Source organism: Azospirillum griseum, assembly GCF_003966125.1.
Taxonomy (GTDB): domain Bacteria; phylum Pseudomonadota; class Alphaproteobacteria; order Azospirillales; family Azospirillaceae; genus Azospirillum; species Azospirillum griseum.
Genome location: NZ_RXMA01000008.1, coordinates 112,867 through 170,537, shown reverse-complemented (window position 1 = coordinate 170,537; position 57,671 = coordinate 112,867). Strand labels below are relative to the sequence as shown.

45 protein-coding genes and 1 tRNA gene (2 of these 46 only partly in view) are annotated in these 57,671 nt (G+C 68.9%); 27 read left to right on the top strand and 19 right to left on the bottom strand.

Going from position 1 to position 57,671, the window contains the following annotated elements:
* The 8 genes from tldD to EJ903_RS11060 all read left to right on the top strand — a co-directional run.
* Positions 1-361, top strand: partial view of a metalloprotease TldD gene (tldD, locus tag EJ903_RS11095; RefSeq protein ID WP_126615097.1) — the 3' end only. The gene continues 1,073 nt to the left of window position 1, outside the view; only the last 361 of its 1,434 coding nucleotides appear in the window; its start codon lies off the left edge, out of view; its stop codon occupies positions 359-361.
* Between the two features lie 170 nt (positions 362-531).
* Complete coding sequence (locus EJ903_RS11090) at positions 532-927, top strand: hypothetical protein (RefSeq protein WP_126615095.1); 396 nt, start codon at positions 532-534, stop codon at positions 925-927.
* A gap of 63 nt (positions 928-990) precedes the next feature.
* Complete coding sequence (locus tag EJ903_RS11085) at positions 991-1,752, top strand: glycosyltransferase family 2 protein (protein WP_126615093.1); 762 nt, start codon at positions 991-993, stop codon at positions 1,750-1,752.
* A gap of 46 nt (positions 1,753-1,798) precedes the next feature.
* Complete coding sequence (locus EJ903_RS11080; RefSeq protein WP_126615091.1) at positions 1,799-2,323, top strand: glycine cleavage system transcriptional repressor; 525 nt, start codon at positions 1,799-1,801, stop codon at positions 2,321-2,323.
* A gap of 74 nt (positions 2,324-2,397) precedes the next feature.
* Positions 2,398-4,539 (top strand): YjbH domain-containing protein, encoded by a 2,142-nt coding sequence (locus EJ903_RS11075; RefSeq protein WP_246015455.1) that lies wholly within the window; start codon positions 2,398-2,400, stop codon positions 4,537-4,539.
* A gap of 206 nt (positions 4,540-4,745) precedes the next feature.
* On the top strand, positions 4,746-5,081 hold the full coding sequence (locus EJ903_RS11070; protein ID WP_126615089.1) for a hypothetical protein: 336 nt from the start codon (positions 4,746-4,748) through the stop codon (positions 5,079-5,081).
* Positions 5,082-5,160: 79 nt separating this feature from the next.
* Positions 5,161-5,472: a hypothetical protein gene (locus EJ903_RS11065; RefSeq protein ID WP_246015454.1), complete on the top strand. Its 312-nt coding sequence runs from the start codon at positions 5,161-5,163 to the stop codon at positions 5,470-5,472.
* 36 nt (positions 5,473-5,508) lie between these two features.
* A complete protein-coding gene (locus tag EJ903_RS11060; protein WP_246015453.1) occupies positions 5,509-6,327 on the top strand; it encodes a class I SAM-dependent methyltransferase in 819 nt (272 codons plus the stop codon).
* A gap of 27 nt (positions 6,328-6,354) precedes the next feature.
* Here the strand turns inward: EJ903_RS11060 and EJ903_RS11055 are convergent, their stop codons facing one another.
* Together EJ903_RS11055 and EJ903_RS11050 are read right to left on the bottom strand one after the other, a co-directional pair.
* A complete protein-coding gene (locus tag EJ903_RS11055) occupies positions 6,355-10,860 on the bottom strand; it encodes a translocation/assembly module TamB domain-containing protein (protein WP_126615085.1) in 4,506 nt (1,501 codons plus the stop codon).
* On the bottom strand, positions 10,860-12,794 hold the full coding sequence (locus EJ903_RS11050) for an autotransporter assembly complex protein TamA (protein ID WP_126615083.1): 1,935 nt from the start codon (positions 12,792-12,794) through the stop codon (positions 10,860-10,862). The genes EJ903_RS11055 and EJ903_RS11050 overlap by 1 nt, the downstream gene beginning before the upstream one ends.
* A 210-nt stretch (positions 12,795-13,004) precedes the next feature.
* Here EJ903_RS11050 and typA point away from each other — a divergent pair, with 210 nt between their 5' ends.
* From typA to EJ903_RS11030, 4 genes are all read left to right on the top strand, one after another.
* A complete protein-coding gene (typA, locus tag EJ903_RS11045) occupies positions 13,005-14,831 on the top strand; it encodes a translational GTPase TypA (RefSeq protein WP_126615081.1) in 1,827 nt (608 codons plus the stop codon).
* 182 nt (positions 14,832-15,013) lie between these two features.
* A complete protein-coding gene (locus EJ903_RS11040; protein ID WP_126615079.1) occupies positions 15,014-16,687 on the top strand; it encodes an ABC transporter permease in 1,674 nt (557 codons plus the stop codon).
* Between the two features lie 105 nt (positions 16,688-16,792).
* Entirely contained in the window at positions 16,793-17,830 is a 1,038-nt protein-coding gene (locus EJ903_RS11035) for a Fe(3+) ABC transporter substrate-binding protein (protein ID WP_126615077.1), read from the top strand.
* A 96-nt stretch (positions 17,831-17,926) separates the two neighbouring features.
* Positions 17,927-19,036 (top strand): ABC transporter ATP-binding protein, encoded by a 1,110-nt coding sequence (locus tag EJ903_RS11030; protein ID WP_126615076.1) that lies wholly within the window; start codon positions 17,927-17,929, stop codon positions 19,034-19,036.
* Here EJ903_RS11030 and EJ903_RS11025 read toward each other — a convergent pair.
* On the bottom strand, positions 19,014-19,442 hold the full coding sequence (locus EJ903_RS11025; protein ID WP_126615074.1) for an HIT domain-containing protein: 429 nt from the start codon (positions 19,440-19,442) through the stop codon (positions 19,014-19,016). The genes EJ903_RS11030 and EJ903_RS11025 overlap by 23 nt on opposite strands.
* A gap of 285 nt (positions 19,443-19,727) precedes the next feature.
* Between EJ903_RS11025 and EJ903_RS11020 the strand changes: the two genes are divergently transcribed.
* Together EJ903_RS11020 and EJ903_RS11015 are read left to right on the top strand one after the other, a co-directional pair.
* Positions 19,728-22,343: a glycosyltransferase gene (locus EJ903_RS11020; RefSeq protein ID WP_126615072.1), complete on the top strand. Its 2,616-nt coding sequence runs from the start codon at positions 19,728-19,730 to the stop codon at positions 22,341-22,343.
* 167 nt (positions 22,344-22,510) lie between these two features.
* On the top strand, positions 22,511-23,065 hold the full coding sequence (locus EJ903_RS11015) for a hypothetical protein (protein WP_126615070.1): 555 nt from the start codon (positions 22,511-22,513) through the stop codon (positions 23,063-23,065).
* 54 nt (positions 23,066-23,119) lie between these two features.
* On the opposite strand, the gene EJ903_RS11010 is transcribed toward EJ903_RS11015, so the two are convergent.
* Positions 23,120-24,268, bottom strand: a complete 1,149-nt coding sequence (locus tag EJ903_RS11010) for a nicotinate phosphoribosyltransferase (protein WP_126615068.1) — start codon at positions 24,266-24,268, stop codon at positions 23,120-23,122.
* Positions 24,269-24,598: 330 nt separating this feature from the next.
* Between EJ903_RS11010 and EJ903_RS11005 the strand changes: the two genes are divergently transcribed.
* Together EJ903_RS11005 and gor are read left to right on the top strand one after the other, a co-directional pair.
* A complete protein-coding gene (locus tag EJ903_RS11005; protein WP_126615066.1) occupies positions 24,599-25,099 on the top strand; it encodes a flagellar basal body-associated FliL family protein in 501 nt (166 codons plus the stop codon).
* Positions 25,100-25,286: 187 nt separating this feature from the next.
* The gene (gene gor / locus EJ903_RS11000) at positions 25,287-26,648 is read left to right on the top strand and encodes a glutathione-disulfide reductase (RefSeq protein ID WP_126615064.1); all 1,362 of its coding nucleotides are present in this window, start codon (positions 25,287-25,289) and stop codon (positions 26,646-26,648) included.
* Between the two features lie 74 nt (positions 26,649-26,722).
* Here the strand turns inward: gor and EJ903_RS10995 are convergent, their stop codons facing one another.
* Both EJ903_RS10995 and EJ903_RS10990 read right to left on the bottom strand, forming a co-directional pair.
* The gene (locus tag EJ903_RS10995; RefSeq protein WP_126615062.1) at positions 26,723-28,111 is read right to left on the bottom strand and encodes a hypothetical protein; all 1,389 of its coding nucleotides are present in this window, start codon (positions 28,109-28,111) and stop codon (positions 26,723-26,725) included.
* 210 nt (positions 28,112-28,321) lie between these two features.
* Positions 28,322-29,683 (bottom strand): AmpG family muropeptide MFS transporter, encoded by a 1,362-nt coding sequence (locus EJ903_RS10990; protein WP_417281860.1) that lies wholly within the window; start codon positions 29,681-29,683, stop codon positions 28,322-28,324.
* A 244-nt stretch (positions 29,684-29,927) separates the two neighbouring features.
* Between EJ903_RS10990 and EJ903_RS10985 the strand changes: the two genes are divergently transcribed.
* Positions 29,928-31,319, top strand: a complete 1,392-nt coding sequence (locus tag EJ903_RS10985; RefSeq protein WP_126615060.1) for a class II 3-deoxy-7-phosphoheptulonate synthase — start codon at positions 29,928-29,930, stop codon at positions 31,317-31,319.
* A 99-nt stretch (positions 31,320-31,418) separates the two neighbouring features.
* On the opposite strand, the gene EJ903_RS10980 is transcribed toward EJ903_RS10985, so the two are convergent.
* From EJ903_RS10980 to EJ903_RS10965, 4 genes are all read right to left on the bottom strand, one after another.
* Complete coding sequence (locus EJ903_RS10980) at positions 31,419-31,829, bottom strand: flagellar basal body-associated FliL family protein (protein ID WP_126615058.1); 411 nt, start codon at positions 31,827-31,829, stop codon at positions 31,419-31,421.
* A gap of 175 nt (positions 31,830-32,004) precedes the next feature.
* Entirely contained in the window at positions 32,005-32,928 is a 924-nt protein-coding gene (panC, locus tag EJ903_RS10975; RefSeq protein ID WP_126615056.1) for a pantoate--beta-alanine ligase, read from the bottom strand.
* Positions 32,929-33,084: 156 nt separating this feature from the next.
* Positions 33,085-33,249: a sugar tyrosine-protein kinase gene (locus tag EJ903_RS10970; RefSeq protein ID WP_126615054.1), complete on the bottom strand. Its 165-nt coding sequence runs from the start codon at positions 33,247-33,249 to the stop codon at positions 33,085-33,087.
* Positions 33,250-33,514: 265 nt separating this feature from the next.
* Positions 33,515-33,589 (bottom strand) — tRNA-Val (locus EJ903_RS10965).
* Between the two features lie 138 nt (positions 33,590-33,727).
* On the opposite strand from EJ903_RS10965, the gene EJ903_RS10960 reads away from it, so the two are divergent.
* Positions 33,728-34,636 carry a DUF3108 domain-containing protein gene (locus EJ903_RS10960; protein WP_246015451.1) on the top strand — a complete coding sequence of 303 codons (909 nt, stop codon included), beginning with the start codon at positions 33,728-33,730 and terminating at the stop codon, positions 34,634-34,636.
* Here the strand turns inward: EJ903_RS10960 and EJ903_RS10955 are convergent.
* Together EJ903_RS10955 and gph are read right to left on the bottom strand one after the other, a co-directional pair.
* Positions 34,626-34,817 (bottom strand): hypothetical protein, encoded by a 192-nt coding sequence (locus EJ903_RS10955; RefSeq protein WP_126615050.1) that lies wholly within the window; start codon positions 34,815-34,817, stop codon positions 34,626-34,628. The two genes, EJ903_RS10960 and EJ903_RS10955, sit on opposite strands and share 11 nt — an antisense overlap.
* Positions 34,818-35,021: 204 nt before the next feature.
* Positions 35,022-35,705, bottom strand: coding sequence for a phosphoglycolate phosphatase (gph, locus tag EJ903_RS10950; RefSeq protein ID WP_126615048.1), 684 nt, complete (start codon positions 35,703-35,705; stop codon positions 35,022-35,024).
* Positions 35,706-36,019: 314 nt separating this feature from the next.
* Here gph and glmU point away from each other — a divergent pair, with 314 nt between their 5' ends.
* The 4 genes from glmU (at position 36,020) to EJ903_RS10930 (ending at position 41,402) form a co-directional block, all read left to right on the top strand.
* The gene (gene glmU / locus EJ903_RS10945) at positions 36,020-37,372 is read left to right on the top strand and encodes a bifunctional UDP-N-acetylglucosamine diphosphorylase/glucosamine-1-phosphate N-acetyltransferase GlmU (protein WP_126615046.1); all 1,353 of its coding nucleotides are present in this window, start codon (positions 36,020-36,022) and stop codon (positions 37,370-37,372) included.
* 59 nt (positions 37,373-37,431) lie between these two features.
* Positions 37,432-39,258, top strand: a complete 1,827-nt coding sequence (glmS, locus tag EJ903_RS10940; RefSeq protein ID WP_126615044.1) for a glutamine--fructose-6-phosphate transaminase (isomerizing) — start codon at positions 37,432-37,434, stop codon at positions 39,256-39,258.
* 476 nt (positions 39,259-39,734) lie between these two features.
* Positions 39,735-41,069 (top strand): Nramp family divalent metal transporter, encoded by a 1,335-nt coding sequence (locus tag EJ903_RS10935; protein WP_342772165.1) that lies wholly within the window; start codon positions 39,735-39,737, stop codon positions 41,067-41,069.
* A 117-nt stretch (positions 41,070-41,186) separates the two neighbouring features.
* Positions 41,187-41,402 (top strand): SlyX family protein, encoded by a 216-nt coding sequence (locus EJ903_RS10930; protein WP_126615040.1) that lies wholly within the window; start codon positions 41,187-41,189, stop codon positions 41,400-41,402.
* Between the two features lie 6 nt (positions 41,403-41,408).
* On the opposite strand, the gene EJ903_RS10925 is transcribed toward EJ903_RS10930, so the two are convergent.
* A complete protein-coding gene (locus EJ903_RS10925; RefSeq protein ID WP_126615038.1) occupies positions 41,409-42,950 on the bottom strand; it encodes a multicopper oxidase family protein in 1,542 nt (513 codons plus the stop codon).
* Between the two features lie 74 nt (positions 42,951-43,024).
* On the bottom strand, positions 43,025-43,453 hold the full coding sequence (locus EJ903_RS10920; protein WP_126615036.1) for a hypothetical protein: 429 nt from the start codon (positions 43,451-43,453) through the stop codon (positions 43,025-43,027).
* Between the two features lie 182 nt (positions 43,454-43,635).
* Between EJ903_RS10920 and EJ903_RS10915 the strand changes: the two genes are divergently transcribed.
* Complete coding sequence (locus EJ903_RS10915; protein WP_126615034.1) at positions 43,636-43,869, top strand: hypothetical protein; 234 nt, start codon at positions 43,636-43,638, stop codon at positions 43,867-43,869.
* A 27-nt stretch (positions 43,870-43,896) separates the two neighbouring features.
* Here EJ903_RS10915 and pbpC read toward each other — a convergent pair whose 3' ends face one another.
* From pbpC to EJ903_RS10890, 5 genes are all read right to left on the bottom strand, one after another.
* A complete protein-coding gene (gene pbpC / locus EJ903_RS10910) occupies positions 43,897-46,014 on the bottom strand; it encodes a penicillin-binding protein 1C (RefSeq protein ID WP_246015447.1) in 2,118 nt (705 codons plus the stop codon).
* Between the two features lie 106 nt (positions 46,015-46,120).
* The gene (locus EJ903_RS10905) at positions 46,121-51,361 is read right to left on the bottom strand and encodes an alpha-2-macroglobulin family protein (RefSeq protein WP_126615032.1); all 5,241 of its coding nucleotides are present in this window, start codon (positions 51,359-51,361) and stop codon (positions 46,121-46,123) included.
* 107 nt (positions 51,362-51,468) lie between these two features.
* Complete coding sequence (locus EJ903_RS10900; protein ID WP_126615030.1) at positions 51,469-52,374, bottom strand: LysR family transcriptional regulator; 906 nt, start codon at positions 52,372-52,374, stop codon at positions 51,469-51,471.
* Between the two features lie 39 nt (positions 52,375-52,413).
* A complete protein-coding gene (locus EJ903_RS10895; protein ID WP_210211425.1) occupies positions 52,414-53,439 on the bottom strand; it encodes a YeiH family protein in 1,026 nt (341 codons plus the stop codon).
* 100 nt (positions 53,440-53,539) lie between these two features.
* Entirely contained in the window at positions 53,540-54,805 is a 1,266-nt protein-coding gene (locus EJ903_RS10890; RefSeq protein ID WP_126615028.1) for a molybdopterin molybdotransferase MoeA, read from the bottom strand.
* 261 nt (positions 54,806-55,066) lie between these two features.
* Here EJ903_RS10890 and EJ903_RS10885 point away from each other — a divergent pair, with 261 nt between their 5' ends.
* The 4 genes in view from EJ903_RS10885 to rsmA are tightly spaced (at most 56 nt apart) and all read left to right on the top strand, a layout consistent with a single transcriptional unit that may run on beyond the window.
* Positions 55,067-55,945, top strand: coding sequence for a lytic transglycosylase domain-containing protein (locus EJ903_RS10885; RefSeq protein ID WP_246015445.1), 879 nt, complete (start codon positions 55,067-55,069; stop codon positions 55,943-55,945).
* 56 nt (positions 55,946-56,001) lie between these two features.
* Positions 56,002-56,850, top strand: coding sequence for an alpha/beta fold hydrolase (locus EJ903_RS10880; protein WP_126615026.1), 849 nt, complete (start codon positions 56,002-56,004; stop codon positions 56,848-56,850).
* Between the two features lie 2 nt (positions 56,851-56,852).
* Entirely contained in the window at positions 56,853-57,431 is a 579-nt protein-coding gene (locus EJ903_RS10875; RefSeq protein ID WP_126615024.1) for a hypothetical protein, read from the top strand.
* A gap of 31 nt (positions 57,432-57,462) precedes the next feature.
* A protein-coding gene (gene rsmA, locus EJ903_RS10870) for a 16S rRNA (adenine(1518)-N(6)/adenine(1519)-N(6))-dimethyltransferase RsmA (RefSeq protein WP_126615022.1) crosses the window boundary here: on the top strand, positions 57,463-57,671 show its 5' portion. 694 nt of this gene lie beyond the right edge of the window; only the first 209 of its 903 coding nucleotides appear in the window; its start codon is at positions 57,463-57,465; the stop codon falls past the right edge of the window.

Below are 57,671 nucleotides of genomic sequence, written 5' to 3'. Positions count from 1 at the left end.
GACCAACACGGTGATGCGCAACGGCCACCACAGCCCGGAGGAGATCATCGCCTCCGTCAAAAAGGGACTGTACGCCAAGAATTTCGGCGGCGGTCAGGTGGACATCACCAACGGCAAGTTCGTCTTCTCGGCCAGCGAGGCCTATCTGATCGAAGACGGCAAGATCGGCCCGGCGGTGAAGGGGGCCACCCTGATCGGCAACGGGCCGGACAGCCTGACCCGCGTGTCGATGATCGGCAACGACAGCCGCCTCGACCCCGGCGTCGGCACCTGCGGCAAGGATGGCCAGGGCGTGCCGGTCGGCGTCGGCCAACCGACCCTGCGCCTGGACGGTCTGACCGTGGGCGGCACGGCGGGCTGAAGCCGGGCAAAGCCGCAGCAGCGGCAACCGGCCGCTGCCGCGCCAACCTGAAACCGGCAGCCCCCGCTTGACAGACGGGGGCTGCACCCGCTTAGTCAACGGACACCCTGTTCGACGGCCCCGCACACTGGATGTGTCTGGCCGTTGGTGCGTTTGATGGATGGTTCCGTATGGCTGTGATGACTGTGATTCTGGTGGGGCTGGTCGCGGTCAACGCCTGGGCCATCTGGATCGCCGCGAACCGGCGTGGGCTGGTGCAAGCCTATTGGGCGCTGTCCGGGTCCTTCATGGGCATCGGCCTGATGGGGGCGCTGGGAATCCTGTTTCTGACGCCCATCGTGGAACGGGACACGCCCGGCCCGATCAGCGGCGAAATGCCGCCCGCCTTCGGGCTGGGTCTCGGCCTGATCGCGCTGGGCCTGTCGGGGGTGGTGCTGGGCGCGGTTCTGATGCTGCTGACCCGGTTGTGGCGCAAGCGCAAGGCAGCACAGGCGGCGAACGCCACCGGCAACGGGGTGGACGACACCACCGACGCGGCCCAACCAGATGGGCCGCATCGCGCCTGATCGCCGCGCCTGATCGGCCCAGCGTCCCCCATTTCTTCACGCCACAGCGCGGACGCGACGACGATGCCGACCTTCTCCATCATTCTGCCCACCCTGCGGGCGTCGTTGGCCGAGGCGGCGATCCGCTCCATCCACGATCACAGCGCCGGGCACGAGTATGAAATCGTGACGGTGGCCCCCTTCGCCATCGAGTCACCGCGCGTGGTTCCGGTCATCGAGACGGAGCGGCGCGGCAACTGCACCGCCCACGCCAACGGTTTCGCCGCCTCAACCGGCGACATCATCGTCGCGATGAGCGACGACCACCTTGCCCTGCCCGGCTGGCTTGATGGCGTGGCCGACCGGTTAGCCGCCAAGGAACAGTTGGATTTCCCCTTTCTCGGCGGTCTGCACCGGCCCGATCACCCGCATTTCGGCGCGATCTACGGCCTCTATTACGCCTATTTCCCGGTGATGACCCGCCGCAGCGTCGAGGAGGTGGGCGGCTGGTTTTCCACAGACTTCCGCGCCCATTACGGCGATCCCGATCTGGCCCTGCGCGTCTGGGCGCTGGGCGGGCGGTGCGAACTGCTGCCCGGCGGCCATCTCGCCACCAACCCGGACGAGGATCCGAACAGCCAATCGACGCACAAGACCACGGCGATGGGAACGGATGTGTCCACCTTCGCCAACAAATACCATCGGGCGTTCGGGGCGGGGTTCCCGGCGGATTTCGGCCAGATCAATTTCGACTATCACATCAGCGAGTTGCACGACATGACCTTCACGGCGCGCATGCCGCCCGCCCAGCATGGCGGCAAATCCCGCCATTGGCGGCCCGCCTGACGGCCCCGTCAGACCCCAACAGAAAAAACACTCCAGGGAGGCAGCGATGAGCGGATTGGCGTTGGTATCGACCTTTTGCCCGGATCGCGTCGGGCTGGTTTCGGCCATCACCGGGCATCTGTTCGATTCGGGAATCAATTTGCGCGACGCGACCTTCGCCTCGCTGGGCAGCGGGGCCGAGTTTTCGGCGGTGTGCGAACTGCCCGGCGGGCTGAGCGTGGACGCGGTGCAGGCCAGCCTGTCGGCGGTCCCGGAGCTGGCGGGCGCGCAGGTGAAGGTCACGCCCTTTGCCTTTGATCCGGCCCCCGGCCCGCAAACCCTTGTCACCCACCGGGTGGAGGTGTCGGGCGGCGATCAACCCGGCCTGATCGCCCGCCTCTCGGACATCTTCACCCAGTTCGGGGCCAACATCGTCCGGCTCGACGCGCAGACCCTGCCCGACCGCAGCGGCGAACGCTACTCCCTGCGCTTTTCGGTGGCAATTCCGCCGGAACGGGCGGAGGTCTGCCTCTCCGCCGTTGCCAACACCGCCGAAACGCTGTCCTTGAATTGCAAAACCGAATCGCTCTAATCGGTTTTTGATTGCATCCATAGGTGTGATCCGCACAGGATCGGGAGTGTCCCCGATCTTGTGCGTCTTCTTGCGTGATCCCCGTCCTTTTGCTCGCTTTGGCGCTGTGCCTGCCCTTCCTTCCCGCGCGGGCGGCGGACGGTGACGGTGCCGGGGCAGAAACGCCCGCCCCCACCCAATGGGGCAGTCTGCCCGACGTCAGCCCGTCTGACGTCAGCCTGTCGGATTGGGGCAGCGTCGGCCTGCTGCAAACCCCGACGGCGCGGATGCCGCCCGATGGGTCGATGACCGGCGGGGCGAGCGGGCTGGGGCGGCTGCACCGCCACGTCACCCTGTCGGCCCAACCGCTGCCCTGGCTGGAAATCACCGCCCGCAACAGCCTCTATCCCGGCTATTTCGGCCTGACCGAACCCGGCCTGGACGTGAAGCTGCGCTTGCGCGAGGAGGACCGGCACGGCCCGGCGCTGGTGGTGGGCGGGCGCGACGTGACCGGCTCCGGCCTCGACCTGCCCGGCAAGGGGCGTTTCGCCGGAGAGTACATTGCGCTGACCCGGCGCTGGGAGGATCTGGACATCAGCCTGGGCGTCGGCTGGGGAACGTTGGGGGAGGCCGGGCATCTGCGCAACCCGCTGCGCTTTCTCGGTGGGCGCTTCCGCCGCGACCGCGACCCGTCGGCCTGGCCGACCCAACGCGGCCCGCGCGCCTGGTTCGGTGGGGAGCGGGTGGCCCTGTTCGGCGGTGTGGAATGGCACAGCCCGATCCCGAACCTGAGCCTGAAGATTGAAAGCTCCGGCGACCGGTTCCGCGCCCAGCGGCAGGACGAGCCGGGCTTCACCCCCGGCAGCCGCTACAACATCGGGCTGTCCTACCGCCCCTTTCCGTGGATCGACGCCGGGGCTGGGTTCGAGCAGGGGCGGCGGGCCATGCTGCGGCTGTCGCTGCGCTTTGCCCCGGCGGATTGGGCGCAGCGCGACACCAGCGCCCCGCCCGCCATCGGCGCGCGCCCGTCCGCCGCCGCCGCCCTGCCCGCAGACCAGATCACAGCGCTCGCCCGCACCCACGGCCTGCCCGCCCGCGCCGCCCTGGTGGAGGGCGACACCGCCAGCCTGTGGCTCGACCCCGCCGGGCGAGGGCCGCTGCCAACCGCGCAGGAGGCCGGGCGCGCTGCCCGGCTGCTGGCCGACCTCAGCGCGCCCACGGTCGAACGGCTGCGCGTCGTCACCGGAACGCATGGGGTGGATGGCGCGGCGCTGACCCTGACCCGGCGCGATCTGGAACGCGCCGCCCGCCATCGCGGCAGCGTCGATGAGCTGTGGCGCACCGCGCTGCTGGAACCCGCCGCCGATCCGCCGCCCGCGTGGCGGCCCCGCCTGGATCTCAGCCTGCGCATGATCTCGGAGTTTGATTTCGCCGAGTTGGGGACCTACCTCGCCCACCGCACCCACACCGACGCGGTGCTGCGCGGCGAACCGGCGCGCGGGCTGGTGCTGGGCGGGGCGCTGCGGGTGCGCACCGACGACAGCCTGCACTTGCTCGACACCTACGCCCTGCCCGCGTCGGAACCGGTGCGCAGCGACCTGCCACGCTACGCCGCGCGGTCCTGGTCGGTGGAGCATCTGTTCGCCGCCCATCTGGCCGCGCCAAGCGACGGGCTGACCACCCGCCTGTCCGTCGGCGCGTTCGAGGAGATGTTCGCCGGGGTCGGCGGCGAAGCGCTCTACCAGCCGCTGACCGCGCGCTGGGCCGCCGGTCTCGACCTCAACCGGGTGTGGAAGCGCAAAACCGCCGCGATTCTGGGGGCCAGCCACGCCAGCGCGCGCAGCACCGGCCACGCCAGCCTGTATTGGGAAACGCCGGGGGCCGACACCACCACCGCGTTGCGGCTGGGCCGCTATCTGGGCGGTGACTGGGGCGGCACGCTGGAGCTGACCCGCCGATTCGACGCGGGCATCACCCTGACCGCGCACGCGACCTGGACGGAGGGGCCGGACCGTGGCCAGACCCGATTCGGCGGGCGGATGGATTGGGGGCTGGCCCTGGTGGTTCCCTTCACCGCGTCGGGCTGGCGGCCGACCGGCGGCACGCTGGAAACGGCGGCGCGCACCCTGGGCCGCGACGCCGGGCAACGGCTGGCCCAACCGCTGCCGCTGTACGACGCCCGCGTACCCGGCGGATTCGGCCGGATCGCCGGAAGCTGGTCGCGCCTGCTTGATTGAGGGCGGCATTGATGACGGCATTGATGGCGATGGCTATCAGCGCGCGCAACGCCTTCGTGATGGACTCCTGTGCGATTGCGACTCGAAAAATTCGACTCGGACTCTGTGGGGGATTCACACAAGAAAAATTTCGATATAGACTCCGTGTTTCCTCGCGACTCGCCTTTGCCGTCCGCCCACTCCTTCCGCCCAGGGGAACCCGTAGGATGACCACACCGAACGACGTTGACACCATCGAACGCACCTCGATCGTCGCCTACACCCTGCTGAACGAGTTGCACGACCTGTTGGCGCAACCCGACACGCCCGACGACGTGACGCTGGGCCTGCTGATGGGCATGGCGATGTTCCTGGACGACAAGGTGGGGCCGATGCGCGCCCAACGCCTGATGACCGAGGCCCCCGGCATCGTGCTGAAGACCGACGCCCACGTCACGCCCGACCAGTCGCAAGAAATCCTGCCGGTTCTGCGCGCCTTCGGCGACCATCTGAAAAGCCTGCGCACCCTGGCCCCGACCACCGTCGAACGCGTCATCGCCTGATCGGCGCGGGCCGCCGTTGCCCGGAAGGGCCAGCGACGCGGCTTGACCGATGGGGGAAATGGGCGGAAGCTTTGCGCCCATGGACTGGTTTACGGGGTTCAGCATCGTCGCGATTTCCACCGGCGTGACCATCAGCGTGGTCGTGCTGATTGCCGTTGGCTCGATCCGGCGCAGCCTGAACGAAGGCACCCTGCGGCAGGCCCAGCACATCCGCAGCCTGTCGGACAGCGTCGCAGCCCTCACCGCCCAGCAGCAGCAGGCCCAGGCCCGCATCCAGCACTTGACCGAGGCGCAGCGTCGGCTGTCCGACGAGGTCAACGCGCTGGGCGAGCGGTTGAGCGACAGCGACGCCGTGCACCGGGTGTCCGGCACGGCCAAGCTGCTGCACTGACCGGCCCCTCCCCGCCCCACAACGGTTTCTTTCCCCATGCTGATTCCCGACGCCGCCGCCGAACGCGCCCGCTGGATCGCCAGCGCCGACGCCTGGGACCGCTGGGCCGATCCCATGGCCGATCTGGCCGACAAGCTGAACCGCCCGCTGCTTGACGCGGCGGGAGTCACGGCGGGGCAACGGGTGCTCGATCTCGCCTCCGGGGCCGGGGAACCGGCCCTGAGCGCGGCGCGCCGGGTGGGCGGCCATGGTCTGGTGGTGGGCAGCGATCTGGTCCCCGGCATGCTGGGCGGGGCCGTGCGACGGGCCAACGCCGAGGCCGATCCGCCGCGATTCTGCGCGGCCGACATGACCGGCCTGCCCTTTGCCGACGGCGCGTTCGACGCCGTGACCTGCCGGTTCGGCGTGATGTTCGTGCCCGACGCCGGGGCCGCCCTGCGCGACATCCGCCGGGTGCTGCGCCCCGGTGGCAAGGCCGCCTTCATGGTGTGGGGGCCGCTGGCGGGCAACGGGCTGTTCGCCGACATCGGCGCGGTGGTGGCCGCGCAACTGGGCGAGGATCACAGCCTCGACCCGCTGTTCCGCTTCGCCGCCCCCGGCAGCCTCGCCACGCTGATGACCAAGGCGGGCTTCGCCACCGTCGAGGAAACCGACCTGACTCCGGTGCGCAAGGCCCCCGCCGGGCAACCCTTTTGGCGGGCGGCGCTGGACATGAGCTTTGGCCACCGTCTGGGCGGGTTGGACGCGGCGGCGCGTGCGGCGTTGGAGGCCGACATCGCCGCCCGCTTCGACGCCCAGGCCGACAACGGAACCGTGCCGGTCCCCGCCCACGTCCGCATCGTCGTCGGTCACTGAGCCGGTCGCGGACGCCACCGCGCGCGCTCAATAATCCTTTTCATAGGTGAGGCCGAAGCGGGTGTCGGAATCGGCCCCGACCTCGGCCTTGCCCTTCAGGCCGCGCGTGATGTCCACCTCCACCGTGACGCGGGTCTGGTTGCCGCCCATGCCCTGCTCCACCCCGACATAGACGCCATCGTCCAGATAGCGCCCGGCCTTCACCGCCCCGCCCTTGCCGTCGGAGCCTTGGGAAAAGTCGAGCCGGTCCAGCCCCACGCCGCGCCGCACGCGGTCGAGCAGGCCACCGCCCTCGCCGCCCAGCCCGGTCAGCGCCGCCGCCGATTGCGCCAGTTGCACCGCCTCCGCCGCGCCCAGATTGCCCACCGATTTGCCGAACAGCACCGCCGACAGGATTTCGTCCTGCGGCAACCCCTGCGGCGAGGTCAGGGCGATTTTGGGCTGGGCGGCGGTTCCCGTCACCTCGATCTGCGCGGTGACGCTGTTCGCCGTCGCCTCCGCCAGCAGATCCAGGCGGGGGTCGATGGGCTGGGTTCCGTCGAAATCCAGGGTTCCGCGCGTGAAGGTGAACGTGTGGGAGAGCACATCGAGCCGCCCCTTTTGCAGGGTGAGACGGCCCGTCACCTCCGGCGCGTCGGCCCGGCCACCAACGCGCAGGGAGCCACCCAACTCGGCGTCCAACCCGCGCCCGCGCACGAAGATGCGACCGGGGGCCTCCAGCGCCACGTCCAGCGCCAGGGCAAAGGGCGGCGGCGGCGCGTCCGCCGCCTTGCGCGGCGACAGGCGGCGCGGCGGTGGGGGGGCGGTCGGGCCGTTGCGGCGGGGTCCCACCTCCTCCGCCCGCAGATCGACGACATTGACCGGCATGCGGTTGGGGATGCGCACGTCGGCACCGCGCAGCCGCAGCGGCCCGGCCAGCCGGGCGGCGCGAAAGCCGCCGGTCACGGTCAAGGCGGCGTCCACATCGGCGGTCAGCAGTTCGTTTTCCACCAAACGGGCGTTGTCGGCGGTCAGGCGCACATCGATTTGCCGGTCCGCCGCCGCCGTGGGCCGGATCACCCCCTGCCCGCTGAGCGTTCCGCCGCTGCGGGTCTTGGCCCGCAGCGTGTCGATGGTCAGGGCGTCGCCGTCGCCGACCAGCCGGGCGTCGATGCCGGTCAACACCGCCCCGGAGGCCCGGTTTTCAAACCGCCCGTCGGTCAACACCACCGACCCGCTCAAACGCGGGGCGGCCACCGTGCCACCGGCCCGCACATCCAGGCGCAGGATCCCGCGCGCGCGGTCGCCGGTCGCCGCCAGCAAATCGTTCAACAGCGCGGCGTCGATGGTTCCGCCCAGGCTGGCGTCCAGCGCGCCTTTGGGCGGAATCGTCACCGCACCGCCCTCGGGGCCGCCATCGGGATTGAACAGCAGCGGCAGTGCGGCGCGCAGGGTCAGGGCGGCTTCGCGCTTGGGCGTCGCCGCCGTCCCGGTCAGCGACAGGCGGTTGCTGCGCCATTGGCCGGTGATGGTGGCGTCGAGGCCGGGTAGCCCGGCTTGCGCCGTCGGTTTGGCCCGCAGGCCCGTCACGCGCAGCGTGGCGTCGGCGCGCGGGCTGCGGACGGTTCCAGCCACACTGGCCTGAAGCCCGGCCACCCCCTCCAGCGCCAGCGACGGATCGGCCAGCCGGGCGAGCGCCAGCGGCAGTTGATCCAGGCGAAGCTCGCCCTTCAGCGCCTCCCCCGTTTGCGAGGCGTCCAGCGACAGCCGCGCCCCGGCCAGTTGCGCGCGCAGGCCGCTGATGGCGCGGCGGTCGCCACTGGCGGTCAGGGTCGCCGGGCTGGTCAGGCGCAGGCTTTCCCCGGCGTAGCGCGCCTCCAGCCGGTCCAGCCGCAGGCGGGACTCGCCCGCCGCGTGCCCGGCCACCCCCGCCACATCCAGGGACAGCGCCTCACCCCCCGCGCGCCCGGTGGCCGACAGGCGCAGGGCGGCGTTCGCCAACCCGCCATCGGCCTGCGCGGTCAGGCTGGCGATCTCCGCGCCGGGCAACCCCGCGCCGGACAGCGACAGCGTGGCCTTGCCGCTGGGCGTGCCGCGCGCGTCAGCCACCTCCGCCGCCATGGTCAGACGACGCAGGGTCAACGGCCCGCCGTCCAGGCCGCTGACGCGCAGCCCGTTGGCGGTGGCGTTGATCCGCGCGACCTGCCGACCGGTCACGGTGTCTGCGTTCACCTCCAGCAGGACGTCCAGCGCCCCACCCAGATCGACCTTGCCGCCCCCCTTGCCCGCCAGCGCCAGTGCGGCCAGCGGCGACAGCGCCTTCAGGTCGGGAAAGCTCCCTTCCAACCGACCGGTGGCGAGGCCGAACGGGGAGTCACCAGCGGGAAGCACGCGCAGATTTCCGGTCAGCCGGTTGTTGCCCGCCATCAACCGCAGGTCGGACAGCGCCACCGCCGCGCCGTCCGGGGCCGCGTGTAGATCGAGCGTCAAGGGCACGCCCTCCGGCTCCGCGCGCAGCGCCAACGTGCCGACCGGGCGGCGCGGCAGCCCGGCCAGGGTGGCGGTCAGCTCCGCCCGGCCCCAGCGCCGTTCGTCCACCGACAGGCCATCGGCCTGGGTCCGCGCCGTCACCTCCAACCCGTCGAGCGGGCCGCGCGCCGCGAGATCGACCGACAGACGCCCCGCCAACGGCAGCCCCAGCGCCACCCCCAGCGGCTCCAACCCGGTGCCGTCCAGCGTCAGGGCGGCGTCCAGGCGGCCATCGGCCAGCGTCCCCCGCGCGCCAATGCGCCCATTGTCACCCGCCACCGCCAGCGCGCCCAGCCGCAGCCCGCCATCGGCGCGGCGCTCCAGGTCGGTCGCGGTCAGCGTCCCGCTGCTCCCCAGCAGCGCGTCGGCGGGGGTCCCGGTGGACAATCCATGCCAACGCCCGGACAGGCTGGCCGACAACCGCCCGTCCGCGTCCAACCGCAGCGGCGCGTCCAAGGCCAACGCCCCGCGCAGCGGCAGCCCGGCCAGCGCGGCGAAGCGGTCCAACTCCGGCGCGTCCACCGACAGGGTGGCGTCGGCTCTGCGGCCCCAACCGTCGGCCACGCCGCGCGCCGTGAGGCGGGCGGACGCCGCCCGCGCCTCCACCCCGTCGAGCGTCAGCCGCCCGCTGTGGGCGTCCAACCGCCCCTTGCCCTGGACCGCCAGCACCGGCCCCACCAGCGGCCCCAAGGCGGCATCCCCGGCCAGCACGCCGGTGACGGCGGCGGACAGGGAAATGGCCAGATCGTCCAACCGCCCGTCCACAGCGCCATCGGCCCGCGCGCTGGTCCAATCGACCGTCGGCGTCAGGGCGCGCAGGGGGGAATCCGGCGGAACCACCGCCGACCAGCGCAGGGACAGCCGTTGCCGGTCGGCCCCAACCGCGCCCGAACCCTCCATCCGGCCCGCCGCCGCCTCCACCGTCACGGCGGACAGGGCGAGCGCGCCATCGGGCGACCGCAGGGCCGTTGCGTCCAGACGGGGCCGCGCGCCCACCAGCCGCGCCAGCGCCGGATCGAGCAGCCCGGCGGGCAGCGCTGCGGGATCGGCCTGCGCCGTGACGGTCAGGCTATGGCCCGCCGCCGTCCGCTGAATGGTGGCCTCGGCGCGCAGCGCGCGGCCGGTCCCGATCCGGGCGCTCAACGCGCCGCGCCAATCCTCCAGCCTGCCGCCCCCGGTCAGGTCCAGCCCCAGCGGCGGCAGCCCGGGCAACGCCAGCGCGCGGGCCAGCACCCCGCCCGCCGGTTCCGCCGCCGTCACCGTGGCGTCAAAACGGCGGGTGTCCGGCTGAAAGGAAACGACCGCCTCCAACGCGCCCGACTGTGAGCCACCGGCCTGCGTGGTGCCAGACGGCGCGTCCAGCCGCGTCACCGACAGCCGGGCGTCAAGCCCCGCCGCCATCGGCAGGGCCAGCGAAGCGCCGACGCGCAGGGTGGCCGCCTCCCCCAGCAGGGCGGGGCCGAGGCTCAACCGCTCCACCGCCACCCGGTCGAGCGCCACCCCCACCGGCAAACGGGGCAACGCAAACAGATCCGCCGCCGGGGCTGGCGCGGAGGATGGCGGCGGGGCACCGGTCGAAACCGGCGCGCGCCGCACATCGACCCGCTCGGCCTCCAGCCGCTCCACCCGCAACAGGCCGTCCAGCAGATCGCCGGGGCGCAGGGTGACGCGCGCTCCCTCCACCACCAACCACTCGCCCGCGCCATCGGCCAGCGTGGCCCGCGTCACCACCGGATCGAAGGGCAACCGCCCGCCGATGGCGTCGATGCGCAGGCGCAGATCGGGGCCGGACACCGCCGCCTCAATCCGGTCGGCCAGCCAGCGCCGCCCGGCGGCACCGTCCAGCCAGGCCACAGCGCCCGTCAGCGCCAGAAGAACCACCCCCAGCCCCAACAGCCAACGCAAGGGGCGAGCGCGCCGATGGCGGGAGGGCGGCCCCCCCGTAGGCGGTCCCACTGTCGGCGGCTCCGCGTTCACCACAGTCGGCAGGCTGGCCCCGACACCGTTCCTCGGGTCGTCGCTCATCAGAAAGCCTGCCCAAGGCTGAGGTAGAGTTGCCACCGGGCGTCACCCTTGGGCGCGTTCAACGGCACGCCCAGATCGAGCCGCAAAGGCCCGAAATCGGTGTAGTAGCGCGCGCCCAGCCCGGCCCCGACCCGCAGGCCGGAGGTGAAGGCGGGATAGAGCCGATCCGACACCGCCCCGGCGTCCAGGAAGGGAACCAGCCCTATGCTGTCCGTCACCTTGATCCGCAACTCGACCCCCAGTTCGGCCAGCGACCGCCCGCCCGTCGGCTCCCCGGCGGCGCTGCGCGGCCCCGCCTTTTGAAAGCCATAGCCGCGCACCGACCCGCCGCCGCCCGCGTAAAACCGATGGTCGGGCGACACCCGGTCGAGCAGCCCGCCCAGCAGGCTGCCCAGCCCGACCCGCGCCGCCGCCACATAGCGCCCATCCTGGGCCAGATCGTAATAAACCGATCCGGTGGCCTGAAGGGCCAGGAAGGGCCGACGTTCCGCCCCCGTCATGGGTATCCAGGGGGTGAGGCGCAGCGTTCCCCGTTCCCCCTCCGTCGGGTTCAGCGGATCGTTGGTGCGGTTCCAGGCAAGCGCGAAGGGCGCACCGGCGTAGAAGGTCTGATAGGTCCGCGCCGCTGTTTCCACCCGTCCACGCTCCGCCGTCAGGCCATAGCTCAGGCTCAGGCGTTCGGTCAGCGGGCGATCCAGCGTGGCGCTGACCTGGGTGGCGATCCGGCTGTAGGCGGGCGGCTGTTCGGAGGCGACCAACGCCTCGATCTGGAGCGTCTGGTGAACGGCGAGGAAATCCGGCTTGCGGAAGGACAGGTTGAAACGCAGATCGGGCAAATTCTTGACCACCGACGACGAACGGCTCGACGTGCCGCCCGAGGATCCGGCCACCCGGCCGACCTCCAACCCGACGCGCAGCTTCTCCGCCCCGCCGAACAGGTTGCGGTGGCCCCAATAGGCTTGCGCGCCCACCCCCTCCGCCGTGGAGTAGCTGACGCCGCCGCCGATGACGCGCGGCTTGCGCTCCGTCACCGCCACCACCACGGGGGTCACGCCGTCGGGGCCGGGCTGCTCGTCCAGCCGGACGCGCACGGTGTCGAACACCTCCAGCTTGGCCAAATCCTGGCGCGCCCGGTCCAGCGCGGCGGGGTCATGGACCGCACCGGCGGGCAGGTCCAACCGCCGCCGCACCACGCCCTCGTCCACCCGTTCCAGCCCGGACACCCGCACCGCCCCGGTGCGGACCAACGGGCCGAGCGCCACCCGCCACGCCACATCCATCGACCGGTCGGTGTGATCGACCAGCACCCGGCGGTCGCCCATCCTGGCAAAGGCGTAGCCGCGCGCGCGCAGCCGGTCGAGCAGCGCGGTTTCCGCGTCCACCACCCGCTGCCCCTCCGCCGGGTCCCCGGCCTTCAGCTTGGGTTCCCCCAGCAGGCTGTCCGCCGCCGGTCCGGTCAAGGCCGCCCCGTTGACCAGCAGCGCGCGCGTCACCGTCTTGACATGGTAGAGCGGTCCCGGCGTGACCGTGACCGTCACGCTTGCCGGTTGCCCATCCCGCCCGACCTCGACCCGGGTGTCGATCCGCCCGTCGTAGCGACCGGTGGAGCGCAGGACCGTCTGCAACCGCTCGCGGTCGCTGTCGGCGCGGCGCTCCAGCCCGGCCAGCGTCGGCGGCGGATCCTCCACCAGACCGACCAGGGCGGAGGCTTGAGTCAGGGTGTCGCGCAGCCCGTCATCCTCCACCCCCTCGATCACCACGCGGTAGGGCGCGCGCGGTTGCGGGGTGCCCGCCTGCCCGTTCTCCTGTGTGTCCGCGACCGGGTCCGCTTGGCCCGCCGCTGTCCCATCCTGCGCCCGGACGGGTGCGCCCAGCGCAAGGCCCGCCGCAAGCAACGGTGGCAAAACATGGCGGAATAGGGCGGTCCGTGTCATGCCGTCGACTGTAAGAGCGAACGACGCATAGCTCCATCCCGGAATTTGACCAGCCGGAACCGGGGTAACGCTTGCTTTTTTGCCGCAGATCACTATATTGCGCCGCAACAGTTTCCCCGACAAGCGCCCACCGAAGTTCTTCGGCGGGCCTTTTTGTTTGTTTGCGGTGTTGTGCCGCGTGTCGGGGTGCCATTGCGAGACCAAGGCTCCATGAATCTCCGTAACGTCGCCATCATCGCCCACGTCGACCACGGCAAGACCACGCTGGTCGATCAACTCCTGAAACAGGCCGGTTCGTTCCGCGAGAACCAGCAGGTCGCCGAACGCGCCATGGACTCCAACGATCTGGAGCGCGAGCGCGGCATCACCATTCTCGCCAAGTGCACCTCCGTTCTGTGGAACGACCTGCGCATCAACATCGTTGACACCCCGGGCCACGCCGATTTCGGCGGCGAGGTGGAACGCATCCTGTCGATGGTGGACGGCGTCGTCCTGCTCTGCGACGCGGCCGAAGGCCCGCTGCCCCAGACCAAGTTCGTGCTGGGCAAGGCGCTGAAGCTGGGTCTGCGCCCCATCGTCGTCATCAACAAGGTGGACCGCCCCGACGGCCGTCCGCACGAGGTGCATGACGAGGTGTTCGACCTGTTCGCCTCGCTCGACGCCTCGAACGAGCAGCTCGATTTCCCGACCCTGTTCGCCTCGGGCCGCAACGGCTGGGCGACCACCGATCTGGAAAACGGCGCGCGCGAAACGCTGACCCCGCTGTTCGAACTGATCCGCGACCACGTCCCCGCCCCCAAGGTGGACGAGGACGCGCCCTTCACCATGCTGGCGACCACGCTGGAAGCGAACCCCTATCTGGGCCGCATCCTGACCGGCCGCATCCAGACCGGCGTCGTCAAGGTCAACATGGCCGTCAAGTCGATGACCCGCGACGGCGAAGCGATCGAAAACGGCCGCATCAGCAAGGTTCTGGCCTTCCGTGGCCTGGAGCGCGTGCCGGTGGACGAGGCCCGGGCCGGTGACATCGTCGCGCTGGCCGGCATGACGCAGACCACCGTGTCGGACACCATCTGCTCGCCCGAGGTGAGCGAGCCGCTGGCCGCCCAGCCGATCGACCCGCCGACCCTGGCGATGACCTTCTCGGTCAACGACAGCCCGCTGGCCGGTCGCGAAGGCGACAAGGTGACGAGCCGCATGATCCGTGACCGTCTGTACCGCGAAGCCGAAGGCAACGTGGCGCTGCGCATCACCGACACCGAGGGCGGCGACGCGTTCGAGGTTGCCGGTCGCGGCGAATTGCAGCTGGGCATCCTGATCGAAACCATGCGCCGCGAGGGCTACGAGCTGGCCATCAGCCGCCCGCGCGTGCTGTTCAAGACCGACAGCCTGACCGGCCAGCGCCTGGAGCCGATCGAGGAAGTCGTCGTCGACGTGGACGAGGAGTTCTCCGGGACCGTCGTGCAGAAGATGGCCGAGCGCAAGGCCGATCTGGTCGAGATGCGCCCGTCGGGCGGCGGCAAGACACGCATCGTGTTCTACGCCCCCTCGCGCGGCCTGATCGGCTACCAGAGCGAGTTCCTGACCGACACGCGCGGCACCGGCATCATGAACCGCCTGTTCCACGGCTATGCCCCGTTCAAGGGGGCCATCGCCGCCCGGCGCACCGGCGTTCTGATCTCCAACAGCGACGGCGTGGCCGTGGCCTACGCGCTGTGGAACCTGGAAGACCGTGGCCCGATGCTGATCGATCCGGGCGTGCCGGTCTATCAGGGCATGATCATTGGCGAGCACACCCGTGGCAACGACCTGGAGGTCAACGTCATCAAGGGCAAGCAGCTCACCAACATCCGCACCACCAGCAAGGACGAAGCCGTCCGCCTGACGCCGCCGATCCAGATGACCCTGGAACGCGCGCTGTCCTACATCTCGGACGACGAGCTGGTCGAGGTGACGCCGAAGTCGGTCCGTCTGCGCAAGCGCTATCTGGACCCGAACGAGCGCAAGCGCCACGCCCGCGCCGCCGAGGCGGTCTGATCCTCACCCCGGCGGTGTGACATCGCCGGTTTGAGCGCCTGACAGGAACGCGCCCCCGTTCACCCCCTTGCCCGCCACGCGGTCAACGGGGTAGGACGGGGGCGCTTTTCATTTCTGCCCGTTCCGCACAGATTCCTGTTCTGCACAGCTTCCCGTTCCCCACATCATCAGGATCCCCGCCCATGGCGATGGCGACCGACGCGACCACCCCCGGTTCCCGGCTCCTCTCCCCGGCGCGTCTGCTGGGGCGCATCGGCCCGGTTGGCCTGATCGCCCTGGTCCTGGCGGTGCTGATCGCCGTGCCGATCCTGGCGGTGTTCGTCCAGTCGGTCAGCGTCACCGGCGACCTGTGGCAGCACATGGCGCACACGGTGCTGGGCGACTACATCACCAACACACTGATTTTGTTGCTGATCGTCGGCACCGTCACCGGCGTGACCGGGGTTGCCTGCGCCTGGACGGTGACGATGCACGAATTCGCCGGGCGGCGGACCCTGCAATGGCTTCTGCTGTTGCCGCTGGCGATGCCCGCCTATGTGCTGGCCTACACCTACACCGACTTCCTGCAATTCGCCGGGCCGCTGCAAAGCGGGCTGCGGGCGCTGACCGGCTGGCGGCGCGGCGATTACTGGTTTCCCGCCATCCACAGCCCGTGGGGGGCGGGGCTGGTGCTGTCGTCGGTGCTGTATCCCTACGTCTACATCCTGACCCGCGCGGCCTTCCTGGAACAGTCGGTCTGCGCGCTGGAGGCGAGCCGGACGCTGGGCTGCACCGCGCTGGGGGCCTTCCGCCGCGTGGCGCTGCCGCTGGCGCGCCCGGCGCTGGTGGCCGGGATCGGCTACGCCCTGATGGAAACCTTGGCCGACTTCGGCGCGGTGCGCTATTTCGGCATCGACACCTTCACCGTCGGCATCTACCGGACCTGGTTCGCGCTGGGCGACGCGGCGGTCGCCGCGCAGTTGGCCGCCGTCCTGCTGCTGTTCGTGCTGGCGCTGGTCGGGTTGGAACGGCTGTCGCGCGGCTCCATGCGCTTCCACCAGACCACCGGGCGGTATCGCGCCCTGCCCGCCCCCCGCCTGTCGGTGCGCGGCACGCTGATCGCCTGGACGGTGTGCCTGACGCCGATCTTTTTCGGCTTCCTGCTGCCCGGCGGCATCCTGCTCGCGATGGTGCTGCGTGGCGGTGACGAGTTGACGCTGGATCGCTTCGCCGAATTGGCCGTCAACACCGTGATCCTCGGCGGTTGCGGCGCGGTCCTGGTGGTTGGCGTCGCCCTGCTGGTGATCCATGGGGTGCGGCACGACCGCAGCCGCTTGGCGGCGCTGGCCGTGCGCCTCGCCTCGTTGGGCTACGCCACGCCGGGCACGGTGATCGCCGTCGGCATCCTGATCGCCATCGGGTTGCTGCGCAACTGGACCGGCTGGTCGGTCGGCAGCCTGCTGGGGGCCACCATTCTGGGCATTCTCTACGGCTACCTGATCCGCTTCTTTGTCGTCGCCTATGGCCCGCTGGAATCGGGTTTCGCCAAGATCGGCCCCAATCTGGAGGGGGCGGCCCGTTCGCTGGGCCACAGCCCGTGGCAGGTGATGCGGCGTGTCCATCTGCCGCTGCTGCGTCCCAGCCTGTTGAGCGCGGCCCTGCTGGTGTTCGTGGACATCGTCAAGGAGTTGCCCGCCACCATGATCCTGCGCCCGTTCAACTTCGACACCTTGGCCATCGAGGCGTTCCGCATGGCGTCCACCGAGCGGCTGGACGACGCCGCCCTGCCCGCCCTGACCATCGTGCTGGTCGGGCTGCTGCCGGTGATCCTGCTGAGCCGCAGCATCGCGGCGGCGCGGCCCGGCCATCGGGGATAGGCGCGGCATTTTTGCGATTAAGTCGCAACATCCTCGACAGAACGCCTTGCAATTGATATTTGCTCGCACCAGATGACCGACGCGAACGCCCATCTGGAGCTTGGAATGTCCCTGAACACGATCCTCCGCCTCACCGCCGCCGTTGGCGCGCTGACCCTGGCCACCCTGTCCTCGGCCCTGGCCCAGACGCAGGAAGTGAACGTCTACAACTCGCGCCACTACAACACCGACCGCGCGATCTACGACGCCTTCACCAAGGCCACCGGCATCAAGGTCAACATCATCGAGGGCAACCACGACGAGTTGATCCAGCGGATGAAGTCGGAAGGGGCCAGCAGCCCGGCCGATCTGTTCATCACCGTGGACGCCGGGCGTCTGGCCGCCGCCGCCAAGGAGGGCCTGCTCGCCCCCACCACCTCCCCGGCGCTGGAGGGTGTGAAGGTCCCGGCCACCCTGCGCGCGCCCGATGGCGCGTGGTGGGGCCTGTCGAGCCGCGCCCGCGTCATCGTCTACGCGCTCGACCGGGTGAAGCCGGGTCAGATCAAGATCTATGAGGATCTGGCCAAGCCGGAATGGAAGGGCAAGGTCCTGACCCGCAGCGGGACCCACCCCTACAGCCTCGCCCTGACCGCCTCGATGATCGCCGCGAACGGCGAGGAGAAGACCGAGGCCTGGGTCAAGGGTCTGGTCGCCAACCTCGCCCGCCCGCCGCAGGGCGGTGACACCGACCAGATCAAGGCGGTGGCCGTCGGCGAAGGCGATCTGGCGATCGCCAACACCTATTACGTTGGCAAGCTCATCACCTCTGCCAAGGCCGAAGACCGCGCCGTCGCCGCCAAGATCGGCGTGATCTTCCCCAACCAGGAGGATCGCGGGACCCACGTCAACCTCAGCGGGGCCGGGGTGGTGAAGACCGCGCCGCACGCCGAAAACGCCCGCAAGCTGCTGGAGCATCTCCTCAGCCCCGAAGCCCAGCGCATGTTCGCCGACGGCAACATGGAGTTCCCGGTGAACCCGGCGGTCGCTCCGCACGCCGAACTGACCAAGCTGGGCAGCTTCAAGCAGGCGTCGGTCAACGCCGCCTCTTTTGCCGACTACACCCCGCAAGCCCTGCGCATCATGGACCGCGCGGGCTGGAAGTGACATGGTGGCGGCCCCAATTGCCCCTCGCCACCGGTTGAGGGAAAGCTGGGGCCGCCCCGCCCGCCCTGTTTCCGACCACAGGACCGCCACCCGCCCATGACCGCGCCCACCCCGTCCGTCGTCCTCACCGACATCGTCCACCGCTATGGCGCGCACCGCGCGGTCAACGGTGTCTCGCTCGCTGTGGAGTCGCGGGAGATTCTGTGCGTCGTCGGCCCGTCGGGCTGCGGGAAATCGACCCTGCTCCGCCTCATCAGCGGGTTGGAAACGCTGCAGCAGGGCACAATCGCGGTTGGCGGGCGGGTTCTGGCCGCGCCCGGCCAGTCTCTGCCGCCGGAACGCCGCCCCGTCGGCATGATGTTCCAGGATTTCGCCCTGTTCCCGCACATGACCGTGTCGGGCAACATCGCCTTCGGCCAGACCGACCGCCCCCGCGCCGAACGGCAGAAGCGGGTGGCGGCGCTGCTGGAGTCGATGGCGCTGACCCGCTACGCCGACGCCTATCCCCACACGCTGTCGGGCGGGCAGCAGCAGCGGGTGGCGCTGGCCCGCGCCTTGGCCCGCGACCCGCAGGTGCTGCTGCTCGACGAACCCTTTTCCGCGCTGGACGAGCAATTGCGCCGCTCCGTCCGCGACGAGGTGGTGCGGCTGATCCGCGCCACCGGCATCGCCACCATCGTCGTCACCCACGACCCGGAAGAGGCGATGGAGATCGGCAGCCGCGTCGCCGTGATGGATGGCGGCCAACTGGTGCAGACCGACACGCCGCTCGCGCTCTACCGCAACCCGGCCAACAGCTTCGTCGCCCGCCTGTTCGGCGAGATCAACCGCTTTGACGCCACGGTGGAGAACGGCCAGATCGTCACCCCGCTGGGCCGTTTCGCCGCCCCCGATCACCGCAGCGGCGACCGCGTCGAAGTCGCCTGCCGGATCGAGGATCTGGCCCTGTCGCCGCTGAACAGCCACCCGGACGCGGTCCGGGTGCGGGTGCGTCATGCCAGCTTCCTGGGATCCTCCACCCGCATCTGTCTGGCTTTGCCGCACGGCAATGGCGCGGGTGCGAACGGCGTCGGTGGTAATGGCTCCGGCGATCACCCGCCCGGCGAGATCCACGCCCGCCTGCCCGGCCATGTCGATGTCCGGGCCGGGGACGAGTTGGCCGCACGGGTGGACGCCGGTCGGGTCATGCTGTTTCCGTCGGCGTGACCTCCGCCGCCAAGGCGGCTTTGATGCGGTCGGCCAGCGCCTGCCCCGCGCCCGGCGCGTAGGCTTCGGCGTGGCCCGATCCCCAGACCGGCCCCGGCCACGCCGCATCGCCGTGTGTGCGCCCCAGCACATGGACGTGCAGTTGCGACACGACGTTGCCGAGCGCCCCAATGTTCAGCTTGTCGGGCGCGAACAGCCGTTCGACCACGCGCGAGGCCGCCGCGATCTCCGTCATCAGCGTCGCCTGATCCGCCGCCGCCAGCCGATGGATCTCCACCGCGTCCGCCCGCCGGGGCACAAGGATGAGCCACGGCCACAGCCGGTTGTTCATCAGCAACACGCGGCACAGCGGCAGGTCGGTGACGGGGAACGTGTCGGCGGCGAGCCGTTCGTGCAATGAAAACATGGATTTGTCCCGTGTGACGCGACCGGCGACCCGGACGCGAATGGCTGCCCGCGCAAAGCCGACAGTGGCAGCGCGGCCATGAAGGATGTATAGAATATCGCACGATCTTGAGCGGATCGGCGAGCGGGGTGATGGCGGAACCGGCGACAACCGGAACCGGCCATGCACCCACGCGCCGTTTCCGGTGGGCCTTATTCCGTGTTGGGCGACGATCTTCGGTGGATGGGACGGCGCTTGGCCGTCGCGTCCGGGTGTAATCTGGTGCGGCGAGCGAGAACGACTCCCATGCGCAAGCAAGCGTTTGTGGTCCTTATTCTGGTGATCCTCGGCAATGTCGGGGCGTGGGCGTGGTGGAATCGCCCGGTCGCCGAACGCTCCTGGGCCGGGGCCATCGCGGGCGTGGGCTACACGCCCTTCCACCCCAACAAAAGCCCGTCCAAGGGCGACAAGGCCGTCGCCGAAGACATCGAAAAGGACATGATCGCGCTGGAAGGCGCCGTAAAGGCCGTCCGCACCTATTCGGCGACCGACGGATCGGAACTGGTCGCCCCCATCGCCAAGAAATACGGGCTGCCGGTGCTGGCCGGGGCCTGGATCGCCGGAAAGCCGGACATCGACGAGCCGGAAATGGCCGCGCTCATCAAGCTGGCGCGCGCCAACAGCAACGTGCGCCGCGTGCTGGTCGGGAACGAGGCGCTGTTGCGCGCCAACGTCACCGTTCCGCAGATGATCGACTACATCAAGCGGGTGAAGAAAAAGGTCAATGTCCCGGTGTCCACTGCCGAACCGTGGCACGTCTGGTTGAAGCATCCGGAGTTGGTGGACGCCGTCGATTTCATCGCCGTCCACCTTCTGCCCTATTGGGAAGGCGTGCCGGTCGACCAGTCGGTCGATTACGCCATGGTCCGCTACAACGAGCTGAAGACCAAATACCCCAACAAGCACATCCTGATCGGTGAAATCGGCTGGCCCGCCGATGGGCCGTGGCGGCGCGGGGCCGAGGCTTCGCAGGTCAATCAGGCCAAATTCATCCGCAATTTCCTGAACATCGCCGCCCAGAACAAACTCGACTACTTCATCATGGAAGCCTTCGATCAACCGTGGAAGCGGGAGATCGAGGGGACCGCCGGGACGAGCTGGGGCCTGTGGGACGCCTACCGCACGCCGAAATTCCCGATGATCGGCGGCGTCCAGGAAATCCGCAACTGGCCCTACAAATGCGCCACCGCCGTCGCCCTGGGCTTCCTGCCGCTGGTGTTCTTCCTGTGGCGGCGCGGCGACCATCTGAAGATCGGCGGCCAGCTTTTCTACGGCGGCCTGATCCAGGCCGTGGCCTCGGTTCTGGTCTTCACCGTCAGCGCGGCGGCGGCGGCGGGTCTGGCGATCACCACCGAAATAGCCTGGGGCGTGCTGATCCTGTTCCAGTTCATGCTGTTCGCGGTCATGCTGATCGACGGCATGGAACTGACCGATGTCGTCTGGCAGAAGAAGTTCAAGCGGAAGTTCATCCCCTGTTCCGCCGCACCGTTGCCCAACGCGCCCAAGGTGTCGATCCATGTGCCGTGCTACAATGAGCCGCCGCACATGGTCATGCAGACGCTCGACGCGCTGGCCCGGTTGGATTACCCGAATTTTGAAGTGCTGCTGCTCGACAACAACACCAAGGATCCGGCGGTCTGGCGTCCGGTGGAGGAGTATTGCAAGCAGCTTGGCCCGAAATTCCGCTTCTTCCACCTGGACAATTGGCCGGGCTTCAAGGCTGGCGCGCTGAATTTCGGTCTGGCGCAGACCGCCCCCGACGCCGAACACATCGCGGTGATCGACAGCGATTATCAGGTCCATCCCGATTGGCTGAAGGCGACGATTCCGCACTTCAGCCGACCCGAGGTCGGTTTCGTCCAGTCGCCGCAGGATTACCGCGAATGGAACCAGGATCTGTTCCAGCGCATGATCAACTGGGAATACGCCGGGTTCTTCCACATCGGCATGATCCAGCGCAACGAACAGAACGCCATCATCCAGCACGGCACGATGACCATCATCCGCAAAACCGCGCTGGAAGGCGTGGGCCGGTGGGGCGAATGGTGCATCACCGAGGACGCCGATCTGGGCCTGCGCCTGTTCGAGCATGGCTATGAAGCCGTCTACATGCCGGAAAGCTATGGCAAGGGTCTGGTCCCGGACAGCTTCTCCGCCTACAAGACGCAGCGTTTCCGCTGGGCCTATGGGGCCGTGCAGATCCTGAAGCACCATTGGCGGCAGTTGATGCCGGGGGCCAAGGAACTGACCGCCGGGCAGAAATACCATTTCATCACCGGCTGGCTGCCCTGGTTCGCCGACGCCGCCCACATGGTGTTCGGCATCGCCGGGGCGCTGTGGTCGGTCGGCCTGCTGGCCTTCCCGAAATATTTCGAATTCCCGCCCAACGCCTTCATGATCCCCACCCTGAGCGTCTTCGCCTTCAAGGTCGGGGCCTCGCTCTGGCTCTATGAGGCGCGGGTGAAGTGCGGCTTCTGGGACAAGGTCGGGGCGGCGGTGGCCGGCATGGCGCTGACCCACACGGTCGGGCGCGCGATGTGGCTGGGCATGTTCACCTCGGGCCGACCCTTCGTCCGCACCCCGAAATGCGAGGATCAACCGGCGCTGATGCAGGCCTTCCTGATGGCGCGGGAGGAGCTGGTGCTGCTGGTGTCGCTGTGGAGCGCGGCGGCCGCCATCGTTGTGGTGTTCGGCCATGAAAACCGCGACGCCTTCATGTGGTCGGGCCTGCTGCTGGTGCAGTCCCTGCCCTATCTGGCGGCCTTCATCACCTCACTCATCAACGTCTTCCCGAACCTGACCCTGGGCAAGAACCGCCCGGAACCGGTGAAGGACGCCGTTGGCAGCGGGGCCGCTGACTGACCTTGTGCCACTGATCCGGTCCGGCCCAAAAGGCTTGGTGGTTATATCGAACGGCGGCGGGTGCCCTTGCGCATCCGCCGCCGGTTCTATGACCGAAACGCCATTGACGGACCGTCGAACTCTGCCAAACTTTTTCCTGTGGGGAGTCTCCCCGGCGGAGGCGCGCGATGTCCGGCAGCAACGTGGGTCCGCCCGAATTTTCGGTGCGCTCAGCGGCGGGAATCGAGCGCAGCGGGACCGCCACCGATCAAAGCTACAAACGCAACCCTCGGCAGGATCGGCGTGATCGCAACCCGCCGAACCCGAGGCGACGCCGTGTGTATGATTTGCTGTTCGACGAAATCGACCAGTTCGACTCGTTGGACGAGGCCCAGCGCACCCGGCTGAAAGCCAATCTGCGCCAGCATCTGACCACCCACGCGCCACCACCCGCCGCCCAACCGCCCCCGCCCGTCCCGGACGAGGAGGCGTTGGCCGACGCGCTGCTGAAAAACCCGGAAGCTCCGCCGCCGCTCGATCCCGAACGGATCGTCGCAGCCGCCACGGCCCTGCCACCCTCCGGCGTCAGCCCGGAACAGGTGGCGGAGAGCGCCATTCTGGCGATTCAATTGCGGGCCTGTCTGGCCCGCCACACCGACCGCGCGCGCAAGGTCGCGGTCTATCTCCATTTGCTGCTGACCATCGACGGCGCGTTGCGCCCGCACACCATCATGGATGTGTGACCGCAACGCCACCGCCAACCCTGACAACCACCGGCCAGCGCCAATCAGCCCCACTCAGCGCCGGAACAAGAACTCCCGGCCCACCTTCACCCGCTTCTCGCCGTCATATTCGATGATGTCGGCGGTGGCGTAGGTTTCGGTCCAGCGTTCCGGCAGATAGCTGCCGGTCCCGACCACATCGACCGGCGCGTTGGCCTCCGCCATCAGGCGGCATTTGGCCGGGCCGAACCCGCTGCTGGCGACGATCTTGACCGCCGGGAATCCGGCGTCGTCCAACCGCTCGCGCACATAATGGATCGCCGCCGCCGACACGCCGGTGCCGATCAGGTAGCGCAACTGGGTTTCATCGCGATAGCCGCGAATCGAATGGGGCGCGTGGCGCTCCAACACCGCGTAGGACCCCGGCGGATCCAACCCCTCGACAAAGCGCCCGCCCGGCGTGTCGAGCCGCAGCGCCAACTTGCCCTGCGCCGCGAGGTCCGGGAAGCGGCGGCACACCTCCAACCCGTCGGTGATCTCCCGGCCGAAATAATCGACCAGCACGGTCAGCGGCAGGTCGGGGAAGGTGTCGTGGAACATCTCCGCCGCGCGCACGGTCGATCCGGCGTAGCCGATCAGGGCGTGCGGCATGGTTCCCATGCCCTTGGCCTGCCCGAAGAAATGGGCGGTGGCGTCGGTGGCGTTGCCGACGAAGCCCTTGGCCCCGACCTTGCGCTTGGCCCGGTCGGACCCGACCGACGCGGCGTAGGCCATCACCTCGGCCATGTCGGTGCCCGCGCAATGGCGGGCGTCCATCGCCAGGAACGCCACCTTGGGCAGATCGGCGCACATGGTGAAGGCGTTGTAGGCGGCGACACAGGCCGGACCCAGCTTTTGCAGCAGGATCGTTTCGGTGTCGACCAGATGATAGAACGACCCGGTGATGTAGAGGATCGGCTCGCCCGCCCCCACCCATTTGCCTTCGGGGAAGTTCAACTGGATGTCGAGGTCGAATCCGCGTTCCCGGGCGACCGCCTGCAACCATTCCACCGCCAGACGCGGGGCGCAGACCACAGGACGGCGCATGAAGATGGCGTAGGTGACTTTCTTGTCACCGAACTTGCCGACCGTCTCCTTGGTGCGCCGGAAATAGGTGTCGGTCCAATCGCCAATCGCCGCCGCTGCGGGGTGGACGGCCAGAGGCCGCTTGCTGTTCTCGCTCATCGCCTGTGCCTTCGTCTTCCGCCCTGCTGGCTGATCGGGCGGTCAGCATTATACGGCCCGACCGCCGGGGGGAAGAGGCTTCCCATCGGTCCGCCCCGCTCCCGATGCCAGGGTTGCACGGGCGTCACATCGCCACAATCGCCTTTTGATCGAATTCCATACAAATATCACCGATCTTTTCGAGAAATACAAATCCACCCGCAGTCAAAACTGTCGGTCAAAACAGTATAAAATACCGATATTTGACGACCCTCTGCCGACCCCGTAAGGTCAAATCAGAAACAACCAAGATCAACGGGACGATCAGGCGATGATGACAGGATCAACACCATGGTGATGGCGTCGGCGGCCCATCAACCCCCGGCGAATCCATCGCTGGAGGGCGAGCCTGCCGGTCGCCGCATCCTGCCGATCCTGTTTCTGTTGATCGTGGCCTTGACCGCCGCCGGGGCCGGTGGCGCGCTGATGCTGAAACCCGCCACCGCCGCCCACAGCGGCGCGGTTCCCGCCAAAACCGTCGCGGGTCCGCACCCCTCCTACGCCACCATGCCCGCCATGAGCTTCACCCTGCGCGACGGTGAACGGCTGCGCGAGCTGAAGCTGCGCGTCGTGCTGGAGTTGGATCCCTCGGTTCCGTTGGAGAAGGTCAAACCCTATCTGCCCCACATCGCCGACGCCATGAGCGTGCGGATGCTGGACGTCGATCCCAACGAATTGCGCGGCCAGGACGGCCCGCACTACATCAAGGATGTTCTGGGATTCGCCGCCAACAAGGCGATGCGCCCGTTGAAAATCCGCCAGGTTCTGGTTCAGGACATGCTCTTGCGCTGACCCGGCCCTGCGCCCACGCGCTCTTTTCCTCGCCCTGCCCCGCCCCATATCCTGCGTCTGGCCCTCTCGACAGGGGTGGCGGAATGCGGAACACTCCGCCCCGGTCGCGCCCGCCGACGGCGGTCAACACCGGGTGTCAGCACCGGGTGTGAGCGGGCCAGAGACAGCGCAGCGGAAGGAGACGGCCTTGGCCGAGTTCGATTTTGACCTGTTCACCATCGGCGCCGGATCGGGCGGCGTCGCCGCCAGCCGCCGCGCCGCCTCCTATGGGGCCAAGGTGGCGATTTGCGAGGGCAGCCGCGTCGGCGGCACCTGCGTCATTCGCGGCTGCGTGCCGAAAAAGCTGCTGGTCTACGCCGCCCAGTACCGCGACGGTTTCGAAGACGCGCGCGGCTATGGCTGGGACGCGCAAACGCCCGCCTTCGACTGGCCCAGCCTGATCGCCCGCAAGAACATGGAGATCGACCGGCTGAACGGCATCTACATCACGATGCTGAAAAACTCAGGCGTCACCCTGTTCGAATCCTTCGGCCGCATCGTCGATCCGCACACGGTGGAGGTGGACGGCCGCCGCTACACCGCCCGCCGCATCCTGATCGCGACCGGCGGCTGGCCGACCAAGCCGAACATCGAGGGGATCGAGCACGCCGTCACCTCGAACGAGGCGCTCGACCTGCCCACCCTGCCCGCGTCGGTGCTGATCCTGGGCGGCGGCTACATCGCCGTGGAGTTCGCCGGGATCTTCCGGGGCCTGGGGGCCGACGTCAGCCTGATGATTCGCGGCGAGCATCTGCTCAACGGCTTCGACGACGACATCCGCATCGCCCTGGAAGGGGAGATGACCAAGCGCGGCATCCGTGTTCTGTCCGGCACACGGCCGACGAAGATCGAAAAGACCGCCGACGGCTTCCGCGTCACCGACCATCACGGCCAGACTCACGATGTCGGGCTGGTCATGGCCGCCACCGGCCGCCACCCCAACACCAACGGGTTGGGGCTGGAGAGCATCGGCGTGACGCTGGACAAGGCCGGGGCCATTCCGGTCGATGAATGGTCGCGCACCAGCGTGGAGAGCGTCTACGCCATCGGCGACGTGACCAACCGCATGGCGCTGACCCCCATCGCCATCGCCGAAGGGCGGGCGCTGGCCGAAACGCTGTTCAACGACACCCCGACCCGCATCGGTTACGACAATGTGCCAACGGCGGTCTTCTCCATCCCGCCGATCGGCACCGTCGGCTTGAGCGAGGCGCAGGCCCGCGCCGCGCACGCCAAGGTGGACATTTACAAGGCTGGCTTCCGCCCGATGAAACACACCCTGTCCGGGCGCGACGAGCGGGTGCTGATGAAGCTGGTCGTCGATGGCGAGACCCAACGCGTGCTGGGCTGCCACATGATGGGCATGGACGCGCCGGAGATGATGCAGGCGCTGGGCATCGCCCTGAATTGTGGGGCGACCAAGCGCGATTTCGACCGCACCATCGCCCTGCACCCGTCCACCGCCGAGGAATTCGTGCTGATGCGCGAAAAGGTTCCCGACCCGGCCTGATCCGACGGCGGTCGGCGACGCGCCCGATGGAACGCGCCGCCCGACCGGTCGTCAGCCGATCACGTCAGAACCCATCAATTTGGCGGGCTGGCCACCGCCCACGAAAAATCGGTGCGGGTGGACGCGTTGGTGAAATAGGACTTGTTGGCGAAGAGGTTGATCGGGGCCTTGTAATTGGCCGGATAGGTCGGCCCGGTGCCCACACCGGCCAGCGCGTGGCAACTGACACAGTTCGACGTGATGCCCGCCGGAATGCCCGACGAGGTTTCCAAATACGGGTTGAAGCACAACGCCATCGTGCTGCTGTTGACCGGGACGGTCTGGCTGTAGCTGGTGCACATGGCGTAATTGTTGAACGGGGCTGGCAGGCTGGATGGCGCGTCCGCCTTGGACCCCGGGAATTTGTTGGGCGTGTCCGGGCCGGGCTGCCAATAGAAGGTCTGCCAGGTCCAGAAGGGGATTTCCTTCGTGTTCACATGCATGGCCAGCAGCACGGCGAAATCACCCGCTGACGCCTTTGGTCCCTGCGCGGCCTGCATCGCCGCCGCTTCCCCCGCCGACATCTGGAAATTGTAGAGCACCGTGAGCGGGGCGTAATAGCCGATGGTGCAGGCCAGACCGGCTTGCTTGGCCTGGGCGTTCAGGGCGGTCACTTGGGCGCTGGTCAGCTTGCTTTGCGCCACCGGCACGATCCCACCGCTGCCCGCCGGGTCCACCGCCACGCAGGTTTTCCAGGTGTCCGGTGTCGGGTTGGTGGCGTTGGTCGCCTGCTTTGGCCCTTGCCACAGCGGCATCGGGGTCATGCCCTTTTGGGCGACGACACCGAACACCGGCTTCAGTTCCGCCGCGTCCACCGGGAAATCATTGATCGACCGGTTGGTGGTGGGAACGGAGCTGGGCCAAGCGCCGTTCAGCGCGGTCAACCCGGCCGTGGTGTTGATGCTGTAGGTGCCGCTCAACCCGGCGATGGTCTGGGGGGCCGCGATGAAGCTGGCGGCCGACGGGCTGAATTTGTTGAAGGACACCACCTGCGTGTCGGCCGCCGCGTTCTTGACGGCCTTTCCGGTCAGTGCCGCCAGATGCCCGAACTGGTGCGGCTTGACGAAGTGACGGGCCGGAGCCTTCGCCGTCTTTTTGTCCGCGTTCAGCACCGACGCGTTGGAGGTGGTGGCAAAGGCCTCCTCCGTGCCCAGCCAGGTTTCCCACACCGGCAGTGCCGCCCCGTTGTAGGTCTGGCCCGACGGCGCGTTCAGCCCGGACCAAATGGTCCAGCCATGCGCGCGGATCTGGTCCTGCTGGTTGTTGGCGACCCAGCCCTGGATGGTGGTGGCCTGGGTCCCTATGCCATAGCTGGCCGGAATGTCGACCGGCGCGATCTGGGCCTGCGCCGTCGATGCGGCACCAACACCCATCAGTCCCGCCACCGCCATGGTCTGCGCCATGGCAAACGCCCGTGACGTCATCGTTGTCCCCTTCCTGTGTTTTGCACCGGTCGGGTGATGACCACGCGCTCCCGCTCCCACAGGAACGCCACGGACCGGCGTTCCCATTTAACGCAATAAGAGCAATTCCAGAAATAGATATGTCGTTACAGTGGTGTTTCTATTCTGTTTAAAGCCTGAAACTCGTAAAACGCGCAAACACACCCGCGCATGACGCGCATCCTTCACCCATCAATCGGCGTGCGCCACGAGGGCGGCGGGCCGCTTGTCCATGGCGATCAGGCGGGTCAGCAACAGCAGCGCGGGGACCGCCCCCACCATCGACAGCAGGAAGAAGCTGACCCAATCCATCCGGTCGGCCAACCAACCGGAGCTGGCCCCGAACAGATCGCCCCCCAGCTTGTAGAAGCTCGACAACAGCGCGTATTGCGTCGCGGTGTAGGCGACGTTGCACAGGCTGGACAGATAGGCGACGAACGCCGCCGTGGCGATGCCGCCGCACACATTCTCCACCGCCACCGTCACCGCCAATGCCGACACGTCGTGACCGGCCCAGGCGAGCATCACATAGCTGATGTTGGACGCCATTTGCAGAACGCCGCCGATCATCAGACCGCGCAGCACCCCGACCCGGCCAACCAGCAGCCCGCCCAGCAAACCGCCGATGATCGTCGCCCACAGGCCGAACAGCTTGGTGACGGCGGCGATTTCCGCCTTGCTGAAGCCGAGATCGACGTAGAAGGGGGCCGACATCACGCCCGCCAGCACCTCCCCCAGCTTGTAGGTGGCGATGAAGGCCAGCATCACCACCCAGCCGCGCCGACTCATGAATTGGGCAAAGGGGGCCACCACCGCGCCATACAGCCAGGCCAGCAAGCGGGCCATCCGGCCCGACAGGTGCGGGCGCGCCGCCAGCCAGGCCGCCACCTGCCGTTCGCGCTCCAGCGATTCCGGCGTGACCGCGACGTTCGGCTCCCGGTTGACCAGGATCGTCACCATGCCGACCAGCACCAGCGCGGCCATCGCCTCATAGGCCACGCGCCAGCCGTGAAATTCAGCGATGAACAGCGCCCCCGCCCCTGCCGCCAGCATGCCGAAGCGATAGCCCAGCACCAGAACGGCGGCCCCGGCGGCCTGCCGATTCTCGTCCAGAACCTCCACCCGATAGGCGTCCACGACAATGTCCTGGCTGGCCGAGCAAAAGGCCACCGCCACGGCGAACAAGGCCGTCCACCAGAGCTGTGTCCCCGGATCGGTGCCCGACAGCCCGAGCAAGGCGACGATCAACCCGGCCTGCGTGACCAGCGCCCAGCCGCGCCGCCGCCCGAACAGGCGGGTGAGGACGGGCAGGCGCAGCCGGTCGATCAACGGTGCCCACAGGAATTTCAGCGCGTAGGGCATGGTGACGAGCGCGAACAGACCGATTCCGGTCTTGCTGACCCCCTCCTCCCGCAGCCAGACATTCAGGGTCGATCCGGTCAGCGCCAGCGGCAAGCCTTCGGAAAAGCCCAGAAACAGGATCGCCAACACCCGGCGGTCGCCATAGACCGACAACAGATTCATCCAGTAGGACGGCCATGCGGAGGGCTTCACCGGCGGGTTCCTTGGCAACGGGTCAGAGCGCCCCTGTTGTACACGCGCGCTCCCAACCGACGCCACGGTGCATTTGCCCCCATTCCTTTGCTGTCGGCGATCTTGTCGAGCGTTGCCAATGTTTCCCCTGAAACTGTGGAAAAGTTACCGCGAATCGGGCTATAGGGTTGACCCCTTGGGCTGATCACCGGCCTAATGGCCGAATTGCAGCAGTCACCACCCGTCAAGGAAGAGCAGGCGCGTCATGGTCGAGCGTTGGACACCCGCCAGTTGGAGGTCGAAACCGGCAAAGCAGATGCCGACCTATCCCGACCTGACCAAGGTCGAAGCGGTCGAACAGCGTCTGGCCAGCTATCCCCCGCTGGTCTTCGCCGGGGAAGCCCGCAAGCTGAAAAGCAAGCTGGCCGACGCCGCCGTCGGCAAGGCGTTCCTGTTGCAGGGCGGCGATTGCGCCGAAAGCTTCGCCGAATTCCACCCCAACAACATCCGCGACACCTTCCGCGTGCTGTTGCAGATGGCGGTCGTGCTGACCTTTGGCGCGGCCATTCCGGTCGTCAAGGTCGGGCGCATGGCCGGGCAGTTCGCCAAGCCGCGTTCGGCGGACATGGAGGACATCGACGGCGTGTCGCTGCCCTCCTACCGGGGCGACATCATCAACGGGTTCGATTTCAACGCCGACTCCCGCGTGCCCGATCCCGAACGGATGATGCAGGCCTACACGCAGGCGGCGGCCACGCTCAACCTGCTGCGCGCCTTCGCCCAGGGCGGTTACGCCGACCTGCACAAGGTGCATCAGTGGACCTTGGGCTTCGTCGAACGCTCCCCGGCGGGCGCGCATTTCCAAGAGCTGGCCAGCCGCCTGGATGAAACGCTGGCCTTCATGGAAGCCTGCGGCATCACGGCGGAGACCACGCCGCAGATTCGCGAAACCGATTTCTTCACCAGCCACGAAGCGCTGCTGCTGCCGTTCGAACAGGCCCTGACCCGCGTCGACAGCACGACGGGCGACTGGTACGACGTGTCGGCGCACATGCTGTGGATCGGCGACCGCACCCGCCAGCCCGACGGCGCGCATGTGGAGTTCCTGCGCGGGGTGAAGAACCCCATCGGTCTGAAGTGCGGCCCGACCACCGACCCGGACGAGTTGATCCGCCTGATCGACATCCTGAACCCGCAGAACGAGGCGGGCCGCCTGACCCTGATCGTCCGCATGGGGTCGGACAAGGTGGCGGAGAAGTTCCCGCCGCTGCTGCGCAAGGTGACGAGCGAAGGCCGCGCGGTGGTCTGGTCCTGCGACCCGATGCACGGCAACACCATCAAATCCACCACGGGCTACAAGACCCGCCCGGTGGAGCGGGTGCTGGCCGAGGCGCGTGGCTTCTTCGAGGTGCACAAGGCCGAAGGCACCCACGCCGGTGGCGTGCATTTCGAACTGACCGGCCAGGACGTGACCGAATGCACCGGTGGGGCGCAGGCGATCACCGATCACAAGCTGGCGCAGCGCTACCACACCGCGTGCGACCCGCGCCTGAACGCCAGCCAGTCGTTGGAACTGGCCTTCCTGCTGGCCGACGAGCTGAAGCGTGGCCGCAGTGAACGCGACGCCCAGCGCCGCGCCGCCGCCGCTGCGGAATGACCGCAGACTGAACGAAAAAGGGCCGGAGCGCACCGCTCCGGCCCTTTTTTGTGTCTTCACCCGCTGCAAAACGCGAGAAAGCCGATCACGATCCCCCGATCAATGCACGACGAAGCGGTCGAGCAGGATCTCACGCACACGCACGTTGCGCATTTCGCGGTCCAGAACGCTGGCGATGGTGCTCTTCATCAGCTTGGCCCCATCGGCCCCCGCCAATTGCTGCGGATCAATCTGGCGCATCTTGTCCGAAAGCTGATCGGTGATGCGCGGCACATAGGGTTCGGCCACCTTGCCGTCCACCGTCGGTTCCACCTCCAGCAGCACCTTCACATCGACCATGCGGGCGTCGCCGCCGCCCAGCGTGAAGGTCATTTGCGGCAGGGCGGCGTAATTCTTCTTCGGCCCCAGTTTGTCCGATGCGGCTGAGGTTGAGTTTTTGTTGGCGATCACGGCACCGGTCGCGCCCAGAACGGCCAAGGCCACAAGCAAGCCAGCGAGGATGATCGGCATCAGAGACACCGTTTCCCCGTCCGCGTTCCGTCGAACCAACCGCACAGCCTGCACTCCGAAGATTGGGATCCAAAACGATCCCGAGAGTGATATTTTAGGCAATGCGGGGGCGACGGTCAAATCATGGCTTGTGACAATTGACAATGACCTGCGCCGACACGCCCCATCGGCCCGTTCAAGCCGGAAGCACCGGCACGTTGTCGATCAGGCGGGCCTTGCCCAGCCATGCCGCCGCCAGCAATCGGGCCGGACGCTCCACCCGGGTGATCGGGGCCAGCGTGTCGGCGTCGCGCAGTTCCACATAGTCAATCGTGCCGAACCCGGCCTCCGCAATCCGCGCGCGCGCGGCGGTCAACACGTCCTCAAGCAACGCCCCGGCGGACAGCGCGGCGGCGGCGGCGATCAGGGCGCGGTTCAGTTCGGGCGCACGGGCGCGCTCGTCAACGCTGAGATAGGCGTTGCGGGAGGACAGGGCCAGACCATCGGCCTCACGGACGGTGGGCAGCCCCTCCACCCGCACCGGAATGTCCAGATCGCGGGTGAAGCGGCGGATGACCATCAGTTGCTGATAGTCCTTCTCGCCAAACACCGCCACATCGGGCAGCGCCTGCAAAAACAGCTTGGTGACGACCAGGGCGACCCCGCCAAACATCTGCGGGCGGAAGGTTCCGCACAGCCCTTCGGATGGCCCACCGACCGAAATGGCGGTGGCAAAGCCCTCCGGGTACATGCCGCGCACGCTGGGGGCGTAGAGCGCCGCGCAGCCCGCCGAGGCCAGCTTGGCCGCGTCCCCGGCCTCGTCGCGCGGGTAGCGGTCGAAATCCTCGTGCGGGGCGAATTGGGTCGGGTTGACGAAGACGCTGGCGATGACGTGATCGGCCAGTTCGCGACCGCGCCGGACCAGGGCGAGATGGCCGTCGTGCAGCGCGCCCATGGTCGGGACCAGCGCCACCGTCTGCCCCGCCGCCCGCCACGCGGCCACTTGCGCCCGCAGATCGGCCACGTTGCGCAGGACCGGCAGCGGCAGCGCGCCGTCAACCGGTTGAGCGTGCGTGGAGGGGGTGGTGTCCGTCGTCGGGGCAACCGTTGGCGTCGTCATGGCGTCATCCCTCACGCGCGTCAAAACTGGCGCTGGATAAACCGCCGGATCGCTCCTGTCCAGCGCCACGTTTGTGCAGCGCAAGATCCGTGACACCCGCGATCATCCATCCGCCCCGTGGGATGGGGGACCCCACCCCCAGGGCACGGCGGCACCTCACCGCATCAGCGTGACACCGATCAGGTAGGACAGGTTGGCCCATGCGCCCAGCGTCGCCAGCAGGACCAGAAACGACGGAGCGAGGACCACCGAACCGACGATGATCGCCAACGCCACAACCAGAGCGCCAAGAGCCATCAGGGAAACGCGCGCATCTTCCATGAAACACAATCCTGATCGATGGGAAGGAGAAGCCGACCCTAGAGGATTGCGGTGCAGCACCGGACTGATCTGCGTCAATTTCCCACCGGATTTCTTGAACCCAGTGCCGATTCATCACCGTGAACGGATCGGCAATTCGCTCCCAATCGGCTTTTGATCTGGCATCCGCCGCCCAATCATTGCCAACGGCGCGGTTTTACCACAGAAATTTTATGGTTTTCGCCAAAGAAAAAAGGCTTCGGAATGTCTTCCGAAGCCTTTTTAATGGTGGGCGTGACAGGGATTGAACCTGTGACCCTTCGCGTGTGAAGCGAATGCTCTCCCGCTGAGCTACACGCCCGATCCCAGAATTCTCTGTTGTCGGTCCAGGCTTCCCCCTGGCGGGAGCGTCGTCCGCCGGTTTTCGTCGGCGACCGTCGCTGCGGTGGGCGGGTTTTTAGGGCCTTCACCGATGGGTGTCAAGCAGGAGATTCACTCTGTGCGAAAAGTTTTTTGGCCCACCCCGCAGCACCGCCCGCGCCACATCACCCCGGTCCGGGCACGCCCATGGTGGTGGATCGCCGTTTGGCTCCTGCTGGCGGTGAATGGACTGGCGGCGGAGGACGCCACAGCGGCGGCCCCGCTGACGGCGCGCTACCGCGTGCATGTCGGGGGGATCGCCGTGCTCGACGCCACCGTCCGGCTTGATCTGACCGATCGCGCCTACCGCATTGATGTCACCGCCGAGAATGGCGGCTTCCTTGCCAAAATCCTGCCGTGGAAAACCGATTCCCACAGCGAAGGGGTGCGGGAGTCCGGCGGACTGCGCCCGCTCCGCCACCGTCAAAGCAGCGTCTTCCGGGAAAAACCGCGCAGCGTCGCCTTGGACTACGCCGCCGATGGGGCACTGACCGCCACCGTCCTGCCCCCGCCACAGGAGGATGACCGCGCGCCGGTCCCGCCGGATTTGCAACGGGGCGCCCTCGATCCCCTCAGCGCCGGGTTGCTGGCCCTGCTGGCGGTCGGCGACGGCAACGCCTGCGCCCGCACCGTTCCGGTGTTCGACGGGCGACGCCGCTACGATCTGCGCTTTGATCCGGGCGGGATGCGCCCACTGGCGGCGTCACGCTATTCGATTTTTTCCGGCGTGGCACAGGAATGCCGACTCTCGGTGATTCCCATCGCCGGACAGGCGAAATCATCCTCGGCGCTCACCGCGTTCTGGCGGCGGGACGATGACCCATCCCCTCGTCCTGCCGGTCCCCCAACCGATCTGTGGCTGGCCCCGCTGCTGCCCGGCGCGCCGCCCTTGCCGGTGCGGATGGAAAGCGACAGCGCCTTCGGGGCCGTCGTCATCCATTTGATCGGCTTGACGCGTGAGGGCGACCCGCCGCGCGCTATCCCGTGACCGTTCCGGTGTCGATCACCCAACTGGCCACGGTCATGCCGTGACGACCCACCATCTCCATCACGGCGTCCATCGACGGCCACAGCATCCGCCCGTCGATTTCCAGCATGGCCCCGCCCAGCAACACCGCGTAGCCACCCAGCTTGCCCATCCGCACCACCCGTGCCATCCGTGTCGTCATGGTCAGCACTCCCGAATCCGACGGGCGGAGCATGGCTGCCACCGCCGCATCAGAATATTATCGTATGCTGATGGACAGATCACCGGAGCGAAGGGATAGCCTTATACGACAAAGGGATAATGCGACAACCCGCCACACAACGGATGCGCGCACCCACCGCACGCGATGAGGGGCACCACAGGAACAGCCACCCGAATCGCGCGATCAACCCCGCGCCAAACACTCCAACGCGCCCGGCAGATCGGCGAAATGATCCAGAATGATGTCGGCCCCAAGGTCGGCGACCGGCATGCGGGGGTAGCCGTAGCTCATCGCCACCACCGGCACCCCGACGGCGCGCGCCGCCTTCACGTCGTTGCCGTTGTCGCCGATCATCGCCGCCCGCGCCGACGCCAGACCGTCGGCCCCCAGCCGCTCCAGCACCCAGGCCAGATGCCGCCCGTCCGGCTTCTTCACCGGCAGGGTGTCACCCCCGGCCACCGCCGCGAACAGCGGGGCCAGCCCCAGCGCGTCCAGCAGCTTGCGGCTGATCCGCTCCGGCTTGTTGGTGCACAGCCCCAACCGCACGCCCCGGTCGGCCAGCGCCGCCAGGGTTTCGGGGACGCCGGGATAAAGGACGGACGCCTCTTCATCCTCGAAATAGCTGTCCAGGTAATGGCGCAGCACCGGCTGCACCGTCGCGTCGTCCAGCCCGGCCCCGGTGGCGGCGAAGGCCTGGCGCACCAGCGTGGCGGACCCATCGCCGATCATCGTCCGCACCTGCGCCTCGGTCAGCGCCGGACGGTCGAAATGGGCCAGCGTGCGATTGAGCACGCGCGTCATGTCCGGAGCGCTGTCGATCAAGGTTCCATCGAGATCGAACACGAGAGCGGCAAAGGGAAACGGCATCGCAAACCCCCCGGTGGGATGAAGGAAACAGATGGGATGAAGGACACGGGTCAGGCCCAACCCCGTCCTATCACAGCTTTTCCACGCCCAACCATGCGCAGTCCGCACGGGTCCATCCCGCCATTCCCCTGCCTTCGCCTCCAAAACCAGCCGGTCCACAAACCGCAACCCCGAAAACCACAGTCTATGACAGGCTGTCATAAAAGTTGACTTGGGCCGACCGCCCGGCCTGTGGCACATGAAGGCCACGGGCGGATTTCGCACCGCGCCACCACCCGCCCTCTTGTCACACACGGCACCACAGGAATCTCCCCATGGCCCATCGTCCGCTCGCTTGCGTGATCCTTGCCGCTGGCAAGGGCACCCGCATGAAGTCCGATCTGCCAAAGGTTTTGCACCGCGTGGCCGGACGGCCCATGGTCGGGCATGTGCTGGCCGCCGTGAAGGCGCTGGATCCCGACCATGTCGTCGTCGTCGTCGGGCCGGGGATGGACAGCGTGGCCGCCGCCGTCGCCCCCTACCCCACCGCCGTGCAGCAGGAGCAGCGCGGGACCGCCGACGCCGTGCGCGCCGCCTTCGGCCTGTTGGAAGGCTTCACCGGCGACGTGGTGGTGCTGTACGGCGACACGCCACTGGTCACGCCCGACACGCTGCGCGCCATGGTCGCCGCCCGTCGGCAGGCCAACGACCCGGCGGTGGTGGTTCTGGGCATGCGCCCCGACGATCCCGGTGCCTATGGCCGCCTGATCCTGAACGCGCGCGGGGGCCTGGAAAAGATCGTCGAGCATCTCGACGCCAGCGCGGAAGAACGCGCGGTGACGCTGTGCAACGCCGGTCTGATGGCCTTTGACGGCGCCCGGATGTTCGATCTGATCGGGCGCGTCGGCAACAGCAACGCCAAGAACGAGTTTTATCTGACCGACGTGGTGCAGATCGCGCGGGTGTCCGGCATGGCCTGCGCCGTGGTGGAGGCCGCCCCCGCCGAGGTGGTCGGTGTCAACTCCCGCGCCGAACTCTCGGAGGTCGAGCGGCTGATGCAGCGCCGCCTTCGCAAGGCGGCGATGGACAACGGGGCGACCCTGTGCGACCCCGACAGCACCCTGTTCAGCCACGACACCCGGCTGGGCCGCGATGTGGTGGTGGGCGCGCATGTCGTGTTCGGGCCGGGCGTGGTCGTGGAGGATGGGGTGGAGATCAAACCCTTCTGCCATCTGGAACAGACCCGTGTCGAACGCGGCGCGGTGATCGGCCCCTTCGCCCGCCTGCGCCCCGGCGCGGCCATCGGCCCCGACGCCCACATCGGCAATTTCGTGGAGATCAAGAACGCGACGGTCGAGGCCGGGGCCAAGGTCAACCACCTGAGCTACATCGGCGACGCCCGCGTCGGGTCAAAGGCCAACATCGGGGCGGGAACGATCACCTGCAACTATGACGGCTTTGGCAAATACCACACCGACATCGGGGCCGGGGCCTTCATCGGGTCCAACAGCGCCCTGGTCGCCCCGGTGGCGATCGGCGACGGGGCCATCGTCGGCGCGGGCAGCGTCGTGACGGCGGCCGTGGAGGGCGACGCCCTGGCCGTCTCCCGCGCTACCCAAAAATCCTACGCGGGCTGGGCCAAGCGCTTCCGCGAGCGCAAGCGGGCGGAAAAGGCGGCAAAGGCGTAACCGCCCGTCCATTTCCGCGCCCCCAAGCCCCAACGACCTTCGCTTTCAGGAGACAGCCCATGTGCGGCATCATCGGCATCAACGGCATCCACGAGGCCACCCCCCGTCTGGTGGAGGGGCTGCGCCGTCTGGAGTATCGCGGCTATGACAGCGCCGGTGTCGCCACGCTGGTGGGCAACGGCATCGAACGCCGCCGCGCCGAAGGCAAGCTGTTGAATCTCGACGCCCGGCTGCGCGACGCGCCGCTGAGCGGAACCGTCGGCATCGGCCACACCCGGTGGGCCACCCATGGCGGGCCGACGGAAACCAACGCCCACCCGCACGCCACTCCGCGCGTCGCCGTCGTCCACAACGGCATCATCGAGAATTACAGGGAGCTGAAGGAGGAACTGATCGGCCACGGCTGCGTCTTCGAAAGCGTGACCGATTCCGAAGTCATCCCCCAACTCATCACCCATTACATGGACGCCGAAGGGCTGTCGCCGGTGGACGCGTCGGCCAAGGCGTTCAAGCGCTTCACCGGAGCGTTCTCGCTGGTCGTCATCTTCGCGGGCGAACATGAGCTGATGATCGGCGCGCGCCACGGCACGCCGCTGGCCGTCGGCTATGGCGACGGTGAAATGTATCTGGCCTCCGACGCCTTCGCGCTGGCCCCGCTGACCAACCGCATCTGCTATCTGGAAGACGGCGATTGGGTGGTGGTCAGCCGCAGCGACGCGGTGGTGCACGACGCCACCGACGCCGTGGTGCACCGGCCGGTGAAGACCACGGCGGTGTCGGGCGCGCTGATCGGCAAGGATGGCTACCGCCATTACATGCTGAAGGAAATCTACGAACAGCCGCAGGTGATCGGCGACACGCTGAACGCCTACATCAACCCGGTGAACAATTACATCGCCCTGCCCGACTTTCCCTTCGATGTGTCGAAGGCCACACGCCTGACCATCGTCGCCTGCGGCACCGCCTATTACGCCGGGTTCGTCGCCAAATACTGGTTCGAGACCCTGGCCCGCATCCCGGTCGAGGTCGACATCGCGTCGGAGTTCCGTTACCGCGAGGCACCGTTGCCCGAAGGCGGCGTCGCCATCTTCATCTCGCAATCGGGCGAGACCTTGGACACGCTGGAGGCGTTGCGTTACTGCAAGCGGCAGGGCCAGAAGATCCTCTCCATCGTCAATTCGCCGGAAAGCACCATCGCGCGCGAATCCGACGCGGTGCTCTACACCATGGCCGGGCCGGAGATCGGCGTCGCTTCGACCAAGGCCTTCACCACCCAATTGACCACTCTGGCCTGTCTGGCCGTCACCACTGGCCGCGCCCGTGGGGCCATCCCACCGGAACGCATGCAGGCCATCGCCCATGCCCTGCGCGAGGTTCCCGCGCTCGCCGCCAGCGTGCTGGCCCACGACGAACGGCTTAAGGAACTGGCGCAGGAGCTGGCGGATTCCCGCGACGTGCTCTATCTGGGCCGGGGTGCCATGTACCCGTTGGCGCTGGAGGGTGCCCTGAAGCTGAAGGAAATCAGCTACATCCACGCCGAAGGCTACGCGGCGGGCGAATTGAAGCATGGCCCCATCGCGCTGATCGATGACAATGTCCCGGTGGTCGTGCTGGTCCCGTCCGACCACCTGTTCGAAAAGGTCGTGTCGAACGTGCAGGAGGTCTGCGCCCGATCCGGCAAGGTGCTGCTGCTGGCCGACAAGAACGGCATCGGCAAGCTGGGCGACAGCGTCCGCTGGTCGGTCGAACTCCCCACCTGCGACCCGCTGGTCGCCCCGCTGCTCTACGCCATCCCGGTGCAGTTGCTGGCCTATCACACGGCGGTGCTGAAGGGCACGGACGTGGATCAGCCGCGCAATCTGGCCAAAAGCGTCACCGTGGAATGATGTGAACCAAGGTGAGGTGGCGGACGACCCTTCCACCGTCCTGGTACGGTGGCAAGCTGATGCCGTCATCCTCTGTAAAACCATTCGTGAAGAGGGGCAAGGCCCTGGACCAGCAGGCTGCGCAAATCGCGCGACCTGCTGGTCCGGCAGAGGACAACACAGGTGTAAAGTTAGAATCTCAGTCTGTTGCAAACGAGACTTGTCAGCATCCGGTCCTGTTTCAAGCGGGTTTGAGATTGTTTCTTGTTCCTTGGCATGGCCTCAAGTGACCCTCACCTTTTTCATTGGGAACTCCACCCGAGGGTGTCCGACGGTTTTCCATCTTGCGCGCGACGGGTCGCGCGCTCCGGTCTGGCGCGCCCAACTTATGTATGATATTGATAGTTATTCTCATATTTTTGATAGAATGGACCTATCGGGTCTTTAGAAACAATAGATTGGAGTGAAGGGCAAAACCGCCGCAGGATTGGGCCGACGTGTGTTTCCCGTGGTCTCGCGCCAAAGGTTCAGAGCCACAAAGTGCAGGAGTGTCCGGCGTGTCCGCATCCATCCCCACCGCAGAGCGCCCCGTCGCCACCCGCCGGTTCCTGACCATGCTCGGGCCGGGGTTCGTCGTCGCCGTCGGCTACATGGATCCGGGCAATTGGGCGACCGACATCGCCGCCGGGTCGCGCTTTGGCTTTGCCCTGCTGGCCGCCGTGCTGATGGCCAGTCTGGCGGGCATCTTCCTGCAAACGCTGATCGTCCGCCTGACGCTGGCCAGCGGCCAGGATTTGGCCCGGCTGATCCGCAACCGCTTTCCCCGCCCGGTGGCGATGACGATCTGGGCGGTGTCGGAGTTGGCGATGATCGCCACCGATCTGGCCGAACTGCTGGGCAGCGCCATCGCGCTGAAGCTGCTGTTCGGGGTGCCGATGCTGGCCGGGGTGATCGTCGCCGCCGCCATCACCTTCGGCATTCTGGCCCTGCCGGGCGCGCGCGGCCGCGCGCCGGAGCTGGTGGTCGGCGCGCTGATGCTGGTGGTGGTGGCGTGCTTTGGCTGGGAGTTGCTGATCGCCAAGCCGGACCCGGGCGCGCTGCTGGCCGGGATGGTCCCCAGCCTGGAGATGGCCCGCGACCCGGAGATGCTGTATCTGTCGCTGGGCATCGTCGGGGCCACGGTGATGCCGCACAATCTGTTCCTGCATTCGGGTCTGGTCCGCGCCCGTCTGGCCGACACGCCGGAGCCGGACCGGCGGACGATGGCGCGCTGGCTGACCATCGACCTGACCGCCGCGCTGGCGCTGGCCGGTCTGGTCAACGGCGCGATCCTGGCGGTGGCCGCCGTCGCCTTCCAAAGCGTGGCCGCCACCGGACCCGCGCCGGGGATCGAGGACGCCCACGCGCTGTTGAACACCAGCATCGGCGGCGGGGCGGCGCTGATCTTCGCCGTGGCCTTGCTGGCCGCCGGGCAAAGCTCCACCACCACCGGGACCATGGCCGGACAGATTGTGACCGAAGGCTTTTTGGACATCCGGCTGCCGCCTCTGGTCCGCGCCGCCATCACCCGCAGCGCCGCCCTGATCCCCGCCCTGGCGATCCTGAGCGGTGCGGGCGACGAGGCCGCCGACGGCCTGCTGGTGCTGAGTCAGGTGGTGTTGGCGCTGACCCTGCCCTTCATCCTGCTGCCGATGCTGCTGTTGTTGCGCGACCAGCGGCTGATGGGCGGCTTGGCGCTGGGGCCGCTGGCCCTGCGGTTCGCCAGCGTTCTGGCCCTGGTGCTGACCGGCCTGTCGGGCTGGATGGCCGGAACCACCGCCCTGGCGTCGTGATTGACGGGCGTTGTTACCAGCGATCCGCCATCAAAGCGGTGGGGGGTGACGGCGCGGGCGGAATGGTCCATCTTGCCGCCCATTGATCACCCCACCCTTGCGAACCGGAGCGCCGCCATGGACACCGCCCTTGACCAGCGCCTGACCGATCTGGAAAGCCGCCTTGCCCATCACGAAAAGATGGCGGAGGACATGTCCCAGCTCCTGTTCGAGCAGGGCCGCACCATCGACCGGCTGACCGCCCAACTGCGCCGCCTGCGCGAACAGATGGCGGAGGTGGAGTTCGGCGGGGGCCGTTCGCCGCAGGACGACCGTCCCCCACCCCATTACTGAGCGCGCTCAGGCGTAACCGTCATAGACCAGTTCGGTCATCATGCCGGTCGCCATGTGCAGCAGATTGTGGCAGTGCACCGGCCAGCGCCCCGGATTGTCGGCGTCAAAGGCAATCGTCACGCTGCCCCGGTCGGGGACCAGCACGGTGTCGCGCACCGCCCCAGCGATGGGCCGCCCGTCGATGGCGATCACCTGGAACGTATGGCCGTGCACATGCATCGGGTGCGACATGCCCGACGCGTTGTCGAAGGTCAGCACCACCCGTTGCCCCGGTGTCACCCGCATCGGCTCGTGCGATCCGAAGGGGCGATCGTCCAGACTCCAGACATAGGGCATCATCCCGCCGGTCAACCGCAGCCGCGCGGTCACATCCGCCCGGCGATCGGCCAAGGGAACCAAGGGAGTCAGAATCCGCTCCACCGCCAGATCGAGAGCGCCAACGGCGGTCTTGGACCGATCCGCCTGCTTGCCCACCGCCGCCCCGGCGGTCGCCAGAATGACCCCGGTGCGCTCCACCGCCCCTTCCCGCAGCGCCAGGATGGGAAAGGCTCCCCCCTGCGACGGAATGGACAGGCGGATGTCGAGCCGTTGCCCCATCGCCATGCCGAAGCGACGCCCCGTCACCGGTTGCACCGGCACGCCATCCACCGCGATCACCTGACCGGTCAAGGCCCCGAGGTCGATGTGAAAGGCGGTCGAGGTCGCCCCGTTGATGAGGCGCAACCGCACCCGGCCGCCGCGCTCCACACGATGCACATCCGGATCGTCAAGCGTGCGGTCGTTGGCGAGATAGGCGTCGTAATCAACATCGTTCAAATCCATGCCCGCCATCGCGTGACCGGAATGACCCGTCGCCGCACCGTGAGCCATGGTGCTGTGGTTCATGCTTCCATGATTCATGGCCCCATGGCCCATGGCGGCATGATCGGGAGTTGGTGCGGGTTTGGCGGCCCCATCGCCCATCGCCCCATGGCCCATCGCCGCATGGTCCATCACCGGCGCGCCGCCGGTCAGACCGGCCAGGATCTCCGCCGGATCGCGGAACGAGAAATCGTGCAGCAACACCACGATCTCCTGTTCGTCGGCGCGGCGATCCTCCTCCGTCCGCACGATGAGCGGGGCGGCCATCAGCCGCTGTTCCTGCAAGCCATGATGGGAGTGCATCCAATGGGTGCCGGGCCGCGCGGCGAAATCATAGGACGCCGACGCGCCGTCGCGGATCGCCGGACGGTTGGCGTCCACCACCCCATCCTGCACATAGGGCGGCGTCTGGCCGTGCCAATGGATGACCGTGTCCTCCCCGGCGCGGTTGATGAGATCGACACGGAAACGCGCGCCGGGGTCCAGAACCAGACCAGCGGTTCCGTTGGGTTGACGAATGCCGAACACGGTGGCCGGCTTGCCCTTCACCACCAAGTTGCGGCGCTCCACCGCCAGACGGGTGATGGAACCGGGCGCGGCGCGCACGGGAACAGCGGGAACAACAGCGGCGCAACCAACGGCCGCCGTGGCCGTCAAAAGCTGACGGCGCGACAGGGTGAGAGCCATGAACGGCCTCCAAACACAAGGGCAGGACCAACAACGACGAAGAGGCGGGCCAGACGCGGCCCGCGCGCGGTCGCTCAGCCCTGGCGCGGCGGCGGCGGATCGGGCGGCACGCCGATTCCCTCGGGCATGGCCTGCCCCATCGGTCGGGTGGCGGCGGTCAACCCGACCCGCTGCGGCGGCAAGCCACAGACCGGCAACCCGACCGGCACGGCCAGACACCCCGCCGCCGCGCAGCAAAAGGCCGCCATCCGGCCATGAGTCCAGGACGGACAGCAGGGGGTGGAGGACTCGCCGGACCAGACCGACAGTTGCGCTTGCGGCGCGGCACCGGATGGCGGAGACGCGGGCGCGGTGTGGTGGGGCGCGGTGTGGTGATGGGCGGCGTGCCCGTCGGTCGTGGCCAGGGCGGTGGTGGGACTCAGGGCAAGGCCAAGCACCGCCGCGATGGTCAACGCCACCGCCACGCCCAACCGCCCGACCCAGTGCGCCAGCGTCCGCCGCACCCTGTTCATCCCCCGCGAGAGTCCCATCTCAGATAGACCGGCCAACCGACCTGGTCAACCGCACCCCCATCCCCCTTGTGGTTATGCGCCTCCCCCAAGGGTGATAGGCGTTTTCCCGAGCATGAAGTTGCAACATTCCGCGCCTATAGTGCGCGCCAACCGGAACCACTCCTTTCACCGTCATGACCACCGCCGCCCGCAAGGGCCAGACCAACCCCGCCCGTCAACTGCACTGCGCCTGCTGCGGCCGCCCCTTTGTGCGGCCATCGCTGCGCGGCCCGGCCCCGCTCTATTGCTCGACCGATTGTCAGAAGCAGATGCGCGTCCGCTCGCGGGTGTGGAGCCTGCAACAGACCGCGACCACCAGCGCCGCGCCGACCGGCCGCCGCCCCACGCCGCTGCTCAAGGCGTCCTGACCCGCGTTCCCGGTTCACGCCGCGACCTCACCGCACATCGATCACGGCGCTGTCGCTGCGCCCGTCGGCGTCCAGCACGGTGACGCGCACCGGCCCCGGTCCCTCCGGCCGCCACACCACATCGCGGGCGATGGGTGACAGGGCGATGCGCCGCCCGTCGATCAACCAGGACAGGGGGCGTCGCCCGCCGCTGGCGGACAAGGTCAGCGGCTCCGCCCGCCCGTCCGGCCCCAGCGCCTCCACCACCATGTCGCCGCCGGGAAAGGCCAGGCGCAGCCGGTCGGTGGCGCGCGGCCCGTTCGCTACAGAACTGGTCGCCACAGAACTGGTCGCCAGAGTTCCGTGCGCCAGCGCCCCGACGGCCATCGGTCCCCCCTCCCCCGCGTCCAGGCGGCGCAGCAGTTCCGGCGGGGCCTCGGCGGTCACGGGACCAGCGGGGCGGCCCCGGTCGGCGGGCAGCAGGTCGAACAGGTGGAACAGCAACGGGGCCGCCGTGTTGCGGCCATAACGGTCGGGGCTGGGCGTGCCGTCCGGGCGGCCAACCCAGACGCCAACGCTGTAGCGCTCCGTCACGCCAAAGGCCCAGGCGTCGCGAAAGCCGTAGCTGGTCCCGGTTTTCAAGGCGATGGGGCCGGACCCGCGCAATTCCTGCGCCTGCACCACGCCGGGCGGCGGCGGCGCGCCCTCCAGAATCGCGCGGACCTGTTGGGCGGCGACCGGCGACAGAAAGCGCACCCCCGCCGCGTCCGGCTCCTCCGGCTGCACCCGCAGGGGGGCGACCAGACCGCCACGCGCCAAGCCGCTGTACAGCGTCGCCATGTCCCACAGGTTGATCGACGCCCCGCCCAGGGCCACCGGCAGCCCCGGCACCGTGCTGCGACTGGGCAGCACCAGCCGCGCGCCCGCCCGGCGCAGGGCGTCGGCGAAGCGCAGCGGCCCCACCTTGTCCAGCACCAGCACCGCCGGGATGTTGAGCGAGCGTTGCAACGCCTCCTCAATCGTCAAGTCACCGGTGAAGCCCCGGTCGAAGTTGCGCGGGGCGTAGTCGCCAAAGCGGGTGGAGACGTCCGACACCTGGGTCAACGGATGGATCAGGCCATCGTCAAAGCCCAACCCGTAAATGAAGGGCTTCAGCGCCGATCCGGGGGACCGCACCGCACGCACCATGTCGATCGGACCCAGCCGGTCGTGGTCCAGCGGGTCGGGGCTGCCGAGATAGGCCAGAACAGCGCGGGTTCGGTTGTCCACCACCAGCGCCGCCAGACCGGCGCGCGGGTGCAGGTTGTCCATCTCCCGCCGGGCCAGCGCCTCCACCGCGCGTTGCAGACCGCCGTCCAGCGTGGTGGCCAACCGCGTGTCGCCGGGGCGGCGCGCCCGCAGCGCGTCGGCCAGATGGGCGGCGGCGGCGGGCAAGGGCTGGCGCGCGGCGGGGACCGGCTCCGTCCGCGCCTCCGCCGCCGCCTTGGCCGACAGCGCCCCCGCCTGCACCGCACGGTCGAGCACCTTGTCGCGCGCCGCCCGCGCCCGGTCGGGAAAACGGTCGGCGCGCAGACGGCTGGGCGATTGCGGCAGCGCCACCAGCAGGGCGGCTTCCGCCGCGTCCAGCTCCGTCGGCGGTTTGCCGAACAGGGTCAGGGAGGCCGCGCGCACCCCCTCCACATTGCCGCCATAGGGGGCCAGCGTCAGATACATGCCCAGGATCGCGCGCTTGTCGTACCGCCATTCCAATTGCAGGGCGCGCGCCGCCTCGATCAGCTTGGCCGACAGGGTGCGCGGGCGCGGCTCCAGCAGGCGGGCGACCTGCATGGTCAGGGTGGACGCCCCCGACACCACGCGGCCCGCCCCCAGATTCTGCCCCAGCGCCCGCAGCAGGGCGAGCGGATCCACCCCGCCATGCGACCAGAACCGCCGGTCCTCATAGGCCAGCAGCAGATCGACGAAGAGCGGGGCGACGGCGTCCGGGTCCACCGGCAGCCGCCACGCCCCGGCCCCGTTGGTGAAGACGCGCAACGGCTCCCCGTTGCGGTCCACCACCGTCACCGACCGGTCGGCCAGCCGGTCGAGCGGCGGCGGGAACAGCCGGTCGAGCGTCAGCCCAACCCCACACCCAACCCCCATCAACGCCACCAAGCCGCCAACGGCCAACAACGCCCTCAGCCGACGGCGCGGACCGATGCCCGCGCCGCGCGGCCAAGGCCACAGGCTGGACCGCAAACGGGACCACAGACGGGACCGGACACCCCCCACCCGGTCACTCCGCCGGATGCACGGTGATCCGCCCAACCGCCTGACGGGCGAAGAAGCGCGGCTTGTACATGTCCTCCACCGACGCGCCCGGCAGCTCATAGACGCCCGGCGTGATGGCGCGGACGATGAAGGCCAGCTTGAAGCGCGCCTGATCCTCCGTCAGGTCCAGCGCGGCGACGAAGCGGTCGTCGCGCGATTCGGCGCTGTTGGGAACGGTCAACTGGTCCAGCCACGGCAGATCGGCGGTTCCGCCCGCCCCCAGCTTGGCGTTCTCAATCTCCCACCCGGCGGGCAGCGGATGGGTGACGGCGGTCTGGTGGAACAGCTTGGTGTTCGCCTCCCCCTCCAGCACCACGACGAACACGTCGTTCTGCCGGATGGTGTCGAGATTCAGCGGCTCGCCCTTGCGGGTGAAGAAATTGCGCTTGATGCGCAGCCCCTCCCGCGCAGCGGGTTGCGGCGCGGTCGGCACGCCCGACACCGACACCGCCTGCCACAGCGGGGCGGACCCGCTGTTGACCACCGGCAGACCGGCGGACAGTTGCGCCAGCGTCGGCCGAAGATCGACGCGCGAACCGTTGCGCCGTTCCCCGCCCGGCAGGGTGACGGTGACACCGGCGGGCGCGCCGCGCAGCAGGGCATCCGCCGCTAGCACCGCCCAGGCCTGTTCCTGCGTGTTGGTGCGGTTGGCGGCCAGTTCGGAGGCGGGCAGCCGGTCCAGCAGCGCGGGCAGCCGCTTGCCGGTCATGCCGACTTCGGACGCCAGCACGATCAGGGCCGCCGCGTCGCGCAGGGTGGAGCCGTAATCGGCGGCCCACTCGTTGCGGGCGAGATGACCGACGGCGGAGTCGAAGGCGCTCGCCGCCCGCTCGCCATCACCCATCCGCGCCAGCGCCGCCCCCAACTGCCCCTTGGCCAGCGGGGTCGGCAGCTTGTCGATGGCGGTGTCGTGCAGATAGCGCGCCGGACCCGGCAGCGACACCCCGGCCAGCGCCAGCGTGTGCAGGGCATAGGCGCGGACCGCCATCGCCTCCGGCTCGCTGGCCGAGGCGATGGCGCGCTGGCGCAGCCAGCCCAGCGCGTCGTTCAGCGGCTTGTCGGGGACCGGGTTGCCCTTTTGCTTGGCGCGGATCAGGAATTCGGTGGCGTAGGCGGTCAGCCAGCCATCGGCCTCGCTCTGCGCGCTCCACAGGCCAAAGGCCCCGTCGTAGCGCTGCTTGTCGAGCGTGCGCGACACCGCCTGCTGCACCCGGCCATCCAGGCTGTCGTCGGGCTTGCGGTCGGTCCCCAGCGCCAATTCCACATCGCGCACCGCCAGCAGCGGCAGAGCGCGGCTGACCGTCTGCTCCAGGCACCCCAGCGGGTAGCGGTCCAGCGCCCGCAGGATGCCGCCGATGTCAAAGGGCGGGGCGTTGCTGAAGCTGACCGACCAGCCCGTCGTTCCCGGCACATAGGCGGCAAGGTCGGCGGCGCTGAAACGCATGGTTTCACCGGGCGGAACCTGCCGGGTGATGAACTGCGTGTCCACCGCGCGGGCCGGGCGGACGGTGATGGCGTAATCGTGCGACAGCGCCAGCGCGTCCGCCCCCGACCCGGCCCCCGCCACCGACAACGTCACCTTGCCGACGCCAGCGCCCACGCCCTTCAGCGGCAGCACCAGCGTCTTGCGTTCGCCCTTGGCCAGCGGAACCGACAGCGCGCCACCCTCCACCGCCACGGCGTCGCGCGCGGTGACGGTGACGGCGTAGGTTCCGGCGGCGGCCTCCACATTGTGCAGCGACAGCGTCACCCGGCTTTCGTCGCCGGGGGCGAGGAAGCGCGGCAGGATGGCGTCGGCGACCAGCGGGTCGCGCACCGTCACCGGCCCCGCCGCCGATCCGACCCGGCTGCGGCTGTAGGCCACCGCCATCAGCCGCAATTCGCCGTTGAAGTCGGGCACGTCGAAGCCGATGCGGGCGGTCCCGTCCGGCCCGAGCTTGACCGGACCCTGGAACAGCGACACCACGGTGAAGGGAACCACCGGCAGGCCGATGCCGCCGGAATCGCCGCCCTGGCGCAGCGCCCCAAACGACCCGTCCATGGCGTCGATCAGGCGGCCGTAATCGTCGCGGATGTCCAGGCCCAGGCGGCGCTTGCCGTAGAAATGCTTGGCCGGCTGCGGGCTGGCGAAGTCGGTCAGGCGCAAGATGCCCTCATCGACGGCGGCGAGCGTCACATAGACATCCTCCGCCGCGCCACCCGCGCGGGTCGGCTTCACCGTCACACCCACATCCAGGCGGCTGCGCGGACGGATGACCGACGGCGCGTCCAGCGCGACGTCGAGCGTGCGCACCGCCGGGTCGATGCCGACCCAGGCGACGCCGACGGCGCGCACCGGTTGCCGTTCCTTCCCCACCACCGGCGGACGGAAGACGGTGGCGGTGACGTAGGCCCCCGGCCCCCAGGCGGCGTTGACCGGCACCTCCACCGTCAGGCCATCGGCGGGAACCGTCAGGTTGCGCGCCTCGAACAGGCGGTCGGTCGCCACGGTCAACAGCACCTCCCCGGCAAAGGGCGGGGTGATGCGCACGCGGGCGGTGTCACCGGGGCTGTAGGCGGGCTTGTCGGTCGCGATCTCCAGCTTGTCCGGCGTGTTGCCGCTGCTGTCCTCGCTCTGCCACCCGGCGGAGAAGCGGTAGGAGGTGGCCACCCCCGCCGCCTTGTCCGTCACCTCGATCCGGTAACGGCCAAAATCGCGCCGCCCCAGCGCCAGCGTCACCGGTTTGTCGGCCAACGCGGCGATGGTCCCGGAGGAGATGGCAACGCTGCGGGTCACGGCGTTGTAGCTGTAACGGCCATGTTGCCGGAACCATTGATAGCTGACCCGCTCCTCCAGCAACTCCCAGCTCAGGCCGGGGGTGGCGATGGGCGTGCCGTCCGGGGCCAGGGTGACGAGATCAAAGCCGGCCTCCTGCCCTTCGCCGATCCGCCCGTCGCTGAAGTGCGGGCGCAGGCCGATGGCGTGGGATTTGGCGCGGATGGGAACCGTCACCGCCTTGTGCACCGGGCGTCCGCCGGGTTCGGACAGGGAGACGCGAATCTCCGCCCGCAGCGGGCGAGAGGTGTCGGGCAGCGACGGGACGGTCACGGCGACTCGCGATTGCCCCTGCGCGTCGGTGGTCGGGAACTCCAGCGTGTCCAGCTTGCTGTCCACGCTGTCCTGCACGCGGCCGAAGCGATAATCCTTGTGCGTCGGGTACGGCGTCGGGTCGGGCTGGATCGCCACCTCTGCCGTGCCGCCCAGACCGGCGGCGGGCGGGCCGTAGAGGAAGCGGCCGTTCGCCACCACCTCGAACGGTTTGCCGGGAACCAGGAAGGTGCCGCCGGGCGTGAGATCCAGCGCCAGCTTGACCGGCACGAAATCCTCGACCTGGAAGCCGCCGGACCCGATCGGCGCGCCCTTGGGATCGCTGTAGATCTCGACCTGCCAGCCGCCCAGCGGGGCGGTGCGCGACAGGCTCAGGGGCAGGCTGTAACCGCCCGCCGCCTGCGCGGTCAGCGGGCCGCTGAAATACTCCGTGCCGCTGGGCCGCAGGATCTTCACGGTCAGCGGGAAATTCTCCACCGCGTCGGTCTTGTCGTCGCGCAGCAGGATCGACAGGTTGACCGTCTCCCCCTGCCGGTAGACGCCCCGGTCGGTGTAGACGAAGGCGTCCATCGGCCCCGGTGCCGCCCGCCCGCCAACCCCGCGATCGCTGAGATCGAAGGCGGCGTTGAGCAGATCCTGCATGGCGTAGTCGGTGCCATGATAGGCCATGACCATGTTGGGCGTGTTGCCGCCGGTCTTCAGCAGCCCCGGTGCGAAACGGACACGGCCCAACTCGTCGGTCGTCGCCCGCGCGATCTCCGCGTTGTTGTTGGCGACCAGGGCGATCTCCACCCCGGCCAGCGGCTTGGCGGTGGCGTAGGAGCGGGCGAAAACCGTCAACCCATCGGCCCCGCGCAGGCTGGTCAACCCGATGTCGGACACCAGCACCCATTGGGTGGCGATGTCGTTCCACTCGTTGCCCGGTTCCACATCGGCGGGTTTGGCGGTGATGGCGTACAGGCCGGGCCTGGGCTGGTCGCCCACCGCCTGCCGGAAGGGCAGCGCCGACAGGGTTTGCCGGTTGCGCTCGCCCTTCACCTCCAGCGTGCCGGTCCACAGCCGTTCGCCATACAGGTCGGAAATGGTTTCCGCCGTGCGACCCGACACGTCACGGAACAGTTGCCCGTCCATCCGGCTGGCGACCAGACCACGGTCCGGAACCCGATAGACCGTGATCAGCAGCTTGTCGGCGTTGACCGACATCACCGGCACACCATCCGGCCCGCTGCGCGGCAGGATGAAGGCCGATCCCTTGAAGGCGACCAGCGGCGCGCGGTCGGGCACGCGCACGCGCTGGGTTTCGTCGGCCTTCTGCTCCACCCCATCCTCGCCGGGCAGGCCCTGGCGCAGGGTGACGGTGTAGCTGGACCCGTGGTTGACGCCGCGCAGGCACAGCGTGTTGTCGCGCGCGTCGACCGACAGCTTGGTCGGCGGCTCCACCCGCACATAATCGTCGAACCGCAAGCCCTTGCGTGTGCTCAGCCGGTCGTTGAACTGGAAGCAGACGCGGGCCACCGCGTCGTCCGAATTGACGGTCACGTCGCGCAGGGTCAGACCCGCCTTGCGGCGCAGCGCGATCCAGCGCTCCTCCAGCTTGGGGGCGAGCGCGTCGAGCGTGCCCGGCTCCAGCTTGTCGCCCATGGCGCGGATCGCGCCCAGCGCCTTGGCCGCCTCGTCGGGCTTGCCGAACGCCTCGTCCATCAGGCTGGCGACGCGCAGCAGGGTGGCGACGCGCTCGTCGTCCTTGGGATCGTTCATCCCGGCCTGAACCGCGCTTTGCAGGGCACGGTCCTTGTTGGGCGTGGGCAGCGCCATCCACGCGGCGCTGAGTTCCAGCCACACCGACGGGCTGGCGGCACCGTTGATGATCGCCTGTTCGAATTTCGGCACGGCGGCGGCCCCGTCCTTGCGGGCCAGCGCGGCGCGCGCCTGCTTCAGGGCGGCGTCGCTGACCTGCGGGTTGGGCTGCGGCGGGGCCTTCGCCATCAGGGTGCCGACATACAGTTTGGTGTCCACCCAGTTCGGCACGCTGTAGGACGAATCCGCCACAGCCTGCGAACCGACGGCCAGGACCAGCCACGCCACCGCGATCCACACCACCGCCAGAAACCGCCTCATCGCCCCATCCCCCGCCCAAACGCGCCGTTCCCCTCCCTTATACGCTTGATAACAGTCGCTTGATAACGGTCGCTTGAGGGCGACGGCTTGAGGACTCGGGGCAAACATCAGCCCTCCGCCGATGCCTCCGCCCCCTCCAGCGCCAGCCGGACGAAGGCCCGTTCGGCAGCGCTGCGGTGGCGGTCGCGGTGGCGCACCAGATGGAAGGGGCGGACCGGCAGCGCCAACCCGCGCAACGCCACCAGCCGCCCGTCGGCCAGCGCGTCGGCCACCACCAGATCGGACAGCACGCTCAGCCCCAGCCCGGCCAACAACGCCTGACGGATCAGCGCCCCGTCGGGCAGGGTCAGGGCGACGCTCAACCCCGCCGGATCAACGCCCGCCGCGCGGATCGCCTGTTCAAAGGCCGCGCGGGTGCCGGAACCGGTTTCGCGCAGGATCCAGCGAGCGGCGGCCAACCCCTCGGCGGTCACGCGCTCCCCCTTGGCCCAGGGGTGGGCCGGGTCGGCCAGCAGCACCAGCCGGTCGCCGGGAATCGGATCGGCCACCAGGGCCGGGTCGCGCACCGTGCCTTCGGCGATGCCCAACTCGGCCCGCCCCTCCCGCACCGCCTCGGCCACCGCGTCAGTGTTGCCGATCTCCAGATCGACGCGGATGCCGGGAACAGCCGCCGCAAAGCGCAGCAGACGCGGCGGCAGCCAATGATGACCGACGGTCTGGCTGACGACCAGCCGCAGCGCGCCGCGCGCCAGCCCGGTCATTTCGGCCATCCGGGTTCCGGCGTCCTCGACCCGGCGCAGGATGGCGCGGGCCTCCTCGCGCAGCAGATGACCGGCGGCGGTCAGCTCCACCCGGCGACCGATGCGGTCGAACAGGCGGACGCCATGCTCCGACTCCAACCCGGCGATGGCGGCGCTGACGGCGGGCTGGGACAGGCGCAGGCTCTCCGCCGCGCGGGTGAAGTGCAGCAGGTCGGCGACGGCGGCAAAGATGCGCAACTGTTCCAGGGTCATCGCCGCTCCGGCGTTCGGGGAAAGCGCAGGCCGCCCCGGTCAGGGCAGCAGCCACAGAATGCCGATCAGGCTGGCGCTGGCAAGGAACAGCGTCGCCCCCAGCCCCAACAGCAGCGGGCGCGGGCCACGGGCACGCAGCTTGGCCGGGTCGGCGTCCAGCCCCATCGCCCCCAACGCCATCGCCAGCAGGAAGGGAGCCACCCACCCCGCCGCCTGCCGCACCGCGTCGGGCAGCAGACCGGCGCTGTTCGCCGCGATCAGAATCAGGAAACCGGTGACAAACCAGGGCAGCAGCGCCGGACGCGGACCGGGGACGTTGCCACCGCGCCGGGCCTCCACCAACCCCATCCCGATCACGACCGGGGCCAGCAGCGCCACCCGCCACAGCTTGGCGATGGTCCCGACCTCCCCCGCCTCCCGCCCGTTCTGGAACGCTGTGGCGACCGCCTGCCCGACCTCGTGGATCGAGGCACCGGCCCACAGGCCATAGGCGCGCGGGGCGAGCGCCAACCCCTCGGCCAACAGCGGGTAAAGCAGCATGGACAGCGTGCCGCACAGGGTGACGCAGGCGATGGCGTAGGCGACATCCTCCTCGTCGGCGCGGGTGGCGCTGGTCACGGCCAGCACGGCGGACGCGCCGCAGATCGCGGTTCCCGCCCCGATCAGGCGGGCCAACCCCGGCTCCACCCGCAGCGCCCGGCCCAACCACACGCTGAATCCCAGGCAGGCGGCCAGCGCGGCGGCGATCACCGCCAACCCGGCCCCGCCCAGCGCGGCGATGCGGTCCACCGTCACCTGCGCGCCCAGCAGCATCACCGCGACGCGCAGCAGCGGGCGGACGGTGAAGGCGACGCCGGGACGGGTGACGGCCCGCCCGCCCCGGCCCAGAACCCCACGCGCCACCATGCCCAGCAGAACGGCCAGCACCAGCGGGCTGACCGCCCGCAGCCCCAACAGATGGACCAGAGCAAACGCGCCAGCGGCCAGCGCCGCCGACAGGGCGACACCGGGGATGGCGCGCAGCGCGGCGACGGGAACGGCGCGCAACAGAACGATGCGGATCATGGCGATGCCCTCCAATTTCACACGGAAACTGTCGGGGAATCGTCAATCCGTCCAATCGATTGAATCTACCGTTTCAATCAGAATTTTGGATCGTTCGGAATCACCCGAACAGACCGGTGAAGGGCAGGAACTCCACCATGTCGCCGGGGGCGATCACCTCGGCTTCGGCGGGCATGTCCACCAATCCGTCGGCCTCGACCATCGAGGTCAGAACGCCGCTGCTGTTGTTGGGGAAGCGGATCGCCATCGGCAACCCATCGATCGACCGCTCCAACCGGGCGCGCAGAAACTCGCGCCGCCCCGGCTTTTTGGTGAAGGTGAAGCCCGACACCACCAGACAGCGCGGCGTCGGCGTGTCGCTGGCCCCCGACAGGCGCAGCACCAGCGGCCGCCCGACCAGCAGAAACGTCACCATCGCCGACACCGGGTTGCCCGGCAGCCCCAGGAAGGGGGTGGAGCCGACGCGGCCCAGCGCCAGCGGCTTGCCCGGCTTGATCGCCAGCTTCCACAGATCAATGACTCCCAGCGCAGCGACCGCCGCCTTGACGTGGTCCTCCTCCCCGACCGACACGCCGCCGCTCGTCACCAACAGATCGGCACGGGTGGCGGCCTCGGCCAGCGCGGCGCGCACGGCGTCGGGCTGGTCGGGCAAAATACCCAGATCGATCACCTCCACCCCCAACCCGTCGAGCTGGGCGGCGATGGTGTGGCGGTTGGCGTCGTAAATGGCGTGGTCGGGTTTGTCCTGCCCTGGTTCACGCAACTCATCGCCGGTGGAAAACAGGGCGACGCGCAAGCGCTGGCGCACCATGACGGTGGAACGCCCGACGGCGGCAGCCAGACCGACCTCTTGCGCACGCATCCGTTGGCCGGGGCGCAGCACCACCGATCCGGCGGTCATGTCCTCCCCCTTCGGGCGGATGTTGGTGCCAACCTCCAGCCCGGCGGGGACCCAGACCGCCGCCCCGTCCGATTCCGTCCGGCAATCCTCCTGCATGGCGACGCAATCGACCCCGGCGGGGATCGGCGCGCCGGTGAAGATCCGCACCGCCTGCCCCGCCATCACCCTGTCGGGGAAGCTCGACCCGGCCGGAACCCGCCCGACCACGGTCAGGCGGCGCGGCCCGTCACCGGGTGCGGCGACAAAGGCCCATCCGTCCATGGCCGACACCGCCGCCGGGGGCACATTGACCGGAGCCGTCACCTCCTCGGCCAACACCCGGCCCAACGCGGCGCGCAGCGGAACCGTTTCTGTACCCGTCACCGGGCCATGGCTCTCGGCGATGCGGTCCAGCGCCGCGTCAAGCGACAGGGCGGTCGGGCCGTGGGCGGTGCAATCGTTCATCGGGGGTGTGGGCGGCGTCATCGGGTGCAACCTGTCGGGTGGAATTGCTCGGGGCGGGCAGCGTAGCGCAACAGCCGACACCCGTCCCTTGTCCAAGATCAAGACGCCCAAGATCAAGACGCCCGCGTCAGCTCCGCCCCCCCTCCGATGCGGCCACCGGACCGGAGGGTGATTTTGCAAAGGCGGCCTCCCGTCCTTGCCGTGGGTCGATTGCCTCCCCATACTGACGCGCAGTCTTTCGGCAAGCGGTCGAGTCTGGTCGCGTTTTCCTGGGGGTGATGGGTGATTGGTCGTGTCGTGTCGGTGATCCTGGTGGCGTTGGTCGCCCTGACCGCGCCCGCCGTCCGTGCGGCGGACCGGCCGAACGGCATCGCCCCGCAAAACACCCCCCAAACCACCCCCCAAGCCACTCTCGCCCCCAGCCCGATGGCGGCGAAACGCCTGTCCGATTGCGAAGCCGCCGAGCAGGGCGACCCCAACGCCGCCTTCCGCCTCGCCCGCCGCTATCTCTTCGGCGTGGGCGTCAGCCGCGACCGGCGGCTCGGCACCGCCTGGCTGCGCGCCGCTGCCTCGCGCGGGCACAGCGAGGCGCGGCGGATGGTGCATTATGTTCCCGGCGGCATGGGCCGCATCCGTCCCTGGTGCCGTCCCGGCGGTGCCCCGGTGCGCGGCATCACCGCGCCTCCGGCGGAAATCGCCCGGCTGGTGGATGGCATCGCCGCGCGCCACGGCGTCGATCCCGGTCTGGTGCTGGCGGTGATCCAGGCCGAAAGCGCCTTCCGCACCGACGCGGTGTCGCCCAAGGACGCCGCCGGGCTGATGCAGTTGATCCCCGACACCGCCGAACGGTTCGGTGTGTCCGACGTGTTCGACCCGGCCCAGAACATCACCGGCGGCGTGCGCTATCTGCGCTGGTTGCTGGCCTATTTCCAGGGCGACGTCACCCTGGCCCTGGCCGGGTACAACGCCGGGGAGGGGGCGGTGGACCGTTATCGCGGCGTGCCGCCCTATGAGGAAACGCAGAACTACATCCGGGTGATCCGGCGCATCTACAACCCAACCTTCCACCCCTATGACCAAAATCTGGTCGACCCCTCCCCCGCCCTGGCCGGAGCGGCGGCGGAGTTGCCAAGGTCCGGAAAATCCCCGAAAAAAGGCTGACATCCTTCCGACCCGCCCACCCTCTGCCCCTTGCCCTCTACCGGAGTGTCCGCCCCGTGCCGATGTCCGAACGCAGCTTTCTCGGCCTCAGCGCCGCCGGGTTCCACCGCGTCGCCTACACCCAATGGGGGCGCGACGACGCCCCCCGCACAGCCTTGTGCGTGCATGGGCTGACCCGCAACGGGCGCGACTTCGATCCGCTGGCGCTGGCGTTGGCCGACCGCCGCCGCGTGGCCTGCCCCGACATCGTCGGACGCGGAAAAAGCGATTGGCTGGCGAATCCGGCGCTCTACGGCTACCCGCAATATTGCGCCGACATGGCCGCCCTGATCGCCCGGCTGGGGGTGGACGAGGTCGATTGGATCGGCACCTCGATGGGCGGGCTGGTCGGCATGACGCTCGCCGCCCAGCCCAACAGCCCGATCCGCCGCCTGGTCATCAACGATGTCGGGCCGCTGATTTCCAAGGTCGGGTTGCAGCGGATCGCCGATTACGTCGGCAAGGATCCGGTGTTCGACGATCTGGCCGCCGTTGAGTCCTATCTGCGCTTCACCCTGATGGGGTTTGGCCGCCTGACCGATGGGCAATGGCGGCATCTGGCCGAACACGCAGCCCGCCAGCGCGCGGATGGGCTGTTGGGGCTGGCCTATGACCCCGGCATCGCCCACGCTTTCCAGGCGCAGCCGATGCAGGACGTCGATCTGTGGGCGCTGTGGGACCGGGTGCGCTGCCCGGTTCTGGTGATTCGCGGGGCCGATTCCGATCTGCTGACAGCGGAAACCGCCGACGAAATGACCCGGCGCGGCCCCGGTGCCCGCGTCGTCGAATTCGCCCACACCGGTCACGCCCCGGCCCTGATGAGCGAGGATCAGATCGCCGTCGTCCGCGCCTTCCTGGACGAATGAGGATGCGCGGCGCTGCCCTGTGCGGCGCGCTGACGCTGTCGGTAGCGCTGGCCACCGCCACCCCGGCCCCGGCGCAGGACAGTCCAAAGCGCGACGCGCTCGATTGGCTGGCCGGGGAACCGATGACGCTGCTCGATTGGGGCATCGCCCGGCTGCGCGGCGATCTGGAGGGGGCGGCGGCCGACGCGGCGGCGGCAGGCCGCTCCACCCTGGGGCGCAGCGGCGTGTTCTACCGTCCGCAGGACCGCAAGATCGTCGGCTACGCCAGCTTCGTCGAGCCGGTGGCCAACCGCACGGACGCCGTGTGCGTGGAGCTGTTCGCGCGGGTGGCCAGCGCCCTGCTGCACGGCGCGCCGCAAGGATCGGGCGGGGCGAGCTGGTATCTGGAAAGCCTGTTCGGGCACGAGGCGCGCACCGCCACCCGCCCGCAGGATTTGGGGGAGCAGATGGCCGACCGTGTGGCCCTGCAAATCACCATCGGCGCGCGCCCGGCCGCCGCGTTCGAGGACACCCGCCGCGTCGTCTGCACCGGGCGGCTCGATTCCCCGCCGACCGGGCTGGCCCTGCGGATTGAAGGCTGACGCGCCCCAAGCCTTGGGCGTATAAGACCGCATGACCGACACGACCGACCTGCCGCCCCCCTCCGCGCCGCGTTTCGATCCGCACGCCCTGCCGCCGCTGCGCGAGGTGATCGCCCGCTTTGGCTTGGACGCCAAGAAATCGCTGGGCCAGAATTTCCTGCTCGACCTGAACCTGACCGGGCGCATCGCGCGGTCCGCCGGGCCGATGGCGAGTGTGACCGCGATCGAGGTCGGTCCCGG

Bases quoted from the DNA above. Each gene is read 5' to 3' on its own strand.
- EJ903_RS11030 (WP_126615076.1), top strand. From the start codon at position 17,927: ATGACCGCGCCCACCCCGTCCGTCGTCCTCACCGACATCGTCCACCGC.
- glmU (WP_126615046.1), top strand. From the start codon at position 36,020: ATGGCCCATCGTCCGCTCGCTTGCGTGATCCTTGCCGCTGGCAAGGGC.
- EJ903_RS10995 (WP_126615062.1), bottom strand. From the start codon at position 28,111: ATGACGTCACGGGCGTTTGCCATGGCGCAGACCATGGCGGTGGCGGGA.
- EJ903_RS10980 (WP_126615058.1), bottom strand. From the start codon at position 31,829: ATGCCGATCATCCTCGCTGGCTTGCTTGTGGCCTTGGCCGTTCTGGGC.
- EJ903_RS11050 (WP_126615083.1), bottom strand. From the start codon at position 12,794: ATGACACGGACCGCCCTATTCCGCCATGTTTTGCCACCGTTGCTTGCG.
- EJ903_RS11055 (WP_126615085.1), bottom strand. From the start codon at position 10,860: ATGAGCGACGACCCGAGGAACGGTGTCGGGGCCAGCCTGCCGACTGTG.
- EJ903_RS10890 (WP_126615028.1), bottom strand. From the start codon at position 54,805: ATGACGCCGCCCACACCCCCGATGAACGATTGCACCGCCCACGGCCCG.
- EJ903_RS11080 (WP_126615091.1), top strand. From the start codon at position 1,799: ATGAGCGGATTGGCGTTGGTATCGACCTTTTGCCCGGATCGCGTCGGG.
- EJ903_RS10895 (WP_210211425.1), bottom strand. From the start codon at position 53,439: ATGATCCGCATCGTTCTGTTGCGCGCCGTTCCCGTCGCCGCGCTGCGC.
- EJ903_RS11010 (WP_126615068.1), bottom strand. From the start codon at position 24,268: ATGAGCGAGAACAGCAAGCGGCCTCTGGCCGTCCACCCCGCAGCGGCG.
- EJ903_RS11085 (WP_126615093.1), top strand. From the start codon at position 991: ATGCCGACCTTCTCCATCATTCTGCCCACCCTGCGGGCGTCGTTGGCC.
- EJ903_RS10875 (WP_126615024.1), top strand. From the start codon at position 56,853: ATGCGCGGCGCTGCCCTGTGCGGCGCGCTGACGCTGTCGGTAGCGCTG.
- EJ903_RS10955 (WP_126615050.1), bottom strand. From the start codon at position 34,817: ATGACGACACGGATGGCACGGGTGGTGCGGATGGGCAAGCTGGGTGGC.
- EJ903_RS11040 (WP_126615079.1), top strand. From the start codon at position 15,014: ATGGCGATGGCGACCGACGCGACCACCCCCGGTTCCCGGCTCCTCTCC.
- EJ903_RS11065 (WP_246015454.1), top strand. From the start codon at position 5,161: ATGGACTGGTTTACGGGGTTCAGCATCGTCGCGATTTCCACCGGCGTG.
- EJ903_RS10900 (WP_126615030.1), bottom strand. From the start codon at position 52,374: ATGACCCTGGAACAGTTGCGCATCTTTGCCGCCGTCGCCGACCTGCTG.
- typA (WP_126615081.1), top strand. From the start codon at position 13,005: ATGAATCTCCGTAACGTCGCCATCATCGCCCACGTCGACCACGGCAAG.
- EJ903_RS11005 (WP_126615066.1), top strand. From the start codon at position 24,599: ATGGTGATGGCGTCGGCGGCCCATCAACCCCCGGCGAATCCATCGCTG.
- EJ903_RS11070 (WP_126615089.1), top strand. From the start codon at position 4,746: ATGACCACACCGAACGACGTTGACACCATCGAACGCACCTCGATCGTC.
- EJ903_RS11090 (WP_126615095.1), top strand. From the start codon at position 532: ATGGCTGTGATGACTGTGATTCTGGTGGGGCTGGTCGCGGTCAACGCC.
- EJ903_RS11025 (WP_126615074.1), bottom strand. From the start codon at position 19,442: ATGTTTTCATTGCACGAACGGCTCGCCGCCGACACGTTCCCCGTCACC.
- panC (WP_126615056.1), bottom strand. From the start codon at position 32,928: ATGACGACGCCAACGGTTGCCCCGACGACGGACACCACCCCCTCCACG.
- EJ903_RS10970 (WP_126615054.1), bottom strand. From the start codon at position 33,249: ATGGAAGATGCGCGCGTTTCCCTGATGGCTCTTGGCGCTCTGGTTGTG.
- EJ903_RS11060 (WP_246015453.1), top strand. From the start codon at position 5,509: ATGCTGATTCCCGACGCCGCCGCCGAACGCGCCCGCTGGATCGCCAGC.
- EJ903_RS10925 (WP_126615038.1), bottom strand. From the start codon at position 42,950: ATGGCTCTCACCCTGTCGCGCCGTCAGCTTTTGACGGCCACGGCGGCC.
- EJ903_RS11015 (WP_126615070.1), top strand. From the start codon at position 22,511: ATGTCCGGCAGCAACGTGGGTCCGCCCGAATTTTCGGTGCGCTCAGCG.
- EJ903_RS10905 (WP_126615032.1), bottom strand. From the start codon at position 51,361: ATGAGGCGGTTTCTGGCGGTGGTGTGGATCGCGGTGGCGTGGCTGGTC.
- EJ903_RS10985 (WP_126615060.1), top strand. From the start codon at position 29,928: ATGGTCGAGCGTTGGACACCCGCCAGTTGGAGGTCGAAACCGGCAAAG.
- EJ903_RS11020 (WP_126615072.1), top strand. From the start codon at position 19,728: ATGCGCAAGCAAGCGTTTGTGGTCCTTATTCTGGTGATCCTCGGCAAT.
- EJ903_RS10930 (WP_126615040.1), top strand. From the start codon at position 41,187: ATGGACACCGCCCTTGACCAGCGCCTGACCGATCTGGAAAGCCGCCTT.
- glmS (WP_126615044.1), top strand. From the start codon at position 37,432: ATGTGCGGCATCATCGGCATCAACGGCATCCACGAGGCCACCCCCCGT.
- gph (WP_126615048.1), bottom strand. From the start codon at position 35,705: ATGCCGTTTCCCTTTGCCGCTCTCGTGTTCGATCTCGATGGAACCTTG.
- EJ903_RS10915 (WP_126615034.1), top strand. From the start codon at position 43,636: ATGACCACCGCCGCCCGCAAGGGCCAGACCAACCCCGCCCGTCAACTG.
- EJ903_RS11035 (WP_126615077.1), top strand. From the start codon at position 16,793: ATGTCCCTGAACACGATCCTCCGCCTCACCGCCGCCGTTGGCGCGCTG.